We start from the raw sequence: 57,671 nt of genomic DNA, 5'->3' as shown, positions 1-57,671 counted from the left end.
CCTCCTCGCCCGGCGACGAAGAAGCCATCCGCACCATCGCCCGCGAAGTCGTCGGCCCGACCTTTTGCTCGCTGTCGCGGGCGCTGGAATCCGACATCGACGCCGCCGCCCGCGCTTTGCTTCCCGCCAAGCGTAAGCGTTGCCATATCTTCCTGGCCACCTCGCCGATCCACCGCGCCGCCAAGCTGAAAAAGAGCCGCGAGCAGGTGCTGGAGATTGCGCACAAGGCCGTCAGCTACGCCTCGAAGATCTTCGACGAGGTCGAATTCTCGCCGGAAGACGCCATCCGCACCGAACAGGACTTCCTGCACGAGGTCTGCATCGCGGCCGCCGAGGCCGGGGCGCGGACACTGAATATCCCTGACACGGTCGGCTATACGACGCCGAAGGAAATCTTCCAGATATTCACCGACCTCAAGGCCGCGCTGAAGGATCATCCGGACGTCATCCTGTCGGCGCACAACCATAACGACCTCGGCCTTGGCGTCGCCAATACGCTGGCGGCACTCGAAGCCGGGGCACGTCAGATCGAGGTCACCATCAACGGCATCGGCGAACGCGCCGGCAATGCCGCGATGGAAGAGGTCGTCATGGCGCTGCGCACGCGGCCGGAACTGTACAAGCTGCACACCGGCATCGATGCGACGAAGTTCTCCAAGGCCAGCCACCTGCTGTCGCGCGCCACGGGCACCATCGTCATGCGCAACAAGGCCATCGTCGGCAAGAACGCCTTCGCGCACGAATCGGGCATCCACCAGCACGGCATGTTGTCCGACGCCCGTACCTACGAGATCATGCGCCCGGAAGACGTCGGGGCTGAGAAATCGAACCTCGTCCTCGGCAAGCATTCGGGCCGCCACGCCATCGCCAAGCAAGCCGAGGCTCTGGGCTTCGACCTTGACGAACTGGCGCTGGGCGACCTGTTCGCCGCCTTCAAACGCCGCGCCGACGAAATCGGTGAAATCGACGAATTCGAGCTGATGTCGCTTTTGACGCGCAACAATGCCGACAAGGACGACGCGCGCCTGTTCAAAATCAGCAGCGAAACGACGCGCGATCAGGTCAATATCACGCTCGACCTGTTCCGCGACAACGGCGATCCGCTCAAGGTCTCCGCCACCGGCGTCAACGCCTTCGAGGCCGGTTTCCGGGCTCTGGTCGAGGCGTATCAGATCGAAGCGCGGGTCAATGACTGCGAAATCATCCAGTCGGGCTTCACGTTCGACGGTGGGGCCTTTGCAGAAATCAGTTTACAGATTAAGGGTGAGGCATATCGGGGCCGTGGTCGCGGCCCCGACCCTGTATGGGCCGGGCTCCGCGCCATGTGCGACGCCTTCGAAAAATACGTCTTCCTGCATGACAGGAAGGCGAAAGCCCAAAGAGCTAACCCTCATTCTGATTCTGGAAAAGTCCATGAAACCGCTCGCTGAAAAAATCTGGTTCAACGGTGAACTCAAAGCCTGGGAAGACGCGAAGATCCACGTCCTGACCCACGGCCTGCACTATGGCACCTCGGTGTTCGAAGGCGTCCGCGCATACGACACGCCGAAAGGCCCCGCCGTTTTCCGTCTGGCCGAACATACACAACGCCTGTTCGACTCCGCGCGCATCTATCACATGCCGATCCCGTTCACGCCCGAACAGATCAACGAAGCCTGTAAAGAGACCCTGCGCGTCAACGGTCTGAAATCCGCCTATCTGCGCCCCATCGCCTTCCTTGGCGAATGCGGTCTGGGCGTCACGCCGAAGCCTGAAAACGTCAAGGTCGATGTCGCCATCGCCGCCTTCCCGTGGGGCGCCTATCTCGGCGAAGACGGCCTGACCAAGGGCGTCGACGTCATCGTCTCGTCGTGGCAGCGTCTGGCCCCGAACACGGTTCCGCCCGCGGCCAAGGCCGGCGGCAACTACCTGTCGTCCTACCTGATCGGCCGCGAAGCCCGTTCGCGCGGCTACGAAGAAGGTCTCGGCCTCGGCACCGACGGTCGCCTGTCGGAAGGCGCGGGTGAGAACCTGTTCCTCATCATGAAGGGCAAGATTCACACGCCGCCCGTCTCGTCGTCGATCCTTGGCGGCATCACGCGCGACACCGTTCTGACTCTGGCGCGCGAAGCCGGTATCGAGGTCATCGAACAGGCCCTGCCGCGCGAGATGCTCTATCTGGCCGACGAAGTCTTCATGACCGGCACGGCAGCGGAAATCACGCCGATCCGCTCGATCGACGACATCCCGACCCGTGTCGGCGGCCCGGGTGAAGTGACCAAGCTGATGCAGCAACGCTTCCACGGCCTGTTCAACGGCGAGACCGAAGACACCTACGGCTGGCTGGACTACGTGAACTAAAACTATCGGCCCAAGAAAGGCCCCCCACCGTCAGCCCTTCGGGCTGCCACCTCCCCCACAAGTGGGGGAGTATTTTCATAAATACCTCCCCGCCACGCGGGGAGGGGGACCGCGAGCGTAAGCGAGTGGTGGTGGGGGCCTTACCGGCCTTACAAGATACTCAGGACGACCCGAATGTCATCGCAACCGAAATCTCTTTTCGAAAAAGTGTGGGAACGCCACATCGTCGAGGACGAATCCGCCGATCGTCCGGCTGTCCTCTATATCGACCTGCACCTCGTCCACGAGGTCACCTCGCCGCAGGCCTTTTCCGAACTGGACGCGCGCAGCCTCAAGGTGCGCCGTCCCGACCGGACGTTTGCGACACTCGATCACTCGATCCCGACGCTGGGTCCCGACGCCGAAGGCAACCGCCCGTACTTCACCCCGCAAGCCAAGGCGCAGGTCGAAACGCTGGAGCGCAATACCGCCGCGCACGGCGTCAAGCTGTTCGGCTGGGGCTCGGAAAACCGCGGCGTCGTCCACGTCATCGGCCCGGAAATGGGTCTGACCCAGCCCGGCTACACCGTCGTCTGCGGCGACTCGCACACTTCGACCCACGGCGCGTTCGGCTGCATCGCGTTCGGCATCGGCACCTCGGAAGTCGGCCACGTTCTGGCCACCCAGTGCCTGGCCCAACGCAAGCCCAAGACCATGCGCATCACCGTCAATGGCGAACTGAAACCCGGCGTGTCGGGCAAGGACGTGGCGCTGGCCATCATCCAGCGCCTCGGCTTTGGCGGCGGTACGGGCTACGCGCTCGAATATACCGGCCCGGTCATCGAAGCGCTCGACATGGAAGGCCGCATGACGGTCTGTAACCTGTCGATCGAAGCCGGGGCGCGCTGCGGCATGATCGCGCCGGATCAGAAGACGGTCGAGTGGCTGCGCGGTCGCGCCTATGTCCCCGCCGACTATGACGCGGCGGCTGCCGAATGGCTCAAGCTGAAATCCGACGACGGCGCGGTGTTCGACGACGAAATCGTTATCGACGGTTCGGTCATCGAGCCGATGGCGACCTGGGGCACGACGCCGGATCAGGGCGGCGCGATCTCGAAAGGTGTGCCGGTCGCCTCGAATGAAAACGAGGTCAAGGCGCTCAACTATATGGGCCTGCACGGCGGCGACAGCCGCTCAGTCGCCAAGGTCGATGTCGTCTTTATCGGTTCGTGCACCAATGGCCGCCTGGCCGATCTGCGCGCCGCCGCCGACATCCTGCGCGGTCGCAAGGTCGCTGACGGGGTGCGGATGCTGGTCGTACCGGGCTCGGAACAGGTCCGCATCGACGCGGTCGCCGAAGGGCTGGACAAGGTCTTTACCGACGCCGGCGCCGAATGGCGTCTGCCGGGCTGTTCGATGTGCATCGCCATGAACGGTGATTTCGTCGCGCCGGGGCAACTGGCCGTGTCGACCTCCAACCGCAATTTCGAAGGCCGTCAGGGCCCGGGCTCGCGCACCGTGCTGGCCTCGCCCGCCACGGCAGCGGCCTCGGCCATCGCCGGTCACGTCGTCGATCCGAGAGATTATTTGCAAAGCGCTTAAACAAAGAAAGGCCCCCCTCCGGCGCTGCGCGCCACCTCCCCCGCGTGGCGGGGGAGTATGAACATAACCAAGCTTCATACCTCCCCACCCCGTGGGGAGGGGGACCGCGAGCGTAAGTGAGTGGTGGTGGGGGCCTTAATCAACAAGGTCCGACTCATGTCCAATCAGGAACCGATCAACACCTTCTCGTCGCGCATCGCCGTGCTGCCGGAAGCCAATATCGACACCGACCAGATCATCCCCGCGCGCTTCCTGACCACGACCACCAAGGCCGGTCTGGGCGACGTGGCGTTCAACGACTGGCGCTACAATGCCGACGGCTCGAAGAAGCCGGATTTCATCCTCAACACCATCGACGCCAGCGAGCACCGCGTGCTGGTCGGCGGCGACAATTTCGGCTGTGGCTCGTCGCGCGAACACGCGCCGTGGGCCCTGACCGACTTCGGTTTCAAGGCGGTAATCTCGACCAATATCGCCGACATCTTCAAGTCGAACAGCCTCAAGAACGGCCTGCTGCCGATCGTGGTGACGCCGGAGATTCACGAGAAACTGCTGAAAAATCCGCAGCAGCGCGTGACCATCGACCTCGAACAGAACCAGTTGAGCCTGGAAGACGGCACAGTCTTCGTCTTCCACATCGAAGCGTTCGCGCGCCAGTGCCTGCTGGAAGGCGTCGACGCCATGGGCTGGATTCTGAACCGCCTGCCCTCTATCGAATCCTACGAACAAAAGACCGGAAAGGCCGCTTAAACCAAGGCCCCCACCACCGCATCTAGCGCTTCGCGCGTCGTGCGGTTCCCCTCCCCATGGTATGGGGAGGTATTAAGAAAACAGCGCCTTCATACCTCCCCGCCACGAGGGGAGGGGGACCGCGAGCGTAAGCGAGTGGTGGTGGGGGCCTTAACCGACCATGCCATCTGATAGGACCTTACACATGCCCTCATTCAACATCGTCGTTCTGCCGGGTGACGGCATCGGTCCCGAAGTCGCCGCCGCGGGCGTCGAGGCCCTGAAAGCCATCGGCGAAGTCTATGGCCATACGTTCAACTTCGACGAAAAGCTGATCGGCGGCATCGCCATCGACGAGCGCAACGATCCCTACCCCGCCGATACCGACGCCGCCTGTCTGGCCGCCGATGCCGTGCTGCTGGGCGCGGTCGGCGGCCCGAAGTGGGACCTGCAACCCAAGCGCCCGGAACAGGGCCTGCTGGCGGTGCGCAAGTCGCTTGGCCTGTTCGCCAATCTGCGTCCGATGGACGTCGCCCCGTCGCAGGCCTTCCGCTCGCCGCTGAAAGAAGACATCGTGTCGGGCGCCGACATGCTGATCGTGCGCGAACTGACCGGCGGTCTTTACTTCGGCAAGCAGACCCGCACCGAAACCCAGGCCACCGACGAATGCCTGTACACGGTCGCCGAGGTCGAGCGCGTCGCTCGCGTGGCCTTCGAGGCCGCCCGCAAGCGCCGCAACAAGGTGACAAGCGTCGACAAGGCCAATGTCATCGAGACCTCGCGTTTGTGGCGCGAAACGATCATCAAGCTGCACAAGGCCGAATATTCGGACGTCGAGCTGGAACACGCGCTGGTCGATTCGATGGCCATGCACCTCGTCACCCGCCCGAAGTCGTTCGACGTCATCGTCACCGAGAACATGTTCGGCGACATCCTGTCCGACCTCGCCTCGGTCCTGCCGGGCTCGATCGGTCTGCTCGGTTCGGCCTCGCTGGGTGCGACCGGTAAAGGCCTGTACGAGCCCATCCACGGCTCGGCCCCGGATATCGCCGGTAAAGACCTCGCCAACCCCATCGGGACGCTGAAGTCGGTATCGATGCTGCTGCGCTTCTCGCTCAACCTCAGCAAGGAAGCCGATGCGCTGGACGCCGCCATCGAAGCCGTTATCGCGGCGGGCCAACTGACCAAGGACCTCGGCGGCACCCTGCCGGGCTCAGAAGTCACCAAGGCCATCGTGGCGCAGATCCGCGCCGGGGCTTCGGTCGCGGCTTAGGCGATACGGCAGATCAAACAAAACCCCGCCGGATCACTCCGGCGGGGTTTTGTTATTCCCTCTCCCCAAGGGCGAGGGGGCTAAAGTAAAGCCCGCACCTCCGCCTCATCCAGCCCCTCGACCTCGATCTGCTTGAGACGCGAGGTGTCGCCCGCGAGCAGCGTCAACCGCGATTTCGGTACTTTCAACCGCTTGGCAAGATAGGCGATCAACGCTTCGTTGGCCCGGCCTTCGATGGGCGGCGCGGCGATGCGGACCTTCAAGAACGCTCGCCCCTGCTCATCCGTGTCCCAGCCGTCGATGCGGTCGGACGCCGCCTTTGGCGTCAGCCGGACGACCAGTCGCGTCAAGCCATGCCGCCGAGAAGGCCTCTCAGGCCGTTTTCAGCCAGCGGCAACAGATAAAACTGCATGCCCTTGATGACCAGAATCGCCAGAATCGGACTGATGTCCACACCGCCGAGATTGGGCAGCATGCGACGGAACGGCTCAAGGATCGGGTAGGTCATGCGATCCAGCATATCCATGAAACGATAGACGCCCGGATTGCGCGTATTGATGACATTGAACGCCACCAGCCAGCTCAGGATCGCGCTGATAATGATCACCCAAACCGCAAACGACAGCAGGCCATTCAGGACGAAAAAAATGAAGCCGATCATGGAAATCCCTTAAACACGCCCCATCCGGGCCTTTCTGTGAATATAGCGGCCAGATTGGGATTAACAAGTTAAAGCCGTCTTGACACCTGTGGGCGTTTCATTAAAACACCCTGCACAGCGAAAAGGGGCTATAGCTCAGTTGGTAGAGCGCCTCGTTCGCAATGAGGAGGCCAGCGGTTCGAATCCGCTTAGCTCCACCATTTCGCTGCTCATCCGACGCCCGCCGTGCAGACCCTGCCGGCGGGCGTCGGTTTTTGCAACCTACCCCTTCACGCAAACAACCTGCTTCAGGGTATGGACGATCTCGACGTGGTCGGCCTGCGCCTTCATCACCGCGTCGATGTCCTTATAGGCGGCCGGCGTCTCGTCGATGACCTCGGCGTCCTTGCGGCATTCCACTCCCGCCGTGGCGCGGGCGTGGTCTTCCAGCGTGAAGCGCCGCTTGGCCTCGGCGCGCGACATGGCCCGCCCGGCGCCGTGCGAACACGAACACAGGGCCTCGGTCATGGCTTGCCCGGCGATCCCGCGCACGATGAACGAACGCGCACCCATCGAGCCGGGGATGATCCCCAGCGTCTCCGGCGTGATGCGTACCGCTCCCTTGCGCGTGACCAATACGTCCGACCCGAAATGCCGTTCGTGCGCCACGTAATTGTGGTGGCAGTTGACGGCCTCGCAGTCGCACGTAAAGCGCTTGGGCACCGATAACGACAGGGCCTCAAGCGCCGCCGTCATCATCAGTTCGCGGTTCGTGCGGGCAAAGCGCTGCGCCCACGACACCGCGCCCATATAGTCGCCGAACAGCTCGGACCCTTCGGGCAGATAGGCCAGATCCTCGTCCGGCAGGTTGACGAACCAGCGCTTCATCTCGTGCTTGGCGCGTTCGATGAAGTACGAGCCGATGCGGTTGCCGATCCCGCGCGAGCCGGAATGCAGCATGATCCACACGGCATCGTTTTCATCGAGGCAGACCTCGACGAAGTGGTTGCCGGTCCCCAGCGTGCCGAGGTGGTTCTGCGCCCGATGCGCGGCCTGCGAAATCTTCGGGTGCTTGTCGACGATCTTTTGCAGTTCGCCGGACAGCTTCGAAAATTCGGCATTGGTCGCCTCAGACGTTTCTCCCCACGCGCCGCGGTCGTTCGTACCGCCATTGTCGGTCCGCCCGTGGGGGATGCGCTGCTCGATCGCGGTCCGCAGCCCCGACAGGTTGTCGGGCAGGTCGGATGCGGTGAGCGTGGTGCGCACGGCCATCATGCCGCAACCGAGATCGACCCCGACGGCGGCGGGGATGATCGCGCCCTTGGTCGGGATGACCGAACCGATGGTCGCGCCCATCCCCCAGTGAACGTCGGGCATGATCGCCACGTGCTTATGGATGAACGGCATGGCCGCGATATTGTCGAGCTGCTTGCGCGCCTGATCCTCGACGGCGACTCCGTCGATCCACGCCTTGATCAGCCCGCCACGGGCCCCTTGAAATACTTGCATAGGGATAGCCCCTTTCCGGAGCATCCTTGGTGCCCCTATTTTTTCGGATCGATAAGACCGGCAAGCTCGTAAGGCGTCTCGCCGGTCAGTTCGTACAGTTTAAGCCAGGCCCTGACGGCGGCAGCCGCCGGTCCGGGGACCGGCAGGCCGGCGAACCAGCGGGAAACCGAGGAGCGGTCGACATCCAGCGCCTCCGACAAACGGGACTGCCAGCCCCGTTCTCCGAACAGCAGAATAGCTGCCACCCTCAGTTCCTCCGCCGTCATGGATTAAGCTCCCTGTGTGAGCAGTTCCTGCTCACGGATGAAGCTCAGCACATTCTCGGAAAACCCGTCGATGTGCGTCCATGCGCCGCCGTAACCTATGCCGTTGCGGTACGAGGCCACATTGATCATGTAGGCCTGTATCGCCACCGGTTGCGGTACTCGGTCGGCGCTCTGTTCGTCGGTGATGACGATCAGACGGTCATGTTTAATGCCGTTGACCTTCGTCACCGCCTTGCCGAGCTCCGTACCGCCGTGCGTCTGCGACCGGAGGACCGCGTCGACGCCCGCCATGCCGCGCCGGGGCGGGACTTCGACGACCGCATTGGAGAAGGTGAAGACCCGCACCTCGCCCGGAATGATAGCCGCCAGCGTTGCCGCCGCGTCCATCCGGGTCAGGTCCGATTTCGCCGACAACCGGCAATCCATCGAGCCCGACACGTCGACCAGAACGATCGTCCGGCCACTGAACACAGGCTGTTCGAGGACCGTCTCGCTCAGGGCCTGATCGAGCCAGGGCTCGAAGCGCGGGGCCGCGCGGGATGCCGCCACATAACGGAACGGCAGGACGCGCTCGGCCCCCTTCCGGGCCAGAATCGCGGCCTTGACGAGGTCCTCGTCGACGCCCGCCTGATCCATGTTGCGGAGGTTCCGCAGCAGGGCCAGATAACCGAGCTTGCGCTCGGTCAGCAGGCGCGTGAAGGTCTCACGCTTATCCGCCCCGCCCGACAGCGCGACTTCCCACGTATCGGGAGACGCCAGCGTGCCCTCGGCCAGTTGCTTCCAGAGCAAGGCTTGCGCCTCGTCTTTCGGTTTGGCGTGCGACAGGAACAGGACGTCGCGCAGACGCACGGCACCCGCCCGGTCGTATTTCGCCAACGCATAGGCGTCGAACTTGACGAAGGCCCGGGCCAGACCCAGCTTCATCTGCTTCGACAAAGGCCGCTTGCCGTGCCGCCAGTAGATCGCCACCAGTTCCGACAGTTCGTCGGCCCGCTGGATCACCCGCTCGATGGTGGGTGCGACCAGAGGCCCGCCCGTCTTGATCAGAGCGCAGAGCAGGAGCAGCGGCGCGTGGCGCAGCTTCATCTGCTCGCGCGCCTCGATGGCCAGAGCCGCCACCGTCTCCGGCGCGACCTCAAGGGCCAGCGTGTAGATCCGTTCGGCGATGCTTTCGCCGTCCTCGTAGAATTCGTTTTCCCACAACAGGCACGACAACACCGACCGGCGCAGCCTTTGCTCTGCCGACAGGATCGCGGCGGGGGCCCCTTCATACGTGATGCATGACAGCTCAAGTCGGGGGCGCTTTTGGAAAATGTTCAGTCGCATGACCGCACCTTCTCTGCATCGTTGATGTTAAGCGCAAGGGATCGATCACCGGACCGAATGTCCGGTGGCGTCTTGCGCATGAATGGCACTTGAATGGCACTGGGGCTTGGGGCGAACGAATCGCGGTGACGGAAGACGCCTGACCGCAGTAGTACGCCTGCGATTGCTATCGATGGGGGCATTCAGGGGAACAGCCGGAGACGGACTGTGGTGCTCCCGATTTTGAGCGCACGGCCTGAGCCGTGACGGGAATCGAACCCGCAACCCGCGTGAAAGGCGAAGTAACCGCCCCCTACGCCACCTGAATGGATGCCGTTCGGGTGGTTCCCTGATCGGGCCTGCCTGAGCGACAAAACGGTTACTAACGCAACTTGTTGCGTTATGCAACATAAAAATCAACTTTCCGGGAATAATCGGTTCCGGTTGGGAGGCACTTCCGCCGGATTGTCGCTAATCCGGGCTGTTCCGGCTTGTCAGTTCAAAGACCTGACATCCGGGGCTGCCTTGTCCCGTGGGTACGAGCGATGAAGCCGGCGCCTGCGCCACGGAAAGCTAATTTTTAGTCGCGCATGTGGTTCCAAAAACCGCAAAGCACTTTTTGGCATGCGCTTAACAACCGGGGAAAAACCGATATCGCGGGGCGTTTTGGAGACGATGAAAGCGATATCTGCGCCACCGGCAGCAAGGGAATGAACGAGGACGTTGACGGCAGGCATCAAAGGGTCTGCCGAGCGTGACAGGCTCGGTGTAAACGTCATCTACGCCACTTGCTTAGGCATGCAGGGAACCGACGAAAGCGCGTTTGACTATTGCTCTATCCCCTGAGCTACGGGGCAACCCCCGGCCGGACTCGAACCGGCGACACATAGTTCCGAAGAAATCGCTTTCTACACCACTGCACATCGTCACAAAAGCAACGACACGTCTCACTTACCCAAGCGCGTTGCACAGCGCAACACAAAAAATCTTTATCTGACTTGCGTCTGGCATGACGTGGCATTCTCACCACACCTCTGCCACGCTGGCAATGCGCCATTATACCGGTTCAACGCCCGCACAAAGCGGCCTGTTCGCGTGTCGGGCATCGACCTGACGTTCATGACAACTTGACGACACCGGATATTCACCGTCAAATATCGACGGGTGCGCCGGAGCCGCGCCGGGGATATCGGTAATTGACGTGGTTGCGTGACATAGATCGTTGGTTTTGCGCGGAAATTTCTCCGCATGAGCACCAATACACGTCCCTGGCCATGCGCCTGACCGGCAATATCGACAATGCCCGCGACCTTGTCCACGACGCCTATGCGCAGGTTCTGTCGCAGGAAAAGTGGCGTCAGATCGACAATCCGCGCGCCTATGTGATGCGCACGGTCTATAATCTGGGCCTCAACGGCATTCGGCGGTCGCGTGTGGTGTCGATGCAACAACTGGCCGACGCCGACGCGATCACGCAGATCGACATATCGCCCGACGCCTTCGATACCTTTTCCGACCGCGAAGAGCTTGGCCGGGTCCTCGACGCCGTGGCGCAATTGCCGCCGCAGTGCCGCAAGGTCGTCACCCTGCGACGCATCGAAGACCTGCCCCCGCGTGAGGTCGCCCGCCGCCTGAACCTCAGCCTGTCCACCGTCGAAAAGCATCTGGCGCGCGGTCTGGTCCTGCTCGCCGACCTGCTCGACGACGCCCCCGACGTGTCGGCGCCGTTGAAAACCACGCGCCCCGCGCGAAAGACACCTTTCCAAGTTCTGCAATCGCGACTATTAAGCCGATAATCACACAGGGCAAATGACACAGGGGTTTGGGGCGTGACATCCGGCGATACATCGCGGCAAACGCTTATGGAGACCGCCGCCCTGTGGCAGGCGCAGCTCGATTCCGGCACGGCGGACAGGGCTGAGTTCGAAGCGTGGCGTTCGGCCGATCCGCGCCATGCCGCCGCCTTTGCCCGTCTGTCGGGCGTTCTGCATCAGGTCGATCGCGCCAAGAAAGCCCATCCGGCGCGCCGTCCCGTGTCCGCACCCCTGCCCTCGCGCCGTCGGTTTCTGGCAGCGGGTGGCGGACTGGCGGCTGCCGGTGTGGCCGGTGCGGTTTTCCTGCCGTCGCTGGCGCGCGCGCGGGTGCGCACCGAGATCGGCGACCATAAGCGCCTCAGCCCGGGTTACGGCCTGAACCTCGATATCAATACCCTGTCCACCGTGTCGTGGATCACCGGCGACGAACGTCAGGTGTGGCTGGAACGCGGGGAAATGGCCGTCACCGTTCTGGCCGGATCGCCGCCCTGCCGTGTCGCCGGGGGCAATGGCCGCCTGACCCTGGTCAGCGGCACGCTGAATGCCCGTCTGCGCGGCGAAGCCCTCGACCTGATGGTCATGGACGGCGATTGCGTCATCATCCCCGAACGCCTGCCGGTCATCGAGAACGGTCCGCAGGCTACGGTCGGCAAGCCGCTCACCGTCAAGGCCGGACACGCCATCATGGCCACAGGCGCCGCGACGCGTCTGCGCCCCGTCAATGACGGCGATGTCGAATTCACCGCCGGGTGGCGCAAGGGGGAGCTGATCCTCGACGGCCAGACGCTTGGCACGGCGGTCGATGAATATAACCGCTATCTGAAGAACCATATCCTGATCGCCGACCCGCAACTGGAAAGTCTGCGGCTGGGCGGGCGCTTCGATACGCGCAATCCCGACGACTTCCTGTCGGCCCTGAATGCCGGATTCGGCATCCACGCCGTGCGCGAACCCAATGGCGCCATTATTCTGACGAAATAAATTCTTCGCCTATTCAGATATTTAACAGAAATATGAATTTTTTGCGGTGCAGCACTAGCGGTTTGCGGCGGCTAATATGTCTTTACCATGACGCCGCGGCTGTGCGCGGGGTCACATGTTAGAATCGCGCATTTAATCCGAAACATCGTTCGGCGGAGCCAAAACCGCTGCACACTTTTCGGAATGCGCTCAAAATCGCGCCCGCACGCGCGCTGCACCCTGGGGATATACATGCTGAAACACACACTCAAGCGCGGAGGCTCTGTGGCCGCGCTCGCTTTGGGCCTGAGCCTGATGACCGTCGGCATGGCGGCGTCCGCCGCCGAAGCGCCGAAGCCCGTCATCGCCTTCAACATCCCGGCCCAGAACGCCGCCAAGGCCCTGAACGATTTCGCGCGTCAAGCCAATATCCAGCTGCTGTTCCCCTATGATGCCGCCGCCAAGGTCAGGACCGCGCCGATCAAGGGTAAATATACCCGCGAAGAAGCCCTTGCCCGACTGCTGGTCGATACGAACTTCGAAGTTGCCAGCATCACTGCCACGACGGTTACCCTGCGCGAAAAGACGCCCGCGGAGGCCGCGCAATCCCGCCCCCAGTCCAATGAGGACGTGCAGGAGGTCGTGGTCACCGGATCGCGCCTTCGCCGTCCGACCTTCGAAAGCCCCATTCCTCTGGTCGTCATCGGCAATGAGGAACTGGCCAACGAAGGCTATATGGATATCGCCGATGCCCTGACCGATATTCCGGGCATCGATCAGTCGGCCAGCCTGACCAACGGTCAGTCCTCGACCCAGACCAACGGTATCTCGACCATCTCGCTGCGCGGCATGGGCTCGAACCGCACCCTGACCCTGATCGATGGCCACCGCACGGTGTCGAACGTCGGCAACAGCAACACCGTCTCGCTGTCGACCATCCCGGCGGCCTTCGTTGACAAGATCGAAGTGACGACCGGCGGCGCGTCGGCGGTCTACGGTTCCGACGCCATCGCCGGCGTCGTCAACATCAAGACCCTGGCCAAGTTCGACGGCATCCGCGTCCGCGCGGTCAAGGGCCTGACGCAGGACGGCGGCGGCGGGTCCAGTGAAGTGGCGTTCCTCGCCGGAACCTCGTTCCTCGACAAGCGTCTGCAACTGATGATCGGCGCCAACCACGAAGAGCAGGAGATCCTGCGCGCTTCCGACCGCGACTGGGCGCTTGTCAATTCGACCTATTCGCAGACGACCAATCTGCTGACCGGCCCCGACGTCTCCAGCTACACCTTCGGCGGCCGATTCCAGACCTCGACCAGCTCGACGGCGACGAAATACTATTTCGACGAAACGAGCGGCACGGCTTACAAGACCGGCTTCGTCACCGCCACCAACGGCGTCGACCTGCGCCCGGAAGGCACGCTGATCACCCCGCGCACCAGCGACAACGTCGCGGTCAAGGCGACCTACGATTTCGGCAACGACCTGATCCTCAAGGGTCAGGTGCTCTATTCGACGATCGAAACCGCCGGGACGCGCTATACCCCCAGCGCCTATTACAACACCACCTACGGCATCAATGACGAATATACCGTCGGCCGCATGAACAAGATCAACCCGTATCTGGCGCTCTATCCAACGCTGCAAACCGCAACACCGACCGCCGGTCTTTACTGGTATCGTCGCTTCGGTGAGGTCGGCGTCATGACCATCAACAACAGCCGCGAAACCCTGCGCGGCATGTTCAGCCTTGAGGGCAAGGCCTTCGGCGGCAACTGGGACTGGGACCTCGGCTATTCGTTCGGCAAGTTCGAGCAGGATCAGTACCGCTCGAACGGCCTGAACTACGAGAATCTGTCCTACGCCATGAAAGCGACGACGGTGAACGGGCAGATCGTCTGCCTCGACGTGACCGCCCGCGCCAATGGCTGCGTGCCGGTCAATCCGTTCGGCGTCGGCTCGATCAGCGTGGCGGCGGCCAACTATATCCGCGCCAATGCCTGGTATCATTCGGAAAACGAGCAGGAATCGGTCACCGGCAACCTGACCGGCACCCTGTTCGAACTGCCCGCCGGGCCGGTCGAAGCCGCCTTCGGTTTTGAAGTGCGCCGCGACTCGACCAAGACCCAGACCGACGATCAGACCGAACGCGGCGTGACCAGCTACGCCTACATTCCGCGCTATGAAGGCGAGGTCAAGGCCAGCGAAGCCTATGCCGAAATCGCCGTGCCGCTGCTGCGCGACGCGCCGTTTGCCTATCGTCTGAACATCGACGCCGCCGTGCGCGCCGCCAAGTACGACCTGAGCGGTGTGGACAACACCCTCAGCTATCGCGCGGGTCTGCAATGGGCGCCGGTCAAGGGCCTGAACTTCCGCACGACGCTGGCCCGCGCCCAGCGCGCGCCGAACATCACGGAACTCTATTCGCCGCCGCGCGACGACTATGAAACCGTGGTCGATCCGTGTTCGGGCGTCACGGCGACGACGACCGGCACCGTGGCGCAGAACTGCCGCAGCAATGCCGGTATCGCCGCCGAAATCGCCGCCAACGGCGTCTTCACGCAGGATTCCAGCAGCATCAATACGCCAAACAGCGGCAATCTGGACGTCAAGGAAGAAACCGCCGACACGATTACCGCCGGTATCGTGTTCAGCCCGTCCTTTCTGCCGCGTTTTCAGGCCAGCATCGATTATTACGACATCAAGGTCGAAGGCGTGATCGCCTCGCTGCAAACCTCGACCATCCTCGGTTCGTGCTATGCCGACGCGTCGGGCACCAGCAACCACTTCTGTAGCTTCGTCTCGCGCGATTCCGAAGGCCAGCTGACCCGCATCATCAACAAGGTCGATAACCTCGACGAGATGCGCGCCCGTGGCGTCGACGTGGCCGTGGCCTATCGCTTCGACCTCAATTCGTGGAACGTGCCGGGCCGCTTCGATGTGCGTGTGAACTACAACCGCCGCCTCGAACTGGAAGAAAGCTATCAGGGCCTGAGCGGCCTTGAGGTCGACGACTGGGTCGGCGAAGTCGGCGGTGCCGAGCACGAAGCGCAAGGTAGCCTGGCGTGGAACAACAAGGGCCTTCAGCTCAAGTGGACGGCGCGCTATATCGGCGAGGTCGTGGATTCCAACGAGCGTCTGGCGGCCGTCAAAGCCGCCGGTACGGTCAACCCGCTGTATCTCTATCTCGGTTCCTATACGCGCCACGATGTCAGCTTCAGCTACAAGCCGAACACCAACAAGTCGCTGAAAGTCTTCGGCTCGATGCGCAACGTGTTCGACGAATACGGCCCCTACCTGCCGTCCGGCACGGATTCGGGCAACGACTTCAACTACTCGTCGATCTACGGCGTGACGGGACGGTCGTTCAGCCTCGGCTTCCAGGTCGATTTCTAAATCCCAAAACGAGCCCCCTGCGGAAACGCAGGGGGCTTTTTTCTCAAGCGCATCCTAAAAAGTGTCGTGCGGTTTTTAGATTCAGATGCGCGTCAAAAATCACTGAACATCGTTACCCTACCTAAGGAACTCTTATGCGTTCGCTTTGCCTTGCCCTGTGCCTGTCCGTCAGCCTGCCCGCCCTTGTCGTCGCCGCGCCTGCACCCTTAGCCGCCACCGCCGAACAGCCGCGCGTCATGACCGCCGTCGATCTGCTCAGCCTGCAACGGGCCTCCGATCCGAAGATATCGCCGGACGGACAAACCGTGCTGTACCGCGTCAGCACGGCGGACTGGAAACAGAACAAGGTCACCCTGTCGCTATGGCGAGCCAAAATGGACGGAACCGATGCTCGATTGATGGTCGAGGACGGCGGTTCGGACCTGACATGGTCGCCGGACAGCCGCCGTTTCGCCTTCGTGGCCAGGCGGGGCGAGGACAAGGCGGCCCAGATCTACGTCATGTCGCTCGACGGCGGCGAAGCGAAACGCCTGACCGACAGCCCCAAGAATATCAGCAATCTCAAATGGTCCGACGACGGGCGTTTTATCTATTTTGCCGCCCAGACCCCCGACTCCAAGACCGATAAGAAGCGCATCGCCGACAAGGACGACATGTTCGCCTTCGAGGAACCGCGCGGGCGCAATACGCTGCGCCGCGCCGACGCCGTGACGGGGAAATTGCATACAGTGGTGTCGGGCGATTTCGACGTAAAGAGCTACGATATCGCCGCCGATGGCGAGACCGTGGCCTATATCCGCGCGCCGTCGCGGTTGCTCGATGACGGGCAGTTCGGCGAAATCTGGCTGCATCCGGCCGCCGGCCCGAACCGGCAGCTGACCGACAACGACTACGGTGAAGGCGGGGTGAAGATCGCGCCGGATGGCAAGACGATCCTGTTCCTCGCCAACGCCAAGGACGGGCGCTACGGCACGGTCAATCGCAACCTGTTCGTGCTCGATGCGGCGACAAAAGCCATTACCGAACTCGGCACCCGCGCGACCAACGAGCCAGGATGGGAGATCGAGAGCGCCGCCTTCGCGCCCGACGGCAAGTCGGTTCTCTTCACCGCCAATGAAGGCGTCCGCGCGACGCTGAACCGCGTCCCGGTCACCGGCGGCGCATGGACGACGCTGGTCACCGGCGACAGCGTGGTGTCCGATTTCGATATCGCCAACCGCAGCGGACGCATCGCCTATATCCAGTCCTCGGCGACGCAACCCGCCGAACTTTACACGCTCGACGCGGCGAAAAAGCCGGTTCAGGTCTCGCACCTGAACGACACGCTCGGTCAGCGCTTCCGCCTGCCGAAACAGGAGGCCGTGCAATGGACCGCGCCCGACGGACAGAAGCTTGAGGGCCTTATCACCTATCCGCTCGATTACGTGGCGGGCAAGGCCTACCCGCTGATCGTGCAGAGCCACGGCGGCCCGCGCAGCGCCGATCAGTTCAATATCTTCAGCTACGGCCGCCTCAATCCCCTGCTGGCGGCGCGCGGCGTCATGACGCTCAGCGTCAATTATCGCGGCGGCACGGCCTATGGCGACACCTTCCTGCAAGGGATGAACGGCGGCTATTTCAAATATGCCGACAAGGACGTGCTGTCCGGCGTCGACGAGCTGATCACGCGCGGTCTGGCCGATCCTGAGCGTCTGGGGACGATGGGCTGGAGCGCCGGCGGACACATGACCAACCGCCTGATCACCACGACCAACCGCTTCAAGGCGGCGGCGTCCGGCGCGGGGACGGTCGACTGGACCTCGATGTACCTGACGTCCGATACGCGCTGGCAGCGGCAGGAATGGTTCATCACCCCGCCCTACGGCACGACGGCGCGCCGCGACCTCTATGAAGAATATTCGGCCCTGTCACGCCTCGACAAGGTGACGACGCCGACCCTGATCATGGCCGGGGCCGAGGACGACCGCGTACCGACCCAGCAGTCGATCATGCTCTATCGTTCGCTGAAAATGCTGGGGGTAGAGACCGAACTCTACCTCGCCCCGCGTGAGCCGCATAATTTCGCCGAACTGCGCCACCGCCTGTTTCAGGTCAACAAGCACATGGACTGGTTTATCACGCACCTGACGGGCGAGACCTATATCTGGGATACAGCACCGGGCAGCGACAGCAAGGCCGAAGCCCCCGAAGGCTGAGGCGCTTGCAGTCTCCTTATTTTTACTCCGGCGAAGGCGGGCACAATTTTACTCTGCCTGTGACTATGCTGCGGACTCTGCCCACCGCCGGAGGATCGATATGGCCCTGCTGTCCCGCCCACCCTTCTCACGTTTTGGGCCTGCCCCCGCCCTGCGTACCGCGCTGATTGCCGGAAGCCTTGTCGCCGTTGCGGCGCTGGCGGCGAAATACGCTGCCGACCGCTGGGCGCGCCGTCCCGCGCCCCGGTTGCTGGAAGCGGGAGATTTTGCGACGACGGCGCGCAGCCTCAACCGCTTCGTCGTCTCGGCCAGCCATATCGCGCAATCCAAGGCGCAGGATAATGCCGTCTTCGCCTTGGCCGAGCATCTGATTGAGGCACACAAGACCACCGAGGCCGATTTCGACGACGCGATCGTCTCCGAAGCCCTGTGGATGTCGGCGCGTGTGCTCACCCCGGAGCACGAGGCGCAACTCGACCATCTGCGTCACGCCTCGCTTCAGGATTTCGACACCGCCTATATCGAGGCCATGATCGCTGCGCACAAGGCCGCCGTCGGGGCCTTCGCCGTCTACGCCAGGTCAGGCGAAAGCGGCGACCTGAAAACCCTGGCCGGTCAGGTCGTGTCGCTATGGCAGGACCACCTTGACCGCCTGCGCACAAATACCGTCATACCGGCATCCTCCGATCAGAAGGCCAACTGACATGCTCGCCAAACCCCTGCATCCGAACAAGACGATCCACCGCAATGTCGATCTGGAGCCGGTCGAAACGCCTGCGGACACATAGCCGAACGCCGAGGCCGCCAGTTCAGGCCTCGGCACCGACCCGGTCAACGAACGCGCCGACCGCTAAATCGCCGCTTAAATCGCCGCTTAAATTGCCTCTGGGCACTCGATGTGGCAGATGGCCAGGGCACGCGTCAGGGCGACCTGCACGGCTTGCGTAATCGCCAGACGGGCCGGATTGGCGACCCCGTCGACGATTACCGGCACGCGGGTATAGTAGGAATTGTAGATCGCCGCTACGTCCATCAGGTGACGGACCAGCACCGACGGATTGGCCTGTTTCGCCGCCGCTACGACCTTTTGCGGGATTTGTTGCAGCTTTAGCAGCAGGTCGGCTTCCTGCGCGTCGATGGCGTAGTCCACCCCCATCAGCACCGCCGCACCGCCGCCGTTTTTGCGCAAAATGCTGCGCGCCCGACACGCAGCATAAACGACATAGGCACCGCCTGAGCGTTCGAACCCGGCGATGGTCGCCTCCATGTCGGAGGCGTCGATTTCCACCGCGCCCTTGATGTCCTGTTTGAGATCGTTGAAGACGATCGAGCCGATGGCCAGGGCCGAGGCCGCGCTGTCGAGTTCTGCCTCGTCAGTCGTCACGCGATCCGACAGACGGTTGCGGAAATAGACCTTGGCCGCCGCCAGCATCCCCGTGACGTTCGACACCGACTGACGCGACGACAACTTCTTGCCGGTCTGGGCATCGACATAGAAGCCGAAATAGACGTGCTGAAACTGAGTCTTGTCGGCGGACGCAATCCCTGTCGCATAGGCCGAACGGAAAAGGCGGTTGAAGTGGACCTGCTGCTCCTGACCCACCACATAGAAGACATCGGTCGGGTCGAACATGTCGCCGCGCAGCTTGATGGCGCCCATGTCGCGCGTCGAATAGATGCTCTGCCCGTCGGCGCGGCGCACCACGAAGCGCTCGTTATTGTCCAGCTTCACCACCGCCGCGCCGATATCCTTGCGGATACGGCCGATCAGATTGTCGCGCTCGGTCTCGCTGATATCGCCTGCGGCAAACCGCGCCTCTTCGATGGCGATGTCGGCAGCAGCATGGCTTTCGTCGAACAGCACCGCCGTGCCGTCGGCCAGCGCCGCATCGACCGTGGCGTCACCGACCTGATAGTAGAAGCTTTCGCCGATGACGAGATCGAAATGGATATTCAGCGCGTCGTAAAAACCTTCGAACGCGCCCAGGCTCCACTGCACCATGGCCAGCCACAGGGCAACCTCTTCGGCATCGCCGTTCTCCAGCGCCCGGAAGCGCGCATCCGCCGTAGCCACATAGTCGGCAAAGGCTGATTTCAATTCTTCCAGAGTTCCGGCACCAGAGAAATACCGTTCGGCGATGGCGGCGTCTTCGGCGTCCCAGTCGGCACGCTCTGTCTTCGCTTCGAGTATGCGTTCGATCGAGCGACGGATCTTGTAGATTTCCAGCAGCTTGTCGTTGTCGCCCAAATCCGCCGGGAACAACGCCCCGAACCGGCGATAGCCTTCCAGCATGAAGCCGAAGCCGCCGAAGTCGTTGATATGGTTGACGCGGAAGGCATCAGCCCCCGACCGCTCCCACAGGTTCGACAGGACGTGACCGACGATGGTCGAGCGGATATGCCCCGCGTGCAGGGTCTTGGCGACGTTGGGCGACGAATAGTCGATGACCGCCGAGCGGTTCACCAACGCGTCGGAATCGCCGAAGTGCGCGCCGATAGCGGTCACCGCCTGCGCGCCGCTCAGCATCCAGCCGTCCGACAGGGTCAGGTTGATATACATGCCCTTGGTTTCGAGTTTCGCCACGACATCGGCGAAATCCGGCCCCTGCAAAATTTCGACGATCCACGGCAGATGATTGGCCATGAACCCCTTGGGGCCACCGTCTTTCAGCAACTGCGGAAACCGTAGAGCCAGATCGCCGCCCATCTTGGCGCGGTCGATGAAGTCGAACTTGATGTCGAGATCGAAACCCGCCTTGACCGATAAGGCGTCGGTGATGCGCTTTTCAAGCTGAGGCAAGGGATAGGCGTCGAACGACTGACGCACCGAGGCCTCGCGTTCACGGCGGTAACGCGCGACAAAGGCGTTGACCTCCTGCAAACGGGATTGATTGACCTCAACGAGCGCGTTCATGGCGATGTCCTTAAAAACCTTGAACGCGTGCATCTATGGGATGTTGCGGCAAATATCAAGGCGATGAGGCTTATCCGAAACCCAGCCACACCGCCACGAGCAAGGTGACCGCCGCACAGGCCAGCGGCATGAAGCGGCCCAGACTGCGCCGCCGACGGACAGGCATCACGGTCAGGCCATAGAATGGCGATTTCAACGGATCCATCTGGCCGCCTCAGTATTTGGCCGAGGCATCGCTGGCCGGAAAGGACTGATCCACGGCCTTGTCGATCTCGGTTTCGGAGATATTGTCCTGCGCCGCCTTGTCTTCCTTCAGGATTTTGGCGTGCGGCGTTTTCTTGAAAAAGCCGTCGGAAAAGCCCTTGGCGTAGGCGGAAACCTTGGTGAACATCGTCTTGTCCTTGGATAGAAGACGCGGCGGTACAGCCCTTGCCGCAAATATTCACGCTAACACCGCCGTTATCAGAAAGCGCTGCACCGCAGGAACGGGAAAATAAGCGCGGCATAAGACCCCTTTTACGCAAAGCTTATGCGCGCGCTCGTCACCGCCATTTCTTCATTATCGCGGCCCGGCCACATCTTACCGTCATCATTGTAAGGAGCGTGGCCATGTCGAAGGTTCTGGTGCTATATTACTCGTCCTACGGACATATCGAAACCTTGGCCGAGGCGGTGGCCGAAGGCGCACGCAAGACCGGTGCCCATGTCGATATCCTGCGCGTCCCCGAAACCGTGCCGCAGGACGTTGCGGAAAAGGCGCATTTCAAGCTTGATCAGAAAGCACAGATCGCTACGGTCAACGATCTTGAGCAATACGACGCCATCATTATCGGCGTCGGCACGCGCTACGGCCGCATGGCGTCTCAGATGAGCGCCTTCCTCGATCAAACCGGACCTCTGTGGGCGCGCGGCGCGTTGAACGGCAAGGTCGGCGCGGCTTTTACCTCGACCGCGACCCAGCACGGCGGACAGGAAACGACGCTGATTTCGATGATCACCAACCTGCTGCATCTGGGCTTCGTTATCGTCGGCCTGCCCTATTCGTTTCAGGGGCAAATGGGCGTGGCCGAAGTCACCGGCGGCTCGCCCTATGGCGCCACGACGATCGCCAATTCCGACGGCACCCGTCAGCCGAGCGCCAACGAACTGGCCGGGGCGCGGTTCCAGGGCGAACTGGTCGCCAATACCGCCAACCGCCTGTTTGGTTAAGGCCGCATTTTACATCTTTAATAAGAACCCAAGGGTCACAAAGTGGTGAAAACGTAAGAAAAGGATAAATTTTTCCCGCTATTGTTGTATTGTTGCGTATGGCCGAACGGATTCGCAATTACCTCCCCGACACTGGCGCTCTAACCCGCCTGCCCGACGGCGTGCCTGTCATGATCCGTGTGTCGGACGCCGTCGGCAGGTCCACAGGGTTCAGCAATGAATGGCTCGCCTTTCGCGGTCAGACACTCGATCAGGCGCTGAGCGAAGACTGGATCACCGCCATACATCCCGACGATCAGGAGACGTTCCGCGATCTTTATGCGACCGGCTCCGTCGGCAGGGAACCCCGCGAGCAGGAATATCGTCTGAAAGACGCCAAGGGTGACTACCGCTGGATGCTGGACCGCAGCGCCCCTCGTTACGAGGGCTTCGGCCATCTGATCGGATTTACCCATATCTGCACCGACATCGACGTCTATAAGCATCGTGAACAATATTTGACTGAGGCCCGCGACGCGGCCGAGCGCCTCAGTCAGGCTCGATCGGAATTTCTGGCCCATATGAGCCACGAAATCCGCACCCCGATGAGTGCGGTCATCGGTCTGGCCCATATTCTGGCGACGGCGACCCCGCCCCTGCCGGAAAAACAGGCCAACTACGCACGTATCCTGCAATCGAGCGCCGATTCGCTGCTAGACCTGATCAATGACTGCCTCGACATCGCCAAGATCGAAGCCGGTCATGTCGAACTGGAGGCCTTGTCGTTCGACCTGACCCGCCTGGTGCGCGACGTGCTGGACATGCTGCGCCTCAAGGCCGAGGAAAAGGGGGTCAGGCTCGACCATATCGATCTGTCGAAGGGGGCGGGGCCGCATACCTTCACCGGCGATCCGGCGCGCCTGCGCCAAATGCTGGTCAATCTGTGCGCCAATGCCGTCAAGTTTACGGACAAGGGCCGGATCGAGGTAACCACCGATTACCGGCCAGACCCCCAACCCGACCCACAATCGCTCTCCGGTGAACTGATCATCCGCGTCAAGGACACCGGCATCGGTATCGACGCCACGCGGCTCGATACCATTTTCGACAAGTTCGTGCAGGCCGATTCCGCCACGCACCGCACATATGGCGGCACGGGGCTGGGGCTGGCCATTACGCGCGCCCTGGCAGAAAAAATGGGCGGTCGCGTCACCGTCAATTCGTCGAAAGGTCAGGGAGCCGTCTTTACCCTGCGTCTGCCGCTGAGGCCATCGGACGCCTCGCCCTCAGATCAGACCCTCGCCCCGCGTAAAGCCGGTGGCCGGCGTGTACTGGTGGTGGACAGCGGGCCGGACGCGGTCACCTGCCTGCAAAATTTCGGCTATATCTGCGACGTGACCCCCAGTGGCGAGGCCGCACTGGAGCGTTTCGCGCTGCGTCAGGACTACGCCGCCATACTGATCGACGTGCAACTCGACGGCCATCAAACGGCTCAGGCCCTGCGCGCGGCGGAAGCGCGGCGCGGACGGTCGCGCATCCCCATGCTTGGCCTTGTCGCCGGCACCCTGCCCGGTGACCGCGTCCTGTGCCTCAAGGCCGGGATGGACGACGCCCTGCCGAAACCGCTCGACCCCGTAATGTTGCGGCAAAAAATGGAGCGCCTTCTGGTGTCCGACGCGGCTTAGGCGTGTGAACCGGGAAACGCTCTGGCTTATCCCCTCTTTGCAGTTCTACGGTCCATTGCCCCTCCTCCGCTTACGAAAGCCCCTCTACAGTGGGGGCATAATCATAAAACGAGGATTCCCGTGTCACCCCTGATCCAGTCCGTCATGATCATTCGCGCCTTTTGCGATGGCTTTCTGCACCCGGTTCGTACCCTGCGCCGCTGCCATCGTGAGGACCGCCGCCTGCGTGAAAACCTTTGCGAAGAGCAGGTCGATCACATGGTTGAAGATACTTTTCCGGCCAGCGATCCCCCCAGCACTTACTGATAGTTACGGGGAAGAACGGTTTTAAAATACCGCTTTCCAAAGCTCCGTATAAACAATATTCATTGCAACGAAATTTTATTCAAAATTATAAGTACAATTGAATATATATTTTAAATTATTTCAATTTTAATTTATCATTTAAATTCAAAAATACACAAATTAAACATTCGCAAATTTTTACAACAAATAATTTTCATCTAAATTGCGTCATTAAATTTAAAATATACAATACATATAAAATAAATATATCATAAATAATCTTACTCGCATCTTCAAAACTCGTGATCACGTATCCCTGTATTTTCAAAATGTGCCTCGCCCCCGTTGCATCGTCACAAAAAAGGCACTAGATTCCTTCCCTGCGGGGCAAGCGACCACAGTATAAAAACAGGACCTTGGCGTCCGATGCCGCTCCCCAAGCGTACTCACCCCTGTTGACGTCCTTGCCGAAGGGAGCCGGCCATGAAAATTCTGATCGTGGAAGACAACGAAGCCCTGGCGCAAACCACGGGCTGGATCGTCGAGATGCTCGGCTACGACTATCGCCTGAGCCTGACGCCGAAAGACGCGCTGGTCGCCGGGAAAGAGTATCTGCCGGATGTGGTGCTGATGGATATCGGCCTGCCGGGGATGAGCGGTTATGACCTGTGCCGCGAAATGCGCCAGCTGCCCGCTCTCAACCAGACCGTCTTCATCGCCCAGACCGGCTGGGACGAGCGCGAACACAGGGCGCAGTCCGAAGCCGCCGGTTTTGCACATCATTTGACCAAGCCCGTCGATCTCAAGACGCTTGAAGGCGTGCTCAATCGCCTGGCCGAAGATACCCTGGCGCGCGGCTGAACGCGCTACTCTACACAGACAAACTAAGACTTTGGGGACCGATCCATGCCGAACCGGGCACTGAATACTGCGCAGCAAGGGGCGAATGGGCGCGCCAACAAGGCCGATATAGGCGTATTGGCTGCCCTGATTTTCGTCGCCATCTTCTTCGTTATCAGCGGCATCGTCTCCTTTTCCAACATCGCCACCCTGAACAAGGACGCCAGACTGGTCGCCCAGACGCACGAGGTTATACTGGGTTTGAGCGACCTGCTTTCGACCATGAAGGACGCCGAAACCGGGCAGCGTGGCTACATCCTGACCGGCAAAGACACCTATCTTGAGCCTTATACGCAGGCCGTGCAGAACGTTCAGGAACGCGCTTCCGCCGTCGACACCCTGATCGCCGGGACGCCGTCGCAGGAAGCGCGGATGGTCTCGCTGAAATACCGCATCAAATCCAAGTTGGAAGAGCTGGACGAGACGGTGCAACTGCGCCGGACCAAAGGCTTCGAAGCCGCTGCCGCCGTGGTCGGTACCGACAAGGGGCGTGCCGATATGGATCAGGTACGCGTTCTGATCTCGGCTATGCAGAGCGAAGAGCGCGCCCGCCGCGTCCAGCGCCTCGAAGAAATGTCCTCGGCTTATAATACGGCGGTCTTTTCGACCATCATCGCCGCGATTTCCGGCATCCTTCTGACCCTGATTATCGCCTTCCTCGTCCGCCGCGCCACCGAAATCACCCGCCGTCAGGAATGGATTCAGGCCGGTGAAGTCGGCGTCAGCACCGCCGCCATGGGCGAACAGCGCCTTGATGAACTGGGGCGCAATATCCTCGCCTTCCTGTCCGACTACAGCGGTGCCAAGGCCGGGGCCTTTTTCGTCAAGGACGGCAGCATCCTGAAACAGGTGGCAACCTTTGGCGTCCCCGCCGACAGCGATGTGCCCGCGACGCTTAAAATGGGCGAAGGCGTCGTCGGTCAGGCCGCCTCGGACGGCAAGACGATCCTGCTGGCCGATGTGCCGGAAACCCACCTCGCCGTCGGCGCAGCGCTCGGCCAGTGGCGTCCGCGTCATGTGGTGGTGTCGCCCGCCCGCTCCGAAGGGCTGGTCGATGCGGTGCTGGAACTGGGCTTCTTCGATCCGGTCGATGCCACGAAGCTGCAATTGCTTGATCGCATCTCCGAATTCGTCAGCATGGCCGTCCGTTCGGCCAATTACCGCGCCGTGCAGCAAAACCTGCTCGAAGAGACCCAGCGTCAGTCCGAAGAGCTGCAAACCCAGTCCGAAGAGTTGCGTGTGAACAACGAGGAGCTTGAAGAACAAAGCCGTGCCCTTAAGGAATCGCATATGCGGCTTGAGCAGCAGCAGGCTGAACTGGAGCAAACCAATGTTCAGTTGTCCGAACAGGCGCGTATCCTCGAAATCCAGAAGGAAGACCTCAATCGCAGCGCTGGCGAGATAAGTCTTAAGGCGCAGGAACTGGAACAGGCCAGCCGCTACAAGTCCGACTTCCTCGCCAATATGAGCCACGAACTGCGCACGCCGCTCAATTCGTCGCTGATCCTGGCCAAGCTCCTCGGCGACAACCGCGACGGCAACCTGACCGAGGAACAGGTCAAGTTCGCCCGCACGATCCAGTCGTCGGGCAACGACCTGCTGGCCCTGATCAACGATATTCTCGACCTGTCCAAGATCGAGGCGGGCCAGATGGATATCAATGCCGAGCCGGTGTCGTTCAAACGTCTGGCCAACGATCTGACGCGTGTGTTCGAGCCACTGGCCAACGAGAAGAAACTGAACTTCACCGTCGATCTATCGCCCGACCTGCCAGAACTGTTCGATTCCGACCGTCAACGTCTGGAGCAGGTGCTGAAAAATCTGCTGTCGAACGGCATAAAGTTCACCGAAAAGGGCTCGGTGGTGCTGAAAATCGCGCCCGCGGCGGATGGCAAGGTGGCCTTCGCCGTCACCGATACCGGCATCGGGATTTCGGAAGAACAGCAGCGCACGGTCTTCGACGCCTTCCGTCAGGCGGACTCGACCATTTCACGCAAATATGGCGGCACGGGCCTCGGCCTGTCGATCTCGCGCGAACTGGCGCGTCTGCTCGGCGGCTATATCCGGCTGGACAGCGAAGCGGGCAAGGGCTCGACCTTCACCCTGGAACTGCCGCTTGCCTATAATCCGGATCAGGTCGCCCTGCGTGTGGATCAACCCCACCATTCGGTACCCGTGATCGAAACCTTCGACGAACCGCCCGCCGCCGCCCTCCCGCTGTCGAAGCCGCGTCTGCACGACGACCGTGACAGCCTGACCGGCGACAAGCGCCTGCTGCTGGCGGTCGAGGACGACCCGGCCTTCGCCAAGATCCTCTACGATCTGGCCCACGATCTCGGCTTCCAGTGCCTGCTGGCCTCGACTGCCGAAGACGCTATGGTCATGGTCCGTCAGTACGTCCCCGCCGCCATGGTGCTCGATGTCGGTCTGCCCGACCATTCCGGCCTGTCGGTGCTCGATCGCCTGAAGCGCGACCCGCGCACGCGACATATTCCCGTCCACGTCGTCTCGGCCAACGACTATATGCACACGGCGCTATCGATGGGCGCGGTCGGCTATATGCTGAAACCGGTCAAGCGCGAAGAACTGGTCGACGCGTTCGAGCAGCTTGAAACGCGGCTGGAGAAGCGGATGCGCCGCGTCCTGATCGTCGAGGACGACGCCGTTCAGCGCGACTCGGTCATGGCGCTCCTCAAGACGCAGGACGTCGAAACCGTGGCCGTCGGCACGGCGGCGGAATGTTTGGAAGAGCTGAAAGATCACACCTATGACTGCATGGTGCTGGACCTGAGCCTGCCCGACGCCACCGGCTATTCGCTGCTGGAAACCCTGTCGGCGGAACAGGACTATGCCTTCCCGCCGGTCATCGTCTATACGGGCCGCGACCTGACCTCGGAAGACGAGCAGAAGCTGCGCCGCTATTCCAAATCGATCATCATCAAGGGTGCGAAATCGCCCGAACGCCTGCTCGACGAAGTGACCCTGTTCCTGCATCAGATGGTGTCCGAACTGTCGCCCGAACAGCAAAAGCTGCTCAACAAGGCCAAGGGCCGCGACAATATGCTGGAAGGCCGCCGTCTGCTGGTGGTCGAGGACGATGTGCGCAACGTCTATGCCGTGACCAACATCTTCGAACCGCTGGGGGCCATCGTGCAGATCGCCCGCAACGGTCGCGAAGCGTTGGACGCGCTGGAAATCTCGCAGAAATCACCCGACACCGCCGTCGATCTGGTGCTGATGGACGTCATGATGCCGGAGATGGACGGCCTCACCGCGACGCGTGAAATCCGCAAGAACCCCGACTGGAAGAAACTGCCGGTGATCATGCTGACGGCCAAGGCGATGAAGGACGATCAGCAGCGCTGCCTCGATGCGGGCGCCAACGACTATATGGCCAAGCCGCTCGATGTCGAAAAGCTGGTCTCGCTGGTGCGGGTCTGGGTGCCGAGATAGGGTAGATGAAACGGCCATTTACAGAGACTCCCTCCTCCCTATCGAGCCTTGGCGAAGATGGGGTATAGCGGCAGCGAAAGTATAGCTTTCGCAAGCGTTGGGCACTGAGCGATAGCGAAGTGACGGAGGGGGACGACTCCGAAACTTCCAGCCCGTTGAATGACTTGGCGTTATCCCCCTCCGCCTCGACGCGCTCAAGCCTGTCGGCTTTCGCTTGCTCGGCACCTCCCCACTACGCAGGGAGGAGGGAGAAAAACGAAATGACGGGTTTATCTAACATCTTCTCTAAACTGAGTTTTCCGTGGCAAGCCTTTCCTAAAGTCCCTTCAGCACACACTTACTGATTTTATTTTTATTTGAGATCACAATAAGGTCGGTCTGAAATTTATAATCCCGCAAAATTTTCAGTCGACCCTCCGGGGCATTTGGGTGTCGTGCATAATAATAAGATCGAGGACATAGAGATCCGTCTCCTGCTGGAGGCCATCTATCTCAAATATCACTACGACTTTCGCGGTTATGCCATGGCCTCGATCAAACGCCGTCTGGTGCAGGCGCGCGACCGGTTCGGCTGCCGCACGATCTCCATGCTTCAGGACCTGGTGCTGCACGACGAAAGCGTGCTGATGGAGCTGATGGGTTACCTCACCGTGCAGGTGTCCGAACTGTTCCGCGACCCGACCTATTTCAAGGCCATCCGCGAAAAAATCGTGCCGCATCTGCGCACCTATCCGTCGCTCAAGGTGTGGATCGCGGGTTGTTCGACCGGTGAAGAAGTTTACTCTTTTGCGATATTGTTTCGTGAAGAGGGGCTTGAGGACCGCACCATTTTCTACGCCACCGACATCAATCAGGACAGTTTGCGCAAGGCCGAAGCCGGGGTTTATGGCCTCGACCGAATGCGTCTGTTTACCGAGAACCACCGCCTGTCGGGCGGCAAGTCGTCGCTGTCGGACTACTATACCGCTGCCTATGGCGCGGCGACTTTCGACAAGTCCCTCCGTAAGCGCGTGGTGTTTTCCGATCATTCGCTGGTCACCGACGCGGTGTTTGCCGAAACCCAGATGGTGTCGTGTCGCAATGTGCTGATCTATTTCAACAAGGATCTGCAAAACCGCGCCATCGGTCTGTTCCGAGACTCCTTGTCGCACAAGGGGTTTCTCGGCCTCGGCTCTAAAGAGACTCTGCGCTTTTCTTCGCACGTCGACGGGTTTGCCGAATTCGCTCGCGACGAACGCCTCTATCAGAAGCGCGAGGAGGCCTGATGGGACAGTCCACCCCGATCAAGAAAGCCGTCGTCATCGGCGCGTCGGCGGGCGGGCTTCAGGCCCTGTCGGCCATCCTGCCGCATCTGGCCAAGGATCACGACCCGGTGGTGGTATGCATCCACCTGCCGCCGCACAAGGACAGCGTGATTGCCGAGCTGTTCGCCGGTAAATGCCGCATGACCGTCGTCGAAGCCGAGGACAAGGCCCCTATCGAGACCGGGACCATCTACTTTGCGCCACCCGATTACCATCTGCTGATCGAGCAGGACCACAGCCTGTCCTTGTCGAGCGAAGCGCCCGTCTATTTTTCGCGCCCGTCGATCGACGTGCTGTTCGAGACCGCCGCCGAAGCCTATGGCGACAACCTGACCGGCATCGTCCTGACCGGGGCCAATGAAGACGGCGCGGCGGGTTTGCGCGCCGTGATCGATGCGGGTGGGCGCGGCCTGATCCAGATGCCCAGAGGCGCCTATGCGCGGCTCATGCCGGAATCGGCGATGGCCGCCTGCCCCGAAGCCGAAGTCCTGACGCTAGACCAAATCGCGGCGACCCTGACCGGAGCGACCCTATGATCACGCCCGCCGAGCCCGTTCATATCCTCGCCGTCGACGATCTCGACGAAAACCTGCTGGCGCTGGAGGCCCTGCTGCGCCGCGACGGTCTGGTGCTGCTGAAAGCCCGTTCGGGCGTCGAGGCCCTCGAAATCCTGCTCAAACAGGACGTGGCTTTGGCCTTGCTCGATGTGCAGATGCCGGAGATGGACGGTTTCGAACTGGCCGAGATGATGCGCGGGTCCGAGCGTACCCGTCGCGTGCCGATCATCTTCCTGACCGCCGGGTCCGCCGACCGTGAGCGCCGTTTCCGCGGCTATGAAACGGGTGCCGTCGATTTCCTGCAAAAGCCCATCGAGGGCGACATCCTGCGGTCCAAGGTCGAGGTCTTTTTCGAGCTTTATCAGCAACGCCAGCAGATCGCCGCCCAGCGCGACGCCCTGCAATCGACCGCCGAAGAGAACATGCGGCTGCTGCGTGAAAGCCGCCGCGCCGCCGAGGCGCTGAAAGAAGCCGATCAGCGCAAGGACGAGTTTCTGGCGACTCTCGCGCACGAACTGCGCAACCCGCTGGCGCCGATCCGTAACGGCTTGCAAATCCTGCGCATGTCGCCGGAAGGCACCATGGCGGTCAATGTCCGCGATATGATGGACCGTCAGATGACGCATCTGGTGCGCCTGATCGACGATCTGCTCGACGTGTCGCGCGTTTCGCAAGGCAAGATCGACCTCAAGCGGGAACGCATGGCGGCGCAGGACGCCATTCACGCCGCCGTCGAGACCGCGCGCCCCCTGATCGATCAACTGGAGCATCAGTTTACGCTCGACCTGCCCGAGGCTTCGGTTTGGGTCAATGGCGACCTGACGCGGCTGGCGCAGGTCATCGCCAACCTGCTCAACAACGCCGCCAAATATACGCCTGAAGGCGGGCGTATCGTCCTCAGCCTGAGCGAGGACGACGGCCAGGCCGTCATCCGCGTCAGCGACACCGGGCTCGGTATCGACGAAGACATGCTGCCCAAGGTGTTCGACCTGTTCACGCAGCTTGATCGTAACCTGCACCGCGCGCAGGGCGGGCTCGGCATAGGGCTGGCGCTGGCGCAGAAGCTGGTTCACATGCATGGCGGCACCATCGTGGCGCGCAGCGGCGGGCTCAATCAGGGCTCGGTATTCGAACTTCGCCTGCCGCTGTCGGAAGCGGCGGCGCGGCGCGAGGCGGACGCCCCGGCGGCGGAACACAAGCCGCTCAATGTGCTGGTGGTCGATGACAACCGCGAGTCGGCCCAGACGACAAGCTGGATGCTGGAACTGATCGGGCACACGGCGCGCACGGTGAACGACGGCTATGCGGCGCTGGAAGCGGTGAAAACCGACACGCCGGATGTGGTGCTGCTCGATATCGGGATGCCGGGGATGAACGGCTACGAGGTCTGCCGCGAACTGCGTCAGAACCCGGATTTGAACGAGACGGTGATCATCGCCCAGACCGGCTGGGGACAGGAACGCGACCGGCAAAAGGCCTTTGAGGCCGGGTTCGATCATCACGTGACCAAACCGATGAGCCTTGATGCCTTTACGCGCTTGCTGGGGGAAATCACGGCGGAACGCGAAGCGTCTGTTTAACCTCCCTCCTCCCTATCGAGCCTTTGGGCGAAGATGGGGAGGTGGCGAAACGCAAAGCGTTGAGGCGGAGGGGTATAACGCCAAGCCTATTAACGCACTGCGAATTTCGGAGTCGTACCCCTCCGTCAGTCTGCTTCGCAGCCTGCCACCTCCCCACTTCGTAGGGAGGAGGGAGTCAGCTCAACCGCTTTTTCAAAAACGCCAGCACCATTACCTCGTCGGGTGTTAGCGACGCCGCATCCGACAGGTGCGCGTCGATTTCACCGACGATCTGTTGGGTAAGACTGCCTTCCAGATAGGCGTTGATCACCTCCGGATGGATATAGCCCTTGCGGCAGACGGCGGGGGTGTTGCCCAGCCGTTTCGAAACCTCGTCGATGGCTGCTTTCAGGTTACGCTTGGCCTGCGCGTCGCTCTCGAATCCTTCAAACGCCTGTAGCGCCAAGGCCGCCAGCACCGTGCCGGTGAAGGTGCGGAAATCCTTGGCCGTAAACGCCTCGCCGCTGATCTCGCGCAGATAGGCATTGACGTCGGACGAGGTGACGTCCCGCACCTGCCCGGCGTCGTCGACCCAGGCGAACAGTTCCTGCCCGCCGAGGTCCTGACAGCGGCGGATGGCATTGGCGATGCGGCGGTCCGAGAGTTTCAGGTTCCACATCTTGCCCGACTTGCCCTTGAAGCAAAAGCGCACGGTCTGACCCGACACATCGACGTGCTCGTCGCGCAGAGTCGTCAGGCCGTAGGAACCATTGGTGCGGGCGTATTCGTCGTTGCCGACGCGGATCAGAGTCTTTTCCAATAAAGCCACCACGGTCGCCAGCACCTTTTCCCGGCACGGGGTGCGTAGGCTGAGATGTTCATGCACCTTCGCGCGGATGTCGGGCAGCTTTTCGCCGAAACGCAGGATGTGGTCGAACTTGGTGGCGTCGCGCGTCGCGCGCCAGTCGGCGTGGTATCGGTATTGCTTGCGGCCGCGCGCGTCCTTGCCGGTCGCCTGAATATGGCCGTTGGCATAGGGGCAAATCCACACGTCCTTATAGGCCGGTGGGATAGCCAGTTTATTGATGCGGGCGATCACTTTCGCATCGGTAATGCGCTCGCCCTTGGTGTCGAAATAGACGAATTTCTTGCCTGACCTACGGCGTGTAAAGCCCGGCTTGCGGTCGCTGACGTAACGCAGGCCCGCCTCCTTGGCCTGTTCCACCGCGTCGCTGACCGGGAAGGAGCCGTCCATCACAGCGCCAGATGCTGCAAAATATCCTCCACCCGCAAGGACGCGAAGCGGATCGAGGAATCGGCCACGCCATAGGGCAGGAAGACCCAGTCGCCGCACTTCATCGCGCCGCAGCTATAGACGACGTTCGGCACATAGCCTTCGCGACTGTCTTCTTCGGGGGCCAGCATCGGAGTCTTTGAGCGCCCGATGACCTTGCGCGGATCGTCCTTGTCGAGCAGGACCGCGCCGAGGCAATAGCGGCGCATGGCCCCCACCCCGTGCGTAAAGACCAGCCAGCCCTCGTCCAGTTCGATCGGCGAGCCGCAATTGCCCATCTGAACCAGCTCCCACGGATAGTTCGGCTCGATTATGCGGTCGCCGTAGCTCCACACCATCTTGTCGTCGGTTTCCATGTAGTAGAGGCTCTCGTGGTCCAGCCGCCCGATCGCCGCATAGCGCCCGTTGATCTTGCGCGGGAACAGGGCCAGCCCCTTGTGCGTCGAGGCCAGACCGCGGAACGGCGTTAGATAGATGGTATCGAAATCCTCGGTCTCGAACAGCTCGCAGCCGATTTCGCGACCCGAATATGCGGTGTAGGTGCCAAGATAGGTCGTCTCGCCGTCGTCGTCGGTAAAGTGAACCAGCCGCAGGTCTTCGAGGCCGTTGGACTGCGCCCTTGTCGTCGGGAAGATGACCATGCCGGAAATATCGCACGCCTTGTAGCGCATGACGGTAATCGGGCCGTCGGTCGCCGACTGCGCCGGTTTGGCCGCAACGATGAAGTCGGATTCGGGCTCAAGATCGATGGAACCGTCGTCATTGTGGAACAGACCGATGCGGAACGAGATGGTCGAGATATGTCCCTCGCCCACCGTGCGCACCGACATGATGAAGCGCGTCGTGCCTTCCGGGGCACCTGCCTGATCCGGGTGCGGCACCACCGACGGATTCATGATCGCCGCCGCTTCGAAAGAATATTCGTGGCAGAAATAGGCGCCGATCAGGGCGGCGTGGTCGTCGTCGATCTTGTCGAGATCCTCGACGCGGCCCAGCACGTTCTTGATCTGCTTGAAGCGGTCGAGGAAGATGGCGCGCGCCTGCAAATGGCGGCCGATAAAATCGCGGCTGACATTGTCGAGTTCGGCGCAACATTCGTCGCGACTGAGCTTGAGCAAGGCGCGGCAGACGCGTTCGGCCCGCGACATCGAGCCTTGTGCGGTCGAGGAGGGCTCGACCGAAATGGTGAAGGGGCGCAGGACGACGCGCTCCGGATTGGCGGTCAGGACCGTGTCGTCGAATCTGATATTTTTCATGTAACCCCGTCTCCCCCGACGGCCCGTTGCATGCGGCGGACCACCGGTTAGTAAAGTCGTCTTAAATTAAGCTTGCAGGCCGGAAATCTTGAGCGCCGACCAGCCGAGGTGCCAGGCCAGCACCGATTCCGCGCCCTGATTTTCATTAACACCGTGCGGCGTCAGGCCGTCGTAGCAGCCGCCGTCGTCGGTGATCAGGCTCAGGCCATGGTCGTTTTGCCCAAGGAACCAGCCGTAGGCCTTGTGCGCTTCGGCGGTCCAGCGCGCGTCACCGGTCAGGCGCGCCGCCGTCAGGCAGGCCTCCAGCGTCGCCTGCGCTTCCAGCGCCTGCTGATCGAACAGGGGATGGGTCTGGGCCGGGGTATCGGGATTGGTGTCGAACCATTTGGTCGGGATCGGTCGCAGGTGACCGTCCGCCGTTTGCTTGTCCATCAGCCAGCCGAGCGCCGACAGGGCATCGGTTTTCATCTGGATATCGTTCAGGACATGACCGGCGATCAGCAAGCCTTCGGGCAAACGGGCATTGTCGTAGGACAGGGCCGTTTCGAACCAGCTATGTCCGTCGGTGCCATCCTCGTTTCTGGCCCAGTCGCGATAGGCACCGTGCAGTTGGGCGGCGAGCTCCGCGATCAGAGTCTTCACCTGCGCGGGCTCACCGACGTGACCGAGCGCACCGTCCAGCGCCCGCAACACCACGGCGCGCGAGCGGTTGGATTGCCAGTCACCGACGTGCGGCAGGACGCGCTGCGCCAGTTCCTTGGCCCACAGTTTCAGATCGGCGGGCAGGTCCGAACGGACGACCTCGATCAGAGATTCGAAGCTGCGGGCGCAGCAATCGTCGGAGCCGCCCTCGTCCAGCCATTGGCGGGAAAACGACATGAAATTGCGGAAGCGCCCCCCATTCCACGCATGGTTCATAAATCCGGCATATCGGTAGGCGCGGTCGATCTGACGGTCGTCCAGCGGGATCAGCTTCGACTGCCGCGCCATCAGCATCAGGGCGCGGGCATTGTCATCGGCGCAGTAGCCGTGCGCGCGGTCGGGCAGGCGATACCGCCCGTGCTGCGCCATACCGCAATCGTCGGACAGACGCTCGACGGCGCGCCACGACGGGGCGGGACAGAGCGTGAAAACCGGCGTGGGAACCTGCGCTTCGGGCCGCTCCAGATCAGCCTCGGCGCGGCGGATATAGCTGGCGGCAACCGCGCTCCAGCGCGACGGCAGGGCATATTCGTAAGCCTTGGCCGACATGGCGGCGCGCGCCTGATCGTCGGTCAAAAGGTCGCTGATCGCCGAGGCGAACGCGCGCGAATCGCGGAACGGGCAAACCACCCCCACGCCATTGGCCAGAGCCTCGACCGCATGCCAGTAGGGCGCGGACACGACCGGCTTACCGACCGCCAGAGCATAGCTCAGCGTACCTGACGTGATCTGGGTTTCGGTCAGGTATGGCGTCACATAGACGTCGGTCGCCTGAAGAATGTCGATCAAATCGTCGTCGGAAATGAAGCTGTTGACGAAGCGGATATGATCCTCGACGCCGAGTTCGGCGGCCATTTTTTTCAGGCGGTCGCGATAGGCCTCACCTTCGTTGATGATCAGGTTCGGGTGCGTCGCACCGACCACGAGATAGACGACGTCCGGACAGGCCTTGCTGATATCCGGCAGGGCTTCGATGATCGTCTCGATGCCCTTGTTCGGCGACAGCAGGCCGAAAGTCGTCAGGACGCGATGACCGGCGACGTCGAGGCCGGGTTTGAAGACCTCGGGCGAACTATAGGGACGCGCGGGCGCGCCATGCGGAATGACGGCAATCTGCGCGTCCGGCACGCCGTAGACGCGCTTGAGGATGTCGGCGCCTTTGTGCGCCATGGTGATCAGGGTCGAGGATCGGCGGATCAGCGCCTCCATCACCCGGCGCTGCTCGTCGTTCGGGTTTTCCAGCACCGTGTGCAGGGTGGTGACGACGGGCATGGTGACGCGTTCCAGACAGGCCAGCAGATGCGCGCCCGCCGGACCGCCATAGATGCCGAACTCATGCTGCACGAACAGGGCCTGCGTCCCGGCGGCGTTAAGGTCGTCGGCCAGCTTTACATAGGCGGAAATGTCGTCCTGCGGGATATGTTTCGTCACCTCGGCGGGATAGTCGTAAGGGCCGGCGTGGTCGTCCATAGCGATGACGTCGAAGCGCGCCTGCGGCAGGGCCGTGTGCAGGCAGCGATAGATATCACGGGTGAAGGTGGCCAGACCGCACTGACGCGGCGGAAAATTGCCGATGACCGCAACGCGCTTAAGCCGGGTCGAGGCCACGGCGGGGGACTGGGTTAAAATCTGGCTCAGGTCGGAAACCTCGGTTTCGACGGCAAAGCTTTTGTCCTGAAGCATGACGAATCCTTTGGGCGAACCCTTCGAATGAAAATTTGCGCCTGCGTTCCGGAACCGGTCTTATGTTACCGATAAGAAGCGTCTGAAAATAAGAGTCGCAAAGAAAAATAAGCGTCGCTGATTATCCGGAAGCAGAATGTCACTTTGCAGCCATCGCGTATAAAGAAGCAGTGGGGAATGGGGTGCATTGCAATAAATGCCGTAACGAAAGCGTCATAATCGGCCTGATCGGCGACCTGCACGTATCCTTACCGTATTTGTGTGCCAATCCCCCCTGTTCAGGGGTATTGGCGGGTGGGGGTCTATGCGCTTATGCTGGCCGTAACGTAGATATGGGTGTCTTTCGGGGAGGCAGGCTTCACGCATGCGCAAAATTACCAAAATTCTGGGTTTAGGCGTGGCCGTCGCCATGCCCTTGATGTCGCCGCTGACGACACTGGCACAACCGGCGTTCAAAACCGGCCTCGACGCCCTGCCGCCCGAAGAATACGCACAGGAGCCCGCCGCACCGCGCGCCCGTTCCGCCGTGCTGTTGTCAAAGGCCGACCTGACGCCCTATTTCCCCAATCCCGGCGATCAGGGGATGATGGGCTCGTGCTCTGGCTGGGCGGTGTCCTACGGCGCGCGCTCCTATTATCTGGCCGGCGAAACCAAGAAGAAGCCCACCACCACCGACGAAATCTCCAGCCCCGGCTTCGTCTTCAACCAGTCGTCGTCGCGCCCGAACATCAAGGGCGATCAATGTGGCGGCGCGACCTTCCGCGGCGCGCTCAACGTGCTGGTCAATGTCGGCTCGACCTCGTGGACCTACTGGCCCTATACCGACACCACCTGCATGCCGAACGTGCCGTCGAACGACGCGCTGGCCGTGTCGTCGCGCTGGAAAATCCCCGGCTACGATGCCTTCACGACCGAAAACATCAAGACGCTCGATTCGTACCGTGAGCGCCTTGAACGCGGCCATCCGGTCATTGTCGGCCTGACCATCAATACCGACGAATGGTTCCGCATGCCGAAGGGCAACTATACCTACACGCTGGGGGCGACCTCGCTGATGGCGGGCGGCAAGCACGGCTATCACGCCATGGTCGTCATCGCCTATGACGACGACCGCGTCGCCGCCAATGGCGATAAGGGCGCGTTCAAGCTGATCAATTCGTGGAGCCGCGACTGGGGCGACGGCGGCTATGTGTGGATTTCCTACGAAGCCTTCAAGGCGATGGTCAAGGAAGCCTATGTCATGACCGGCATGGCCACGCCGCTCAATCCGCGCAACGACGCCGGTCCGGCACCGCAACCGCAACCCACGCCGACGCCGACGCCGACGCCGCAGCCCAATCCGGCGCCGGTGGATATCTATCCGCAACTGACCCAGATCGTCGGCGGTTTCCGCACCGGGGAACTGCGGCTTGAGAAGCTCGGCAACGGCTACCGCATCACCGGCCACGGCTGCGTCGACGAGGTCCGCCGTCTGCGCAAGCAACTGAGCCCCTATCTCGGCCGCCTGATGATCAATGTCGAGGAAACGCCCTGGCCGGCGTGCGAAATCCGCGGCCTGATGAAAACCGCCATCGCCCGCGGCGGCGTGCAGGTCAGCGTGACCAATCTAGAAGCCGGGGCGGTCACCGCCGAACGCGGCGTCGAGGTATCGCTGGCCGAACAGAACGTCGAATCGACGCCGATCCTGAAAAAGGGCGACCGCTTCAAGATCGACGTGACGACCACCGCCGCCGCGCCCTATGTGCAGGTCTTCTATCTTCAGGCCGATCAGTCGGCGAAGGAAATCTATCGCGGCAAGGTGTCGCCGAATGCGGCGGGTCTCTATCATATGTCAATCGGTTCGGACGGTTCGCCGCTGCGCCTCAAGGCCTCGCCGCCCTACGGCATCGAAGCCGTGCTGGTGCTGGCCTCGACCCAGCCGGTCAGCGAGAAGATCATCGCCATGAATGCCTCGGAAGTGTCCTTTATGGACCGTCTGCGCGGCGACCTGTCGAATGACACCAACGCCAATGCCGATATCCGGGCGGCCATCACCCAGGTCGAGGTGCAGGACACCGTCGCACCGGGTACCAGCTGGCTGGTCACCGCCGCCGAAGTTCAGAGTTTCAACGCGTCCGGCGTCGAGGACCTCTCCAACGACGCACCGGGTACGGGCCTGATGAACGCCATCGGCGATCCCAAGGGCCCGAAAATCACCGTCCTGAGCCCGAAGCTCGACGGCGCGATCAACGGCAAGATGGCGATCAAGGCGACCTTTGCCGCCCCGGCCGACGCCAAGGTCCGCCCGGAAACCGTGCGCGTCCGCTACAAGACGCCGGTGGGCTGGTTCGACGTGACCGACCGGGTGCGCAAGGAAGCGCAGGTCTCCGCCGCTGGGATCACCGCCGCGCCGATGGACATCCCCAACGGCAAGCACCTCATCCGCGTCTCGGTCTTCGACGACAAGGGCCGCGAAGCCATCGTCGAGATCGCGGTCACGGCGGGGCAATAGTCCGCTCATACATGGACAGGCGGTGCGAGTCGGGTCGCACCGCCTGTTTTTTTTGTGTTACAGCTGGTAGCGGGATAAGGGTAACGGGGTTCAGATGCGAGTTTTAGCGGCGTTTATCGCCATGTGCCTGATGATGTGCGGGGCCGCCACGCAGGCCGAAACGCGTCTGGCGCTGGTCATTGATCAGGTCGGCTATTCCGGCAATCTGTCCCCCCTTCCCGGTGCGCGTCAGGAGGCCGATCAGGTCGTGGGCTCGCTGCAAAAAACCGGCTTTCAGATCACCCGCGTCCATTCGGCCACCCGCCCGCAACTCGATACAGCCTTTCGCGATTTCCGCCGTCAGGTCAGTGCCAATCCCGGCGCGGTCGTCTTCATCTACTATACCGGCCACGGCATTCGCGATGCGGGCTCCGATACCAACGACAACTACCTGTTGGGCGTCGAGGCCGATATTTCCGTCGCTTCCGACCTGACCGCCTATGGCGTCCAGCTTCAGAACCTGACCCAGCAATTCTCCCAGACCGGTGCGTCGGTCGTGATCTTCGTCCTCGACGCCTGCCGCACCACGCCGACTCTGGGCAAGGCCGGGACCAAGGGACTGGCACCGGTGTCGGCGGCGGCCAATACGCTGGTCGCCTATTCCACCGGTGCGGGCGATGTGGCCGATGTCGGCGTCTATGCCCCCGTACTGGCCGAAGAAATGCTCAAGCCGGGGCAGGACGTCATTCAGCTGTTCAGCAATGTGCAGAAGAAGGTCGCGGCAAAGACCAGCCGCAAGCAACTGCCGTGGTCGAACAATCTGATCTACAGCGATATCTGTCTGGTTTCATGTCAGGGTGAGCAAATGGCAGGACCCTTGCCTGTCGATGCACAAAAGGCCTATGAGGACGGACGCAAAGCCGAAACGGCCGGTGATTACGGCGCGGCCCTGACCTTTTACGAACAGGGCTGCACCGCCGGAAATATGAGGGGGTGCTATAATCTGGCCAGCCTGTATTTCAAGGGTACCGGCGTCGCACAGAACAAGGCGCTTGCCTTTTCACTCTATCAGAAATCATGCGACGGCGCCTTTGGCGTGGCCTGCCGGTTTCTGGGTTTCAGTTATCAGGACGGCACGAATCTACCCAAGGATTATACCCGCGCTTTCGCCTTGCTCGAAAAAGGGTGCAATCTGAAAGATCAGGATTCCTGCGCTCACCTTGCCTATCAATATATGTTTGGGTTAGGTGTGCCGAAAGATGATGCCAGGGCCTATGCTCTATATGATAGTGCCTGCAAAACCGGAGTCATGTACGCCTGCGAGAATCAGGGCCGTATGCACGAATGGGGATCGGGCCTGCCTAAGGATATGATCAAAGCTCGAAGCCTTTACCAATATGCCTGTGACCGGAAATATCCGTCAGCCTGCGTCGCTCTGGCCCTGACATATGGTGATACCCCCGGACTGACCGACAGGGAAAAGACTGAGTTTCCCGTCGCCCGCAAAGTCGCTTTGCAAAAAGGCTGTGATCTCGGATATCCAGTGGCCTGTGATGGCTTGAGAAAATAATGCCGCCCCTGACATCGCCTGCTTCATGAAAAATGCTGTTAGGCGCACGCGGTCCTCTGGCGTAAATGTCAGGCCTGTAATAGGGTGAACGCCGGTATGTGAGCACGGGAACGAGTCCGTGGCGAAAATGCCGTTCTGATTGTTTCAAAAGTTGTTTTTATGCGGGCGGCCGATCCAAAAATCGGTTGCAGCGGCGTTGCGTACCCCTGAATCGGGGTGCTGATGCGTGACCGAATATGTTTAATTGCACCGGGTTAGCAGGCGGGTTGGGCGTATATCGCCCACAGGGGATGTCATGAGAGTTCTGTTCGCGATTTTAGCCGCTGTTGTGATGATGGCGGGCGGTTTTTCCAAAGCCGAGGCGCAGGCGCGTCTGGCGCTGGTCATCGATCAGACGGCCTACACCAAGCTGACCCCCTTGCCCGGCACCGAAAAAGAAGCCGGGTTGGTCGCCGACTCGCTGACCAAGGTCGGCTTCAAGGTCACCCGCGTCCATAACGCCAACAAATCCCAGCTCGATACCGCCTTCACCAATTTCCGCCGCGCTCTGGCCGCCTCGCCCGACGCCATCGGCTTCATCTACTATACCGGCCACGGCACCCGCGACCCGTCCGACGAAGGCGGCGACAACTACCTGCTCGGCGTCGAGGCCGATCTTCAGGTCGAGGCCGATCTGGAAGCTTACGGGGTAAAACTCGGCTCCCTCACCGCGCAGTTTTCGCGCACCAATGCCCGTGCGGTGATCATCGTCGCCGACGCCTGCCGCAACACGCCCTCCTTCGGCAAGGCCGGGACCAAGGGCCTTGTCGCCGTCGCCGCCGAATCCAACACCCTGATCGCCTTTTCGACCGACCTCGGCGACGTGGCCGATGTCGGGGTCTACGCGCCCGTGCTGGCCGAACAGATCGTCCGTCCCGGTCAGGACATCACCCAGGTCTTCGGCGCCGTTCAGATCGAGGTGTCCAAGCGCACCGGCAAGAAGCAACGCCCGTGGTCCAACAACCGTATCTACGACCGCATCTGCCTCGTCTCGTGCGAGGTCGCGCCGCCGCCGCCCTTGCCGCAGCCGGACAAGCCGTCCGCGTGGGAGGTCGAAAAGACTGTCTGGTCGATGGCGCGCGACTGTACCGACTATCAGGCCTATCTGGCCGACTATCCGGCGGGTGCCTTCGCCAGTCAGGCCAAGGCGCGTCTGAGCGCGTCGGGCTGCCAGACGCAAAAACCCCCGGCGCCGTCACCCAATCCGCAGCAGGACGACTATAATTCGCAACAGGCGGCCAAGGATTACGACGACGGCCTGAAAGCCTACACCAACGGCAACTTCACCTCGGCCCGCGGCCTGTTTGAAAAGGCCTGTAACGGCGGCTCGATGAAGGGCTGTAACTATCTCGGCTTCATGTACGATCAGGGCAGCGGGGTCGCGCAGGATTACAGCCGCGCCGCCAGCCTGTACAAAAAGGCCTGCGACGGCAACTTCTCGCTCGGCTGCTCGAACCTCGGCAGCTTCTACGAGAACGGCTTCGGCGTGACCCAGAGCTATAGCCAGGCGCGCGTCTATTACGAGAAGGGCTGCAACACCGGCGACGGCATGGGCTGTTCGGGCCTCGGCTGGCTCTATGAGCAGGGCAAGGACGTGACGGTTGACGCGGCCAAGGCACGCACGCTCTACGACACCGCCTGTACGCGCCTCTATGCTCAGGCCTGTTTCAACCTCGGTTACCTGTATGAAAAGGGTCGCGGCGGCGCGGTCGATTTCGGAAAGGCGCTCAGCTTCTACAAGAAGGCCTGCGACAACGCCTATGCGCTGGGCTGCAACAATCTGGCCGTCCTTTATGAGAACGGCACAGGCGTCGCCAAGGATCTCACCGCCGCGCTTCCGCTCTACGACAAGGCCTGTACCAACAAGGAAAGCATCGGCTGCTCGAACGTCGCCCGCCTCTATTATAACGGCTTCGGCGTCGCCAAGAACCTGAGCACGGCGCGGACCTATTATCAGAAGGCCTGCGACCTCGGCGACACCGCCAGCTGCGAACAGGTCAAGAGCCTGTCGCAGGTGACCCCGCCGCCGCCGGTCGACAATTCGCCCGCCGCCATGGGCAAGGTCTATGACGACGGCGTCACCGCCTACAACAACCGCGACTACACGACCGCTGTCCGCCTGTTCGATCAGGCCTGTAACGGTCGCGAATACCGGGGCTGTACCTATAACGGCTACCTGTACGAGCGGGGCCTGGGCGTCAGCATGGACTACACCAAGGCCAATGCCTACTACACCAAGGCCTGCACCGGCGGGAACTCGACGGGCTGCAACAACCTGGCCATCGCCTATGAAAACGGCCGCGGCGTGACGCAGGACTATGTTCAGGCGCGCACCCTCTACACCAAGTCCTGTTCGCTGGACGAAATGGCCGGCTGCTTCGGCATCGGCTACCTGCTCGATAACGGCAAGGGTGGTGCCCGCGACTATGTTCAGGCGCGCACCTACTACGATCAGGCCTGCACCGGCGGCAGCATGCTGGGCTGTAACAATCTCGGCGTGATGTTCGAAAACGGCAAGGGCGTGGCGGTCGATCTGGCCCGCGCACGCACCCTTTATGAGAAGGGCTGCACCGGCGACAACATGGTGTCGTGCAACAATTTCGGCATCATGCTGGAAAACGGCAAGGGCGGCGCGATGGACAACGTCAAGGCCCGTCAGATCTACGAAAAGGCCTGTACCGGTCAGAACTATTCGGGCTGCGACAATGCCGGCGGCCTGTGGCGCGAAGGCAAGGGCGGGGTTCAGGACTTCGGCAAGGCCCTGACCTTCCATACCCGCGCCTGCGACAACGGCACCTTCTCCGGCTGTACCAATGCCGGGTGGATGTACGAAATGGGCAAGGGGACGGCGGTCGACATGACCAAGGCCCGCGCCCTCTACGAAAAGGGCTGCAACGGCGGCAACAGCATCGCTTGCAACAATCTCGGCATCATGATGGAAAACGGCAAGGGCGGGTCTATGGACAACGTCAAGGCCCGTCAGATCTATGAAAAGTCTTGCTCGGACAACAATTACGGCGCCTGCGACAATGCCGGGAACATGTGGCGCGACGGCAAGGGCACGGTCATGAACTACGACACGGCCCTCGTCTATTACCAGAAGTCGTGCAACGGCAATTTCGGCACAGGCTGCACCAATCTCGGCGTGTTCTACGAGATGGGCCGCGGCACGGCGGTCGACTTCGTCAAGGCGCGTCAGTTCTATGAAAAGGCCTGCAACAACAACGAATCGATCGGCTGCTTCAATCTGGCCCGTCTCTACGCCAACGGATCGGGCGGCGCGGTCGATGCGGTCAAGGCTCGCGAAACCTACAAAAAGTCGTGCGACCGCGGCTATCAGGCGGCCTGCGCCTACGCGAAGGAGTAGGCGATGCGCAAGACGATCGCTCTCTTGCCGATCATCGGCTTCGCCCTGACGGTCGCCTTTGCCGCCGACGCGCCCGACGCCTTTGCCCGCGCCTCGACCCCGCCGCCGAGCACCAAGGTCGTCGGCGGGCGTCTGGCCCAGGCCGAACAATGGCCAGGCTTTGCCGCCATCGCGCTGGAAACGCCCAAGCAGACCGCGGTCTTCTGCGGCGGCAGCATGATCGGCCCGCGCCACGTCCTGACGGCGGCGCACTGCCTTGAGGAGTTTTCCCCCGAACTGGCGGCCAAGTGCAAGAAATCGACCATGCCGATGGGCCTGATGCGCATCTTTCCCGGCCTGACCGACCTGCGCAACGCCACCCGCGCCAGTGCCTACCGCGTGGTCAGGCTCACCGTGCATCCCGGGGCGCACTGTTCGGACGAACTGGCCAGCAAGGTGCCGACCTACGACAACGATATCGCCATTATCGAGATCGACCGCGACTGGACGGGGCCTGTCGTGGCCCTGTCCGGCGTCGCCGCCAACGACCCCGATGCGGGGCTGGTGGGCGTAGCCGGTCTGGGGACGACCGAGTCCGAAATGACCGTCGCCGAAAAAGGCCGCGACGGCATGCTGATCGCCGCGCGCTCGAACCAGTTGCTAGAGGTCCATATGCCGGTCGTTTCGACCGCCGACTGCGTGCGCGGTCGGGGGGCAGCGGGTGGCGGCATCGTGGCGCAGAACCAGATCTGCGCCGGGTGGATGTCGCCCTCGCCCGCCAGCGCTATCGGCGATTCGTGCGGCGGCGATTCCGGCGGGCCGCTGATGGCCTATGACGGCAACCACCGCCCCTATCAGGTCGGTCTGGTCAGCTGGGGCCCGACGCCCTGCGGTCAGGTCGGCAAGCCCGGTGTCTATACCCGCGTATCGCGCTTCCTGCCGTGGATCAAAACGGTGGCGGGCAGCGTCAATATCGCCCAGCCGCTCGACAAGCAGACCGAGGCCCCGACCGAACCGCAGGGCTTTGCCGAACTGGAGCTGATGCTGGCCCCGGCCAAGGGCCGCATCCAGATCGATATCTGCACCGATGCTGACAGCACCAAGACCTGCGGTCTGCGCGACCTGACCGAGGGGACCATTATCGTCCTCAAGGTTTCCAGTCCCATGAGCGGGCGGCTGGTCCTCATCGACCGCAACGCCGACTTCATGGTGACTCAGCTCTATCCCAACGATTTCGATTCGACGGCGGCCAAGGGCGGCATCACCGCCAATACGCCGGTCTTTTTCCCCGATCGCAGCTATGGGTTTCGCATTCAGGCGCAAAAGCCCTACGGCAAGTCGAAGCTGATGGCGATCCTGTTGCCGCCCGGCGCCAATCTCGATGCCTTCGTCGCCTCGCAAAAGACCCTGACCAAGGGCGTCGATGTATCCTACGCTCCCGGCTGGGAAGACGGCGAAAACAGTTTGGGCCAATATGCGGGCAATCTGGCCAACGAGATTTCCAAGCAGATGGCGGCAACCAAGGCCGGCAAGGAGCTCAAGGGCTGGGGGCTGGCAACCATCGAGTATACGGTTAAAAAGCCTTGAGAGCAGAGCGGCTTTAAGTAGATTGAGCTCCCTCCTCCCTACGTAGTGGGAAGGTGGCAGCAAGCCGTAAGGCTATGCTGACGGAGGGGTATAACGCCAAGCTGTTCAATGCGCTGGATTTTCGGAGTCGTGCCCCTCCGTCATTTGCTACGCAAATGCCACCTCCCCACTACGTAGGGAGGAGGGAGCGAAACAAACTCATTCCGATCTGAACCCTTCGACGTTTTCGGTGGTGACCGGCGTGCCGGTGACGGTTTTCACGCGCACGTTTTTTAGCGTCACGTTCTTCACCGGCTGCTCACGCTCCGCCTTGAGGTAGGCGATGCTCTTAGCTTCACCCACCTCGATATTCGACACGTGCAGGCCCTCGATCGGCGTCAGCTTGCGCACATAGGTCGGCATCAGGGTGCGCCACTGATAAAGCACATCGGTTTCGACCGCGATCACGCTGCCCGCGATCTTCGTGGCCGAAACGTTCGACATGTGGATGTTTTTCACATAGCCGCCGCGCCGCTCGTTGGTTTTCACATAGAGCAGGTTCATGATCGGCACGGCGTGACCGTCCGCGCCCTTGCCGTCGCCGATGAAGTGGCAATTGTCGACGAAGACGTTCTCGATGCCGCCCGACAGCTCGCTGCCGACCGCCATGAGCTGGTGCCCGTTCCTGATCCGGCAATTGCGCATGACGACATTCTTCGTCGGCGTATTGAGCCGCCACGCGTCCATGTCGCGGCCCGACTTGACCGAGATGGCGTCGTCGCCCTGATCGAAGACGCAATCCTCGATCAGCACGTTCTGGCTCATTTCCGGATCGACGCCATCATTGTTGTGGCCGTGGGCGCGGACCTTGATGCGGCGGATGACGACATCACGGCAGAGCAGCGGGTGGATGCACCAGAAGGGGCTGTCTTCGAGCGAAAAGTCTTCCAGCAGCACGTTCTTGCAGCGATTGAACTGGACGAAATGCGGACGCAGGTGGTTCTCCCCGGCGACCATCTGACGTTCACTGACCGGCACATTTTTATAAGCCATATTGTAGAGCGCCACCAGCGCGTCCATGTGCGGCTTCGGCCGCGCGTACCACAGCCTCCACACATCGAGTCTGGCTTTGAGCTTGCCTTCGCCGGTGATCGCCACGTTCTCGCACTCGAAAGCATAGACGAGCGGCGAGTAGTTGAAGCACTCGATGCCTTCCCACGAGGTCTGGACCGGCGGCAGGTAATCCTCGGGCTTTTCCGAAAAGAGCAGGGTCGCGCCCTTTGAGAGGTGCAGATTGACGTGACTTTTCAGGTGGACCTTGCCCGTCGGCCACGTGCCTTCGGGGACGACAACAACACCCTGCCCCGCCGTATGGGCCGCGTCGATGGCCCTGGCGATAGCGGCGGAGGTGGCAGCCTGATCGTCCTGACGCGCCCCGAAATCGGTGATCAGGAAGCGTTTGGCCGAGGCGAAGTCCGGCACCGTGATCGACGGCATGTCGAAGGGGGCAGTGGCGCTTACCGTTTTGCGTTTTGCGAGCGGGATACCGGCACAGGCGCTTGTCCCCAGAATGGGCACGGCAAAACCGGCATAAAGCACCGAACGGCGGGAAAAGGTCATTGGGCGGTCTCCAGCACCGGGGCTTGCATCAGCCCGGACGGCAAGGGTTTGAGATTATCCATGTTCTGCGGCTGGAAGCGGTCGCCGTACTTGGCCCTGAGCGCCGTATAGTCCGTCGCCGGACGTCCGGCCAGGGTATTTACCGCCGTATTGGCCACGCGGATTTCGATGCGGTTGTCTCCCGCTTTCAGGAACGGTTTGAGGTCGATTTCATAGGGTGCCGTCCACACCGCCCCCGCGCGTTGGCCGTTGACGAAGACCTCCGCAGCGTCGCGCACCGGCGCGTTCAGCCACGCGCGGCTGCCGTTGCGACGACCATTGGGGATGGTTTCGGGCGTGCCGTCGCCGAAATCGAGCCGCGTCAGGCCCGCCGCAAGGTCGGCCTTATTGAGTTTAATCGTGCGGCTATAGGTCGCCACGCCGGAAAAATGCTGGCGCGCCGGATCGTTGGTCCACGAGCCGAAGGCGGCGACGGGTTTGGTCGATGTGCCGAAGCTTAGGGTCCAGCCGCTGACGAGGGGGCGCGATGGTGCTTTGGCGGTAACGACCGGTGTCAGTTTCGCCGAAGCGGCGGCGCCGAAGACGAAGACCCGCGACTCGTACGGGGCCAGCGTGACCGGCGCACCGTCCCACGCGCGCACCGTGCCATCGACGGCGTTCCACACCTGACCGGTATTGCCCGCGCTGAACGTCAGCGGCAGGGTGACCGGCGTGTTGCCGGTATTGGCGACGAAATAGAGGTCGCCGTCGGCCAGCTTGCGATGGACGAAACCCGTCTCCGGCGTCAGGCCCGTGACATCGGGCGCGGCAATGGTTTTGAGCGTGGCACCCACATCGTTTTCGGCGACAATCGTGCCTTTGAACAGGCGGGCGCTGATAGCCTTAACCGCCGCCGTATCGGCCTCGGCCTCGATCAGGTCCGCCCCGCTGTCGGGCAGACGGTCCACGGCGACGACCCAGCCGCCCGCCTTGGCGAAGGCTTCTATCTTCGCATAGGCCGCCGGATCGATGCGCGTCATCTTCGGCAGGATCAGCACTTTCGCCTTGAAACCCTTGGCCGACAGGGCCTCATCATCGACATAGTCGAACGCGAACCCGGCATCGAGAATCTGCGCGGTCGGGCCCTTGGTGATGTATTTCCCGGCTTCGCCGTCGACCGACACCGTGCCCGGTTTCGACGCCGCCAGCGCATCGTCCTGCGGGATATAGACGGCGATGTCGGCGACGGGCTGCCCCTGTTGCAGCAGCCAGCTCATGCGCTGGAGATAGAGATTGACCTCCGGCATGACCGTCCACCACGGATTGTGGTCGTTGAACACGGCGGCGGCGTACATGGCCCAGCCGGGCTCAGGCGCTTCCGGCGGCGAATAGGGCCAGCCGTGAGCGATGAAGTGGTTGACGCCTTGCAGCATCAGGGTATCGGCCTCGGCCTTGATGTCGAGCGGCGTCGCCTGAAACGCGCCCTGATGCAGCCAGGTCCAGGCTTCGGCGCTCGTCACGGATTTTTCATACAGGTGGTTGGCGGAACTCGCCCAGCGCATACGCGAAAAGATGCGCCAGTCAGCCCCCTCGCCATCAGCCAAATCGACGCGTCGCATCGACGACAGGGTCACCGGCGGGTGGCCATAGGTTTGCGAGCGGAACCGCGTGCCGTTCCGCTTCGCCCAGTCGTTGACCGGCGTCAGGTAGCGTTCCTCGGTCAGTTCGGCCAGCGTCAGGCCCCAGTCGCGGCGGATGGCGGCGCTGTCGGGCGTGGTGTCGAACCATTTGAGCAAATGGGGTTTCAGATCGTAGCCCCGGCGCTTTTTGAACTCGGCCAGCAGGTCGTCGGTCCAGTCGGTGCCATAGGCTTCGAGGCTGTCCGAGAAGACGGCATAGGGCTTCGCGTCCGGAAACGCCGTCAGCAGGCGGTCGCCCACCGCGTGCAGGTGCGTCTGCACGGCGTCGGGGCTCATATGGTCGAGGACGTAACCTTCGGACCCGACCGAGGCACGCTTGACCTGTTGACCGGTAGGGCTTTGCAGGACGACAAAGACCGTGCGCGCGGCAGGTGCAGCCTTGACGGTGACCTTGCCCGCCGTTGGTTCGACGAGAACGGCATCCGCCGCCGAAGTACCGACAAAGGCGGCCACCACGCGCTCGCCCGGTTTCAGCGTAGGCAGATCGACCGCCGTTGCAGAGGCCGCCAGCGGCAGCTTGACCAGCGCCACACGGGCCGCCGCAAGGTCTGCCGTGATGTGTGGCCCACCGAACGGCCAGCCGGACCCCAGCGTCACATCGACGCGCAAACCTTCGGCGCGCCCCGTCTCATTAGCCCGTTTCAGCGCCGCCAGATGCTGGTCGGACAGATAGGGCTGATTGCCGTCCAGTTCCAACGGATAGAGCGCCGCCAGTTCGAAACCGCCGAACCCGCCCTGCTTCATGGCCTTGATTTCGCGCACGATCTCGGCATCGCTGACCTTCGGGCCGAACCACCACCAGCGCACCATCGGTCGCGCTTCGGCAGGCGGTGCCGCAAATCCGTCGGCCACGGTGTCGGCCTGCGCCGGTCCCCACAGGGCCGCAACGGCCAGAGACGTGGTCAACAACAGGCGCAAGGATTGGGTGGCAGGTCGTGGCATCGTGTTTCCTCTTTTTATATGGGATGACGGCGATCTTGGTGTCGCTCTTCCATCAACGTTGGCGCCCGGTAAATCCGTTCAACGACACCTTATGACACCGGTATCATTTTTACAGACTTAAGCGCTGCCGCAACCGATTAATTATCACATAAATGAGGGGTGGCAAGCCGGAAAGCGCGTTTAGCCCTTAAGGTCCTGCGCGAAGGCGAGCATGGCGGTGCGTTGCGGCACGGACAATTCGTCCATATCGAAGCTTTCACCGCGCGCGATAGCGCGGATCATAACGTGGGTCAGGGCCGAGGACAGCGACCAGTTCCAGTAACGCAACACGGTCTGCGCCCGGTCGACCGCCAGCATGTCGTAGGCCAGCAATACACGCGCCAGATCGGGATGGGTGTCGCCGTCCTTTTCCGCCGGGCGTCTCAGCGCCTTCCACAGGTTGCGCAGATCGGCCTTTTTCAAGCCCGTTGCCTTGCATAACACGGCCAGGCCTTCGCCGCCCCGGTCGCGCAGGATCTTGGCGCCCGTCGATGGTTTAAGGCCCGACATGTAGGAAATCTCTTCCGCCGTGTGGCGCGTCATGCCCCGCGTGGCGGCTTCCTTCAAGGCAGTCTCCAGGCTCTCGTAGGGGCTTTTCTTGATCGCCTCGCGGTTACGTTGCCGGCGTTCGATGAATTGCAGCGCCTTGCGCGACAGGGCGTCGTTCCAGCCTTCTTTTGCCGCCATCGCAAATACATCGGCGGCGGCGTCCTGCATCACTTCGCGGTTGACGGCGAAACGGCTGAGGATCGTGCGGCGAACATCCGAATCCGACCACCAGAACATGACATAGGCCGAGCTGGGGCGCAGTTCGAGGCGCTTGATGATCAGCGGCACCAGATGCAAGGCGTTCTGGCTCATCGCCACGGCGGCTTCGATCGCGGCCTGCGACAGGGTCGATTGCCGGTTTTTCAGCAGATATTCGACCGCTTCGAGGTCGCCCGTATCAGCGATGGCTTCGCAGATGACCGGGCCGATGGCCTTGCGCTGGGCCAACAGGCGGTGATGGAGCGGCGTACCATTGCGCACGCAATAGAGCAGGTCGGTATCGGCCAGCGAGTCGCAATCCTCGATCAGACAACGAGCGATCTCAGGTTCGTCGGTGATCAGCAACCGGACCAGCGAATGGGGGACTTCGTTCAGACGGCTGAGGCGGCGCGACACCTTGAGGCGCTCGCCCTTCTGGGCTTCGCGCAGCATTTCGACCAGCAGATCGGCAGTCACGGCGCGCTCGAACGCGTTGACGCGCGTTTCGGGCAGGCACACCACGTCGGACAGGCGTTTCAGCAGGGTTTGACGGGCGGGAAAGACCAGTTCGGCGGCTTCATCGATACCGTCGAGGTCCGGAGCGTCGTCGCTCTCGGGCAGGATCGGTTCGGGTGCAGCACTGGCGGTCATGCCTGCAATATAGACAGAGACGTGTTAAAAAAGAATATCCCCCTGAATGCGCGAGGGATTCATAAAGCACCTCCCCTGAAACGAAGTTCGGCGAAGCCAAATCAGGGGAGGGTCTTAAAAAATTACAGCCCGTCGAACAGAGCCGTGGACAGATACCGTTCCGCAAAGCTCGGAATGATCGCCACGATCGTCTTGCCCGCATATTCGTCCAGCGCCGCCAGACGGAAGGCCGCCTCAAGCGCCGCGCCCGACGAAATGCCGACCGGCAGGCCTTCAAGCTGCGCCGACTTGCGCGCGGTGGCAAAGGCCTGATCGTTCGACACCTTCTCGACGCGGTCGATGACGCCCTTGTCCAGAATGCCCGGCACGAAGCCCGCGCCGATGCCCTGAATCTTGTGCGGACCGGGTTCGCCGCCCGACAGGACCGGCGAGGCTTCCGGCTCGACGGCGACGATCTCGACCGAGGCCTTTTTTGCCTTAAGCACCTGCCCGATGCCGGTGATCGAACCGCCGGTGCCGACGCCTGAAATCAGCACGTCGACGGCACCCGCCGTGTCGTTCCAGATTTCCTCGGCCGTCGAAATACGGTGGATCTCAGGGTTGGCCGCGTTTTCGAACTGTTGAGGAATCACCGCGCCCGGCGTGGCCGCAGCCAGTTCGGTGGCGCGGTTGACCGCCCCGCGCATGCCCTTTTCCGCCGGGGTCAGTTCCAGACGCGCGCCCAGCAGTGCCAGCATCTTGCGACGTTCCAGCGACATCGATTCCGGCATGACGAGGATCAGTTCGTAACCCTTCGACGCGGCGACGAAGGCGAGCGCGATGCCGGTATTGCCGGAGGTCGGCTCGATGATCACACCGCCGGGCTTCAACTGACCCGACGCTTCGAGCGCCTCGATCATCGCCACGCCGATGCGGTCCTTGACCGACGACAGAGGGTTGAAGAATTCGAGCTTGGCCAGCACCGTGGCCTTGGCACCGTATTCGGCCGACAGGCGCGGCAGCTTGACCAGCGGCGTGTCGCCGATGGTGTCGAGGATCGACTCGAACACCTTGCCGCGACCCTTGCGGGCATAGCGCGACGTCGAAGCGGCGGGTAAGGAGTCAGGCATGAAAGGACCTCCACAATTGGTCTTTTATTCGGCTGTATATTATACTGACGCCCGCAAAGACGCCGTATCGTGAATGTGGTGCGGTACGCTTGTTACTACAAATACCCGGCAATGAAAGAGCGCTAACCCTTTCGTGATCGGCATTTCCCGTGATTAATCCGAGCGCCAAATGCCTCGGAACTATCCCCGAAACAGGAAATTTCAGCGAATATAGCCTTTGGGGAGTTTCCTGATAAGGCAAATCACCTCACACATGGCGTTAGCCGTACTGATCAAGAGAGACCCCGCTATGGACGATTTATCGCTGGCCACCGCCGCGCCTGACACTTCCGCCGAGGCCGCCGACACGCCCATGACCCAAAGCGCCCTGCCCAATCCCTACGATCTGGCGACGCAACTGGTCGGCAAGCTGTGCCACGATTTTATCTCGCCGACCGGCGCGATCATTTCCGGTCTCGACCTGCTCAGCGACCCGTCGGCTCAGGATATGCGCGACGACGCGATCAACCTGATCCAGGCTTCGGCCAACAAGATGGTGACGCTGGTCCACTTCGCCCGCGTGGCCTTTGGCGCGGCCAGTTCCGCCGAAGCCTTTTCGGCGAAGGAACTGAACAAGACCCTGTCGGACGTCTTTTCGACCATGCGCGCCAATCTGGAGTTTCAGATCGACGACTCCATCGTGTTTGAAAAGCCCGCCGCCCGCGCCCTGATGAACCTCGGCTATATCGCGGGCAACGCCCTGCCGACCGGCGGTATCGCCACCCTGACGCGCGAAGAGACGGACGATGCGATCATCCTGAAATCCGAGTCTAAGGGCAACCGTGCGCGTCTCAAGCCCGAAGCCATCGAAGGTCTGGCGGGCAAGCCGCTGTCTGAAGGCCTGACCGGCCAATGGATTCAGCCGTTCTGGCTCTACAGCGTCGCCAAGGAAGCCGGTGGATCGCTGGAGGTCACCGCCGAACCCGATCATCTGTCGATCACGATCACCTTGCCGAAAATCGCCTGATCGGCGCTTAAAACCGCGTTACGCTTTTTTGCGCAAAAGGGTCAAAATTCAGCTTTCGGTAACCTTCTGAAAACACTCCCTTAACCAAACCCAGTGAATATAGCCCGTTACAAGGCCCGCCCTGCGTCCGTTTTCCGACGGCTTACGGCGGCACCAATTGCGTTTGACGGGGTATGCTGTGGACGATCTTATCGCCGAATTTTTGACCGAGACTGCCGAAAGCCTTGAGGTGGTCGATAGCGAACTGGTCAAGTTCGAGGCCAATCCGAACGAGCGCAAGACGCTCGACAATATTTTCCGCCTCGTCCACACGGTCAAGGGCACCTGCGGCTTTCTCGGCCTCGGTCGCCTCGAAGCCGTCGCCCACGCCGGTGAGACCCTGCTGGGCCGCTTCCGCGATGGCAAGCTTGAGGTCAATGCCGATGCCGTGACCCTGGTCCTGCACTCGATCGACCGCATCAAGATGATCCTGGCCGGACTGGAAACCACCGGTCTTGAGCCCGACGGCGACGACCACGACCTGATCTCGCAACTGGAAGCCATGGCCGAGGGTCGCGAAGTCGCCATCGACACGGTTCAGGCCGTTTCGGTCCCCGACCGCCCCATCGCCTCAGATGTTGCCGAAGCCGCCCTGGTCGAGGTCAAGGCCGAAGTCGCCCGCACCCTGCGCCCCGGTGAAGTGTCCGAAGAAGAGCTGGAAGCCGCCTTCCTCGCCGCCGAAGCCCCCGACTGGATGTCCGAACCCGATCCTACACCGGCGCCTGTTATCGAGGCGCCCAAGCCCGCCCCGGTCGCCGCGCCCATCGTGGAAACCGTCGCCACCGACCTCTCGACCTCGCTCAGCGCCCTGTCGGCCATTGCCGGCGGCGAAGACGGCACGGGCATCGCCACCACACAGTCGATCCGCGTCTCGGTCGATGTGCTCGAAGGCCTGATGACGCTCGTCTCGGAAATGGTCCTGACACGCAACCAACTTCTGCAAATTTCGCGCAACCGCGAAGACTCGGCCTTCGCCACCCCGCTGCAACGCCTGTCGACCCTGACCGGCGAGCTTCAGGACAGCGTGATGAAGACCCGCATGCAGCCGATCGGCGCGGCGTGGAAGAAGCTGCCGCGTCTGGTGCGCGACCTCAGCCACGAACTGGGCAAGAAGATCGACCTCGTCATGGAAGGCGAAGGCACGGAACTTGATAGACAAGTTCTGGAACTGATCCGCGACCCCCTCACCCACATGGTGCGCAACTCCGCCGACCACGGCCTTGAGCCGACGCAGGAACGTATCGACCTCGGCAAGCCCGCCAACGGCACCGTCAAGCTATCGGCCTTCCACGAAGGCGGCTATATCGTCATCCGCATCTCGGATAACGGTCGCGGCCTGAACACCGCCCGCATCCGTGAAAAAATCGTCGAAAAGGCGCTGGCGACCCGTGCCGAAATCGACGGTATGAACGATCAGCAGGTCCACCGCTTCATCTTCGCGCCGGGCTTCTCGACCGCCGCCAAGGTCACCAACCTGTCGGGCCGCGGCGTCGGCATGGACGTGGTGCGCACCAATATCGAACAGATCGGCGGCCAGATCGACCTGAACTCGGTCCAGGGTCAGGGCACGACCTTCACCATCAAGATTCCGCTGACTCTGGCCATCGTTTCGGCCCTGATCGTCGGGGCGGGCGGCCAGAAATTCGCCGTGCCGCAGACCGCCGTCATGGAACTGGTCCGCACCGGGGCCAACGCCGAACACAAGATCGAAAAGATCGAGCAATCCCTCGTCCTGCGTCTGCGCAACAAGCTGCTGCCGCTGGTCCAGCTGGGGCCGACGCTGCAACTGGAAGCCGCCACGCAGGAAGACCCGACCTTCGTCATGGTCATTCAGGTCGGCGAACGCCGCTACGGCCTCGTCGTCAACGACGTGCTGGACACCGAGGAAATCGTCGTCAAGCCGCTGGCCTCGATCCTGCGCGACGTCGATGTCTTCTCGGGTGCGACCATCCTCGGCGACGGTTCTGTGGTCCTGATCCTCGACCCGAACGCCATGTCGGAGCGCGCCGGGAACATGCTGGAAGAAAAAGCCGCCGAAGAAAGCGAAGAGACCCACGTCGATGCCCAAGGGCAACGCGTCGCCATGCTGCTGTTCAAGGCCGGCGGCGGCACGCCGAAGGCCGTCGAGCTTGAGCACATCACGCGCCTCGAACACATCGAATCGTCGCAGATCGAGATCATGGAGGGCCGCGCCGCCCTGCAATATCGCGGCAAGCTGATGCCGATCCTGACCGTCAGCGGCCACTATCACGACCTGCTGGCCGCCCGCGAACAGGAAGGCCATATCCAGCCGCTCCTCGTCTTTACCGGCGAAGGCTATGCCATGGGGCTGGCCGTCGATGAGATCGTCGATGTCGTCGAAGACCGCCTGTCGATCGAGCTGTCCGCCGACCGTCCGGGCGTCCGCGGCACCGCCGTCGTCGCCGGTCGCGCCTGCGAAATCCTCGACGTCGATCACTACCAGCTGCGCGGTCTGGCCGAACACGCCCGCCGCCAGCACCACGGCCACGCCGTTGTCGAAACCGAAGCCGCTTAATTTGTCACCTCATGTGTATCCGAAAAGTGCCCTCCACTTTTCGGCATGAGGTTCTGAGGGATAGAACATGAGTATCCGTGATTACGTTACCCTGCGCGTCGGCGGTCAGTTGTTCGGTGTCGATGCCGCCCGCGTCCACGACGTCTTCCACCCGCGCGGACTGACGCCCGTGCCGCTGTCGCGCCCGGAAATCGCCGGGGTGCTGAACCTGCGGGGCCGCATCGTCACCGCCGTGTGCGCGAGACGCCGTCTTGGCCTCGCCCCGCGCGAAGCCGACGCGCCCGAACCTCTGGCCATCGGCCTCGAAGTCCACGGCGACAGCTACGGCCTCGTCATCGATTCGGTCGACGAAGTGCTGAAACTGGACGACGAAAAGTTCCACTCGCCGCCGGGCAACCTGCCGCCGCGCTGGGCCGAAGTGATCGTCGGCGTCTGCCAGCTGGAGAAGGAACTGCTCATCGTTCTGGACCCGCACACCCTTCTCGACGCGGCGCATCTTAAAGCCGCGTAATAGCGTAACTAAGCGTTTCACTAGGAAACCTGCTCATGAAAACCTGCCTCGTCGTCGACGACAGCCGCGTGATCCGCAAGGTCGCCCGCCGCATTCTGGAAAACCTGCAATTCGAGGTGCTTGAGGCCGCCGATGGTCTTGAGGCCCTGAACGCCTGCAAGACCGCGATGCCCAACGCCATCCTGCTCGACTGGAACATGCCGGTCATGGACGGCATCACCTTCCTGCGTCAGTTGCGCAAGGAAGAGGGCGGCAAGGCCCCGGTCGTCGTGTTCTGTACGACCGAAAACGACCTGTCGCACATCACCGAGGCCCTGACCGAAGGCGCGTCGGAATACATCATGAAGCCTTTCGACGGTGAAATTCTGGAAGCGAAGTTCTCCGAAGTCGGCCTGATTTAGTAAGCGTTAAGAGTACCCATGTCTATCAATCCCCATCCTGCTGCTTCGCTTCGCCCGATCCGGGTGATGATCGTCGACGACTCCGCCGTGGTGCGGGGCCTCGTCACGCGCTGGATCGAGGCCGAAAGCGACATGGTGCTGCTGGGGTCGGCGACCGACGGGGCCAAGGGCATCGAAAAGGTCAAGGAACTCCAGCCCGACGTGATGATCCTCGACATCGAAATGCCGAATATGAGCGGCATCGAGGCCCTCCCCAAGATTCTCGCCGCCCGCCCCGGTCTCAAGATCCTGATGGCCTCGACCCTGACGACGCGCGGCGCGGCGGTGACCATGCGCGCGCTGGAACTGGGCGCGGCGGATTATGTCGCCAAGCCGGATTCCTCGCGCATCGGCGGCGCCGACGGCTATCGTACCGAACTGCTGGCCAAGGTCCGCGCCCTATGCGGCCGCATCCGTCACTGGCCGGGCCAAGCGCCTGAAAACAAGCCCGCAGCCCCGCCGGTTCGACTGTATCCGGTCAATCCCTCGACGCCCGCCCCGGCGCCCGTAGCGCGCCCCGTGAGCCCCACGCCGCATCTGGGTCACGTCGCCGCGCCGACGCGCGTGCGCACCCCTGGG

At 62.0% G+C, this 57,671-nt stretch carries 42 protein-coding genes and 1 tRNA gene (1 of these 43 running past the window's edge); 28 read left to right on the top strand and 15 right to left on the bottom strand.

Annotated features, from left to right (window positions below; translation table 11 throughout):
* From AEYBE204_RS36505 to leuB, 5 genes are all read left to right on the top strand, one after another.
* Positions 1-1,430 carry the 3' portion of a 2-isopropylmalate synthase gene (locus AEYBE204_RS36505; protein ID WP_023463601.1) on the top strand. It extends 163 nt beyond the left edge of the window, so the window shows 1,430 of its 1,593 coding nt (coding positions 164-1,593); the start codon falls outside the window, past its left edge; the stop codon is at positions 1,428-1,430.
* Positions 1,414-2,340, top strand: coding sequence for a branched-chain amino acid transaminase (locus AEYBE204_RS36500; protein WP_023463600.1), 927 nt, complete (start codon positions 1,414-1,416; stop codon positions 2,338-2,340). The genes AEYBE204_RS36505 and AEYBE204_RS36500 overlap by 17 nt, the downstream gene beginning before the upstream one ends.
* 174 nt (positions 2,341-2,514) lie before the next feature.
* On the top strand, positions 2,515-3,921 hold the full coding sequence (gene leuC, locus AEYBE204_RS36495; RefSeq protein WP_023463599.1) for a 3-isopropylmalate dehydratase large subunit: 1,407 nt from the start codon (positions 2,515-2,517) through the stop codon (positions 3,919-3,921).
* 156 nt (positions 3,922-4,077) lie between these two features.
* Positions 4,078-4,671, top strand: a complete 594-nt coding sequence (leuD, locus tag AEYBE204_RS36490) for a 3-isopropylmalate dehydratase small subunit (RefSeq protein ID WP_023463598.1) — start codon at positions 4,078-4,080, stop codon at positions 4,669-4,671.
* A 184-nt stretch (positions 4,672-4,855) separates the two neighbouring features.
* Positions 4,856-5,923: a 3-isopropylmalate dehydrogenase gene (gene leuB, locus AEYBE204_RS36485; protein WP_023463597.1), complete on the top strand. Its 1,068-nt coding sequence runs from the start codon at positions 4,856-4,858 to the stop codon at positions 5,921-5,923.
* An 80-nt stretch (positions 5,924-6,003) separates the two neighbouring features.
* Here the strand turns inward: leuB and AEYBE204_RS36480 are convergent, their stop codons facing one another.
* Entirely contained in the window at positions 6,004-6,273 is a 270-nt protein-coding gene (locus AEYBE204_RS36480) for a DUF167 domain-containing protein (protein ID WP_023463596.1), read from the bottom strand.
* Positions 6,270-6,584 carry a YggT family protein gene (locus AEYBE204_RS36475; RefSeq protein ID WP_023463595.1) on the bottom strand — a complete coding sequence of 105 codons (315 nt, stop codon included), beginning with the start codon at positions 6,582-6,584 and terminating at the stop codon, positions 6,270-6,272. The genes AEYBE204_RS36480 and AEYBE204_RS36475 overlap by 4 nt, the downstream gene beginning before the upstream one ends.
* Before the next feature lie 124 nt (positions 6,585-6,708).
* On the opposite strand from AEYBE204_RS36475, the gene AEYBE204_RS36470 reads away from it, so the two are divergent.
* Positions 6,709-6,784: transfer RNA gene (locus AEYBE204_RS36470), tRNA-Ala, on the top strand.
* 61 nt (positions 6,785-6,845) lie between these two features.
* Here AEYBE204_RS36470 and AEYBE204_RS36465 read toward each other — a convergent pair.
* From AEYBE204_RS36465 to AEYBE204_RS36455, 3 genes are read right to left on the bottom strand one after another with little or no spacing between them, the layout of a single operon-like run.
* Entirely contained in the window at positions 6,846-8,072 is a 1,227-nt protein-coding gene (locus AEYBE204_RS36465) for an RtcB family protein (protein WP_023463594.1), read from the bottom strand.
* Between the two features lie 35 nt (positions 8,073-8,107).
* The gene (locus AEYBE204_RS36460; protein ID WP_023463593.1) at positions 8,108-8,338 is read right to left on the bottom strand and encodes a hypothetical protein; all 231 of its coding nucleotides are present in this window, start codon (positions 8,336-8,338) and stop codon (positions 8,108-8,110) included.
* A gap of 3 nt (positions 8,339-8,341) precedes the next feature.
* Entirely contained in the window at positions 8,342-9,664 is a 1,323-nt protein-coding gene (locus tag AEYBE204_RS36455; RefSeq protein WP_023463592.1) for a TROVE domain-containing protein, read from the bottom strand.
* A gap of 1,175 nt (positions 9,665-10,839) precedes the next feature.
* Between AEYBE204_RS36455 and AEYBE204_RS0120725 the strand changes: the two genes are divergently transcribed.
* The 5 genes from AEYBE204_RS0120725 to AEYBE204_RS36435 all read left to right on the top strand — a co-directional run bounded on the left by AEYBE204_RS0120725 (position 10,840) and on the right by AEYBE204_RS36435 (position 18,705).
* Positions 10,840-11,439 carry an RNA polymerase sigma factor gene (locus AEYBE204_RS0120725; RefSeq protein WP_369751908.1) on the top strand — a complete coding sequence of 200 codons (600 nt, stop codon included), beginning with the start codon at positions 10,840-10,842 and terminating at the stop codon, positions 11,437-11,439.
* Between the two features lie 33 nt (positions 11,440-11,472).
* A complete protein-coding gene (locus AEYBE204_RS36450) occupies positions 11,473-12,438 on the top strand; it encodes a DUF4880 domain-containing protein (RefSeq protein ID WP_031231386.1) in 966 nt (321 codons plus the stop codon).
* Between the two features lie 231 nt (positions 12,439-12,669).
* Entirely contained in the window at positions 12,670-15,807 is a 3,138-nt protein-coding gene (locus AEYBE204_RS36445) for a TonB-dependent receptor (protein WP_031231385.1), read from the top strand.
* A gap of 134 nt (positions 15,808-15,941) precedes the next feature.
* Positions 15,942-18,002, top strand: a complete 2,061-nt coding sequence (locus tag AEYBE204_RS36440) for a S9 family peptidase (RefSeq protein WP_023463588.1) — start codon at positions 15,942-15,944, stop codon at positions 18,000-18,002.
* Positions 18,003-18,102: 100 nt separating this feature from the next.
* Positions 18,103-18,705, top strand: a complete 603-nt coding sequence (locus tag AEYBE204_RS36435; protein WP_023463587.1) for a DUF4142 domain-containing protein — start codon at positions 18,103-18,105, stop codon at positions 18,703-18,705.
* A 171-nt stretch (positions 18,706-18,876) separates the two neighbouring features.
* Here AEYBE204_RS36435 and argS read toward each other — a convergent pair whose 3' ends face one another.
* From argS to AEYBE204_RS40440, 3 genes are all read right to left on the bottom strand, one after another.
* Positions 18,877-20,916 (bottom strand): arginine--tRNA ligase, encoded by a 2,040-nt coding sequence (argS, locus tag AEYBE204_RS36430; RefSeq protein ID WP_023463586.1) that lies wholly within the window; start codon positions 20,914-20,916, stop codon positions 18,877-18,879.
* Positions 20,917-20,986: 70 nt separating this feature from the next.
* A complete protein-coding gene (locus AEYBE204_RS41005; protein ID WP_023463585.1) occupies positions 20,987-21,121 on the bottom strand; it encodes a hypothetical protein in 135 nt (44 codons plus the stop codon).
* Between the two features lie 9 nt (positions 21,122-21,130).
* Positions 21,131-21,307 (bottom strand): hypothetical protein, encoded by a 177-nt coding sequence (locus AEYBE204_RS40440; RefSeq protein ID WP_023463584.1) that lies wholly within the window; start codon positions 21,305-21,307, stop codon positions 21,131-21,133.
* A 218-nt stretch (positions 21,308-21,525) separates the two neighbouring features.
* On the opposite strand from AEYBE204_RS40440, the gene wrbA reads away from it, so the two are divergent.
* The 8 genes from wrbA to AEYBE204_RS36395 all read left to right on the top strand — a co-directional run bounded on the left by wrbA (position 21,526) and on the right by AEYBE204_RS36395 (position 31,868).
* On the top strand, positions 21,526-22,125 hold the full coding sequence (gene wrbA / locus AEYBE204_RS36425) for an NAD(P)H:quinone oxidoreductase (RefSeq protein ID WP_023463583.1): 600 nt from the start codon (positions 21,526-21,528) through the stop codon (positions 22,123-22,125).
* 98 nt (positions 22,126-22,223) lie between these two features.
* Positions 22,224-23,789 (top strand): PAS domain-containing hybrid sensor histidine kinase/response regulator, encoded by a 1,566-nt coding sequence (locus AEYBE204_RS36420; RefSeq protein ID WP_023463582.1) that lies wholly within the window; start codon positions 22,224-22,226, stop codon positions 23,787-23,789.
* Positions 23,790-23,909: 120 nt separating this feature from the next.
* Positions 23,910-24,095, top strand: coding sequence for a hypothetical protein (locus AEYBE204_RS40120; protein WP_081724742.1), 186 nt, complete (start codon positions 23,910-23,912; stop codon positions 24,093-24,095).
* 462 nt (positions 24,096-24,557) lie between these two features.
* The gene (locus AEYBE204_RS36415) at positions 24,558-24,935 is read left to right on the top strand and encodes a response regulator (protein ID WP_023463580.1); all 378 of its coding nucleotides are present in this window, start codon (positions 24,558-24,560) and stop codon (positions 24,933-24,935) included.
* Between the two features lie 45 nt (positions 24,936-24,980).
* The gene (locus tag AEYBE204_RS36410; protein ID WP_023463579.1) at positions 24,981-28,427 is read left to right on the top strand and encodes a response regulator; all 3,447 of its coding nucleotides are present in this window, start codon (positions 24,981-24,983) and stop codon (positions 28,425-28,427) included.
* A 434-nt stretch (positions 28,428-28,861) separates the two neighbouring features.
* The gene (locus AEYBE204_RS36405; RefSeq protein ID WP_031231379.1) at positions 28,862-29,692 is read left to right on the top strand and encodes a protein-glutamate O-methyltransferase CheR; all 831 of its coding nucleotides are present in this window, start codon (positions 28,862-28,864) and stop codon (positions 29,690-29,692) included.
* Positions 29,692-30,267, top strand: coding sequence for a chemotaxis protein CheB (locus AEYBE204_RS36400; protein WP_023463577.1), 576 nt, complete (start codon positions 29,692-29,694; stop codon positions 30,265-30,267). Before AEYBE204_RS36405 ends, AEYBE204_RS36400 begins: the two co-directional genes overlap by 1 nt.
* Entirely contained in the window at positions 30,264-31,868 is a 1,605-nt protein-coding gene (locus AEYBE204_RS36395; protein ID WP_023463576.1) for a response regulator, read from the top strand. The genes AEYBE204_RS36400 and AEYBE204_RS36395 overlap by 4 nt, the downstream gene beginning before the upstream one ends.
* A 175-nt stretch (positions 31,869-32,043) precedes the next feature.
* Here AEYBE204_RS36395 and AEYBE204_RS36390 read toward each other — a convergent pair whose 3' ends face one another.
* The 3 genes from AEYBE204_RS36390 to AEYBE204_RS36380 form a co-directional block, all read right to left on the bottom strand.
* A complete protein-coding gene (locus AEYBE204_RS36390; protein WP_023463575.1) occupies positions 32,044-33,102 on the bottom strand; it encodes a DNA topoisomerase IB in 1,059 nt (352 codons plus the stop codon).
* A complete protein-coding gene (locus AEYBE204_RS36385) occupies positions 33,102-34,397 on the bottom strand; it encodes a glycoside hydrolase family 130 protein (RefSeq protein WP_023463574.1) in 1,296 nt (431 codons plus the stop codon). Before AEYBE204_RS36385 ends, AEYBE204_RS36390 begins: the two co-directional genes overlap by 1 nt.
* A 66-nt stretch (positions 34,398-34,463) precedes the next feature.
* Complete coding sequence (locus AEYBE204_RS36380; RefSeq protein WP_023463573.1) at positions 34,464-36,782, bottom strand: glycosyltransferase family 4 protein; 2,319 nt, start codon at positions 36,780-36,782, stop codon at positions 34,464-34,466.
* 364 nt (positions 36,783-37,146) lie between these two features.
* On the opposite strand from AEYBE204_RS36380, the gene AEYBE204_RS36375 reads away from it, so the two are divergent.
* The 4 genes from AEYBE204_RS36375 to AEYBE204_RS36365 all read left to right on the top strand — a co-directional run bounded on the left by AEYBE204_RS36375 (position 37,147) and on the right by AEYBE204_RS36365 (position 45,794).
* Positions 37,147-39,273: a C1 family peptidase gene (locus AEYBE204_RS36375; RefSeq protein ID WP_023463572.1), complete on the top strand. Its 2,127-nt coding sequence runs from the start codon at positions 37,147-37,149 to the stop codon at positions 39,271-39,273.
* Between the two features lie 94 nt (positions 39,274-39,367).
* A complete protein-coding gene (locus AEYBE204_RS39700) occupies positions 39,368-40,822 on the top strand; it encodes a caspase family protein (protein ID WP_081724741.1) in 1,455 nt (484 codons plus the stop codon).
* Between the two features lie 295 nt (positions 40,823-41,117).
* Entirely contained in the window at positions 41,118-44,228 is a 3,111-nt protein-coding gene (locus AEYBE204_RS36370; protein ID WP_031231374.1) for a caspase family protein, read from the top strand.
* A 3-nt stretch (positions 44,229-44,231) separates the two neighbouring features.
* Entirely contained in the window at positions 44,232-45,794 is a 1,563-nt protein-coding gene (locus AEYBE204_RS36365; RefSeq protein ID WP_023463569.1) for a trypsin-like serine protease, read from the top strand.
* Between the two features lie 198 nt (positions 45,795-45,992).
* Here AEYBE204_RS36365 and AEYBE204_RS36360 read toward each other — a convergent pair whose 3' ends face one another.
* The 4 genes from AEYBE204_RS36360 to cysK form a co-directional block, all read right to left on the bottom strand.
* Positions 45,993-47,393: a glycoside hydrolase family 28 protein gene (locus AEYBE204_RS36360; RefSeq protein WP_023463568.1), complete on the bottom strand. Its 1,401-nt coding sequence runs from the start codon at positions 47,391-47,393 to the stop codon at positions 45,993-45,995.
* Positions 47,390-50,014 carry a glycosyl hydrolase gene (locus AEYBE204_RS36355; RefSeq protein WP_031231371.1) on the bottom strand — a complete coding sequence of 875 codons (2,625 nt, stop codon included), beginning with the start codon at positions 50,012-50,014 and terminating at the stop codon, positions 47,390-47,392. The genes AEYBE204_RS36360 and AEYBE204_RS36355 overlap by 4 nt, the downstream gene beginning before the upstream one ends.
* A gap of 180 nt (positions 50,015-50,194) precedes the next feature.
* Positions 50,195-51,451, bottom strand: coding sequence for a DUF2336 domain-containing protein (locus AEYBE204_RS36350; protein ID WP_023463566.1), 1,257 nt, complete (start codon positions 51,449-51,451; stop codon positions 50,195-50,197).
* Between the two features lie 122 nt (positions 51,452-51,573).
* Positions 51,574-52,560 carry a cysteine synthase A gene (gene cysK / locus AEYBE204_RS36345; protein ID WP_023463565.1) on the bottom strand — a complete coding sequence of 329 codons (987 nt, stop codon included), beginning with the start codon at positions 52,558-52,560 and terminating at the stop codon, positions 51,574-51,576.
* A gap of 289 nt (positions 52,561-52,849) precedes the next feature.
* Between cysK and chpT the strand changes: the two genes are divergently transcribed.
* The 5 genes from chpT to AEYBE204_RS36320 form a co-directional block, all read left to right on the top strand.
* Entirely contained in the window at positions 52,850-53,566 is a 717-nt protein-coding gene (gene chpT, locus AEYBE204_RS36340) for a histidine phosphotransferase ChpT (protein WP_023463564.1), read from the top strand.
* A gap of 178 nt (positions 53,567-53,744) precedes the next feature.
* Complete coding sequence (locus AEYBE204_RS36335; protein WP_023463563.1) at positions 53,745-56,141, top strand: chemotaxis protein CheA; 2,397 nt, start codon at positions 53,745-53,747, stop codon at positions 56,139-56,141.
* A 67-nt stretch (positions 56,142-56,208) separates the two neighbouring features.
* Complete coding sequence (locus AEYBE204_RS36330; protein WP_023463562.1) at positions 56,209-56,652, top strand: chemotaxis protein CheW; 444 nt, start codon at positions 56,209-56,211, stop codon at positions 56,650-56,652.
* 35 nt (positions 56,653-56,687) lie between these two features.
* Positions 56,688-57,053 carry a PleD family two-component system response regulator gene (locus AEYBE204_RS36325; protein WP_023463561.1) on the top strand — a complete coding sequence of 122 codons (366 nt, stop codon included), beginning with the start codon at positions 56,688-56,690 and terminating at the stop codon, positions 57,051-57,053.
* Positions 57,054-57,071: 18 nt separating this feature from the next.
* A partial coding sequence (locus AEYBE204_RS36320) for a response regulator (RefSeq protein WP_031231367.1) occupies positions 57,072-57,671 on the top strand: 600 nt, incomplete at its 3' end.

Source organism: Asticcacaulis sp. YBE204 (genome assembly GCF_000495855.1).
Taxonomy (GTDB): Bacteria; Pseudomonadota; Alphaproteobacteria; order Caulobacterales; family Caulobacteraceae; genus Asticcacaulis.
Note: the sequence above shows the minus strand (reverse complement) of the source record. Positions and strands in the feature narration are given on the sequence as shown.

What these genes read in the sequence shown, in the direction of transcription:
- AEYBE204_RS36370 (WP_031231374.1), top strand. Translation starts at nt 41,118, where the DNA reads ATGAGAGTTCTGTTCGCGATTTTAGCCGCTGTTGTGATGATGGCGGGC.
- AEYBE204_RS39700 (WP_081724741.1), top strand. Translation starts at nt 39,368, where the DNA reads ATGCGAGTTTTAGCGGCGTTTATCGCCATGTGCCTGATGATGTGCGGG.
- AEYBE204_RS36395 (WP_023463576.1), top strand. Translation starts at nt 30,264, where the DNA reads ATGATCACGCCCGCCGAGCCCGTTCATATCCTCGCCGTCGACGATCTC.
- argS (WP_023463586.1), bottom strand. Translation starts at nt 20,916, where the DNA reads ATGAACGCGCTCGTTGAGGTCAATCAATCCCGTTTGCAGGAGGTCAAC.
- AEYBE204_RS36415 (WP_023463580.1), top strand. Translation starts at nt 24,558, where the DNA reads ATGAAAATTCTGATCGTGGAAGACAACGAAGCCCTGGCGCAAACCACG.
- AEYBE204_RS40440 (WP_023463584.1), bottom strand. Translation starts at nt 21,307, where the DNA reads ATGTTCACCAAGGTTTCCGCCTACGCCAAGGGCTTTTCCGACGGCTTT.
- AEYBE204_RS36325 (WP_023463561.1), top strand. Translation starts at nt 56,688, where the DNA reads ATGAAAACCTGCCTCGTCGTCGACGACAGCCGCGTGATCCGCAAGGTC.
- AEYBE204_RS36475 (WP_023463595.1), bottom strand. Translation starts at nt 6,584, where the DNA reads ATGATCGGCTTCATTTTTTTCGTCCTGAATGGCCTGCTGTCGTTTGCG.
- AEYBE204_RS36365 (WP_023463569.1), top strand. Translation starts at nt 44,232, where the DNA reads ATGCGCAAGACGATCGCTCTCTTGCCGATCATCGGCTTCGCCCTGACG.
- AEYBE204_RS36330 (WP_023463562.1), top strand. Translation starts at nt 56,209, where the DNA reads ATGAGTATCCGTGATTACGTTACCCTGCGCGTCGGCGGTCAGTTGTTC.
- AEYBE204_RS36380 (WP_023463573.1), bottom strand. Translation starts at nt 36,782, where the DNA reads ATGCTTCAGGACAAAAGCTTTGCCGTCGAAACCGAGGTTTCCGACCTG.
- leuD (WP_023463598.1), top strand. Translation starts at nt 4,078, where the DNA reads ATGTCCAATCAGGAACCGATCAACACCTTCTCGTCGCGCATCGCCGTG.
- AEYBE204_RS36410 (WP_023463579.1), top strand. Translation starts at nt 24,981, where the DNA reads ATGCCGAACCGGGCACTGAATACTGCGCAGCAAGGGGCGAATGGGCGC.
- AEYBE204_RS36455 (WP_023463592.1), bottom strand. Translation starts at nt 9,664, where the DNA reads ATGCGACTGAACATTTTCCAAAAGCGCCCCCGACTTGAGCTGTCATGC.
- AEYBE204_RS36420 (WP_023463582.1), top strand. Translation starts at nt 22,224, where the DNA reads ATGGCCGAACGGATTCGCAATTACCTCCCCGACACTGGCGCTCTAACC.
- wrbA (WP_023463583.1), top strand. Translation starts at nt 21,526, where the DNA reads ATGTCGAAGGTTCTGGTGCTATATTACTCGTCCTACGGACATATCGAA.
- AEYBE204_RS41005 (WP_023463585.1), bottom strand. Translation starts at nt 21,121, where the DNA reads ATGGATCCGTTGAAATCGCCATTCTATGGCCTGACCGTGATGCCTGTC.
- AEYBE204_RS36445 (WP_031231385.1), top strand. Translation starts at nt 12,670, where the DNA reads ATGCTGAAACACACACTCAAGCGCGGAGGCTCTGTGGCCGCGCTCGCT.
- AEYBE204_RS36500 (WP_023463600.1), top strand. Translation starts at nt 1,414, where the DNA reads ATGAAACCGCTCGCTGAAAAAATCTGGTTCAACGGTGAACTCAAAGCC.
- AEYBE204_RS36385 (WP_023463574.1), bottom strand. Translation starts at nt 34,397, where the DNA reads ATGAAAAATATCAGATTCGACGACACGGTCCTGACCGCCAATCCGGAG.
- AEYBE204_RS36350 (WP_023463566.1), bottom strand. Translation starts at nt 51,451, where the DNA reads ATGACCGCCAGTGCTGCACCCGAACCGATCCTGCCCGAGAGCGACGAC.
- AEYBE204_RS36465 (WP_023463594.1), bottom strand. Translation starts at nt 8,072, where the DNA reads ATGCAAGTATTTCAAGGGGCCCGTGGCGGGCTGATCAAGGCGTGGATC.
- AEYBE204_RS36400 (WP_023463577.1), top strand. Translation starts at nt 29,692, where the DNA reads ATGGGACAGTCCACCCCGATCAAGAAAGCCGTCGTCATCGGCGCGTCG.
- AEYBE204_RS36375 (WP_023463572.1), top strand. Translation starts at nt 37,147, where the DNA reads ATGCGCAAAATTACCAAAATTCTGGGTTTAGGCGTGGCCGTCGCCATG.
- AEYBE204_RS36440 (WP_023463588.1), top strand. Translation starts at nt 15,942, where the DNA reads ATGCGTTCGCTTTGCCTTGCCCTGTGCCTGTCCGTCAGCCTGCCCGCC.
- AEYBE204_RS36360 (WP_023463568.1), bottom strand. Translation starts at nt 47,393, where the DNA reads ATGACCTTTTCCCGCCGTTCGGTGCTTTATGCCGGTTTTGCCGTGCCC.
- AEYBE204_RS36460 (WP_023463593.1), bottom strand. Translation starts at nt 8,338, where the DNA reads ATGACGGCGGAGGAACTGAGGGTGGCAGCTATTCTGCTGTTCGGAGAA.
- leuC (WP_023463599.1), top strand. Translation starts at nt 2,515, where the DNA reads ATGTCATCGCAACCGAAATCTCTTTTCGAAAAAGTGTGGGAACGCCAC.
- chpT (WP_023463564.1), top strand. Translation starts at nt 52,850, where the DNA reads ATGGACGATTTATCGCTGGCCACCGCCGCGCCTGACACTTCCGCCGAG.
- cysK (WP_023463565.1), bottom strand. Translation starts at nt 52,560, where the DNA reads ATGCCTGACTCCTTACCCGCCGCTTCGACGTCGCGCTATGCCCGCAAG.
- AEYBE204_RS36435 (WP_023463587.1), top strand. Translation starts at nt 18,103, where the DNA reads ATGGCCCTGCTGTCCCGCCCACCCTTCTCACGTTTTGGGCCTGCCCCC.
- AEYBE204_RS36355 (WP_031231371.1), bottom strand. Translation starts at nt 50,014, where the DNA reads ATGCCACGACCTGCCACCCAATCCTTGCGCCTGTTGTTGACCACGTCT.
- leuB (WP_023463597.1), top strand. Translation starts at nt 4,856, where the DNA reads ATGCCCTCATTCAACATCGTCGTTCTGCCGGGTGACGGCATCGGTCCC.
- AEYBE204_RS36390 (WP_023463575.1), bottom strand. Translation starts at nt 33,102, where the DNA reads ATGGACGGCTCCTTCCCGGTCAGCGACGCGGTGGAACAGGCCAAGGAG.